Raw genomic sequence first — 57671 nt, forward strand, 5'->3', positions numbered from 1 at the left:
ACCATCTGCTAAGGCTAAATACTACCTAGCGACCGATAGTGAACCAGTACCGTGAGGGAAAGGTGAAAAGCACCCCGGGAGGGGAGTGAAATAGTACCTGAAACCGTGTGCTTACAAATAGTCGGAGCCCGTTAAAAGGGTGACGGCGTGCCTTTTGTAGAATGAACCGGCGAGTTACGGTAGCGTGCGAGGTTAAGTCGAAGAGACGGAGCCGCAGCGAAAGCGAGTCTGAATAGGGCGCAAGTACGTTGCCGTAGACCCGAAACCGTGTGATCTAGCCATGTCCAGGGTGAAGGTAGGGTAACACCTACTGGAGGCCCGAACCCACGCACGTTGAAAAGTGCGGGGATGAGGTGTGGCTAGCGGTGAAATTCCAATCGAACTCGGAGATAGCTGGTTCTCCCCGAAATAGCTTTAGGGCTAGCCTCGGAATAAGAGTCTTGGAGGTAGAGCACTGATTGGGCTAGGGGCCCTCATCGGGTTACCGAACTCAGTCAAACTCCGAATGCCAATGACTTATGTCCGGGAGTCAGACGGTGAGTGCTAAGATCCATCGTCAAAAGGGAAACAGCCCAGACCATCAGCTAAGGTCCCCAAGTATACGTTAAGTGGGAAACGATGTGGAGTTGCCCAGACAACCAGGATGTTGGCTTAGAAGCAGCCACCATTTAAAGAGTGCGTAATAGCTCACTGGTCGAGTGACTCTGCGCGGAAAATGTAACGGGGCTAAACGTATCACCGAAGCTATGGCAGTCCTTACGGACTGGGTAGGGGAGCGTTCCAAGCAGCAGTGAAGCCGTACTGGAAAGAGCGGTGGAGCGCTTGGAAGTGAGAATGCCGGTGTAAGTAGCGAAAAGACAAGTGAGAATCTTGTCCACCGAAAGCCTAAGGGTTCCTGGGGAAGGCTCGTCCTCCCAGGGTTAGTCGGGACCTAAGCTGAGGCCGAAAGGCGTAGGCGATGGACAACAGGTTGATATTCCTGTACCACCTCTGTTCCGCTTGAGCAATGGCGTGACGCAGGAGGATAGGGTGAGCGGCCTACTGGATGGCCGTCCAAGCAGTGAGCCTGGTGTGTAGGCAAATCCGCACACCGTAAGGGCAAGCTGTGATGGCGAGGGAAATTTTAGTACCGAAGTCCCTGATTTCACACTGCCAAGAAAAGCGTCTAGCGAGGAACAAGGTGCCCGTACCGCAAACCGACACAGGTAGGCGAGGAGAGAATCCTAAGGTGCGCGGGATAACTCTTGCTAAGGAACTCGGCAAAATGGCCCCGTAACTTCGGGAGAAGGGGCGCCCCGGTAGGGTTTATAGCCCGAGGGGGCCGCAGTGAAAAGGCCCAAGCGACTGTTTAGCAAAAACACAGGTCTCTGCGAAGCCGCAAGGCGAAGTATAGGGGCTGACGCCTGCCCGGTGCTGGAAGGTTAAGGGGATGAGTTAGCGCAAGCGAAGCTTTGAACCGAAGCCCCAGTAAACGGCGGCCGTAACTATAACGGTCCTAAGGTAGCGAAATTCCTTGTCGGGTAAGTTCCGACCCGCACGAAAGGCGTAACGACTTGGGCGCTGTCTCGGCAAGAGACCCGGTGAAATCATAATACCTGTGAAGATGCAGGTTACCCGCGACAAGACGGAAAGACCCCATGGAGCTTTACTGTAGCCTGGTATTGGAACTTTGTGCATCATGTACAGGATAGGTGGGAAGCTGAGAAGCAGGGGCGCCAGCCTCTGTGGAGCTGTCGGTGGGATACCACCCTTGATGTACGGAGTTTCTAACTCGTCGCCCTCATCGGGCGAGAGGACCATGCCAGGTGGGCAGTTTGACTGGGGCGGTCGCCTCCCAAAAGGTAACGGAGGCGCCCAAAGGTTCCCTCAGAATGGTCGGAAATCATTCGTAGAGTGTAAAGGCAGAAGGGAGCTTGACTGCGAGACCTACAAGTCGAGCAGGGACGAAAGTCGGGCTTAGTGATCCGGTGGTTCCGCATGGAAGGGCCATCGCTCAACGGATAAAAGCTACCCTGGGGATAACAGGCTTATCTCCCCCAAGAGTCCACATCGACGGGGAGGTTTGGCACCTCGATGTCGGCTCATCGCATCCTGGGGCTGAAGTAGGTCCCAAGGGTTGGGCTGTTCGCCCATTAAAGCGGTACGCGAGCTGGGTTCAGAACGTCGTGAGACAGTTCGGTCCCTATCTGTCGCGGGCGCAGGAAGTTTGAGGAGAGCTGTCCTTAGTACGAGAGGACCGGGATGGACGCACCGCTGGTGCACCAGTTGTCACGCCAGTGGCACAGCTGGGTAGCTATGTGCGGACGGGATAAGCGCTGAAAGCATCTAAGCGTGAAGCCCCCTCCAAGATGAGACTTCCCACAGCGTTAAGCTGGTAAGACCCCTCATAGACGATGAGGTTGATAGGTTCGGTGTGGAAGCGCGGCAACGCGTGGAGCTGACGAATACTAATCGGTCGAGGGCTTATCCACACAATCCTTTCATACATGCGTATTCAGTTTTGAAGGAATGAATGATCCTTCAACGTTCCTCGGTAGCTCAGTTGGTAGAGCAATCGGCTGTTAACCGATCGGTCGGCGGTTCGAGTCCGTCCCGAGGAGCCATACCGATGCTCCTGTAGCTCAGTCGGTAGAGCGTTTCCATGGTAAGGAAGAGGTCGCAGGTTCGATTCCTGTCGGGAGCACCAGAAACAAAACCTTATGGCCCGTTGGTGAAGCGGTTTAACACAGCAGCCTTTCACGCTGTCATACAGGGGTTCGAATCCCCTACGGGTCACCATAAAACACCCCACAAAGCGAAGCGGATATCACCGAATTCTTTGCGGGGGGCCCAACAACAAGTTGGGATCTGGAGGCTTAGCTCAGCTGGGAGAGCATCTGCCTTACAAGCAGAGGGTCGGCGGTTCGATCCCGTCAGCCTCCACCACTTAAGTTGGATACGGGGAGATAGCGAAGTGGCTAAACGCGGCAGACTGTAAATCTGCTCCCTCTGGGTTCGGCGGTTCGAATCCGTCTCTCCCCACCATTTTTCAACCGGACATTATTGAGCAGACCTCGTTTGGGGAATGCTTATTTTTAGGACGGTGGGGTATAGCCAAGCGGTAAGGCAACGGACTTTGACTCCGTCATTCCTAGGTTCGAATCCTAGTACCCCAGCCATTTGCACGAGCCATTAGCTCAGTTGGTAGAGCATCTGACTTTTAATCAGAGGGTCGAAGGTTCGAGTCCTTCATGGCTCACCAGTATTTTCCTACACAACCAAACATGTGCCCTTAGCTCAGCTGGATAGAGCGTTTGACTACGAATCAAAAGGTCGGGAGTTCGAATCTCTCAGGGCACGCTTTCCTTTCAACAACAGCTTTGTTTCAGGAATATGATAAAGTAATCGGGAAGTAGCTCAGCTTGGTAGAGTACTTGGCTTGGGACCAAGGGGTCGCAGGTTCGAATCCTGTCTTCCCGACCACGTTTTTGCGGGTGTAGTTCAATGGTAGAACCCCAGCCTTCCAAGCTGGTCGCGTGGGTTCGATTCCCATCACCCGCTCCATCGAAGTGAAGAGAAAACGAGCAGCTAGAAATGCTGCTCGTTTTTTTGTTTTCTTTGGCTTGCCTGGGCAAAGCAGGTTATTTATGCAAGATCTTGTCGAGTTGAGTCAATTCCCTTTTCGAGGCTACAATAAAGCTATTGAAGCTGAATTGGTCTTAGGGAAGGGGTCACATAAATGAACAAAAACATCAGTATTGTGGGAGTACCCATGGATCTAGGTGCAGACCGTCGCGGAGTGGATATGGGGCCGAGCGCCATTCGTTACGCGGGAGTGGTAGCGCGTTTGGAGCAGATGGGGATAGACATTCAGGATCGGGGAGATATCCAGGTCGCGCGTCCCCATCTGTTCACGGAAACCGAAAATCATAAATATCTGGATGAAGTAGTGGAAGCCAATGAAAAGCTGGCCGCTGTTGTAAGCGATATCATGGAGGAAGGCAGATTTCCTCTCGTCCTTGGTGGCGACCACAGCATCGCGCTGGGTACGGTAGCAGGGGTAGCCAAGCATGTGAAAAACTTGGGCGTCATCTGGTTTGACGCGCATGGCGACTTGAACACGGGCGAGACTTCGCCGTCAGGCAATATTCACGGAATGCCCCTTGCAGCCAGCCTGGGCTTCGGCCATAAGCGGCTGGTGAATATCGGGGGTTTCACGCCCAAGCTGAAGCCGGAGAACGTCGTGATTATCGGCGCGCGCGATCTGGATAAGGGCGAGCGGGAGTTGATCAAGCGCATCGGGATGAAAGTCTTTACGATGCACGAAATCGACAAGCTGGGGATGGCTCGGGTCATGGAAGAGGCGATCGAACATGTCTCGAAGAATACGGATGGCGTGCACTTGAGTCTCGATCTGGACGGACTGGACCCGCATGATGCTCCGGGTGTAGGGACTCCGGTCATCGGCGGCATTTCGTACCGGGAAGGACACGTATCTCTGGAAATGCTGGCGGATGCCGATGTCCTGTGTTCCGCTGAGTTTGTCGAGGTAAACCCCATCCTGGACAGTGAGAATCGTACGGCTCGCGTAGCAGTAGCGTTGATGAGCTCGGCGTTCGGGGACAAACTGCTCTAAACCCACAACCGAAGAGAGAAACAAAAAGAGAGGCGAAAATGGCCTCTCTTTTTTGTGTTTCCTCATCTTTACATCGCTGGAGGAAAACAGTACATTCTAAGGATGGAGGTGCAGCTTATTTAGCAGAAGGTCCAGCTTTACGCTCAGCTCCAACAACTCGGGAGTAATGGATGACTGTACCTTGTATTGATCGTTCAGCTCTTTGCGCAGCTTTTCGATCTGGAGGAGAACATCTTTTTTTGACAATTGTCCCACTCTCCTTTACAGCGTCAGGGTAAAAGGGCTACTATCACTACTATATTGTGAGCCAAGTTACGCTTATTCCTGTAATTCCCAACAAATTACCTGAACAAACATGAGATAGAAACGAAACCATTTGAAGGATCATCCGTATATAGGATTACGGTATTGTGGGGAGGATCGCATGGAGTTTGTAGAGAAACGGTTGACTCAACGAGCAAAGCGCGGGGATCGCGAGGCCTTTGCAGAGTTGATCGAGATTTATAAAGACAAGATATTTCAGCTGGCGTATCGGATGGTGGGAAACCGCCAGGACGCGGAAGATATTGCGCAGGAGACCTTCCTGCGGGTATATGCCAATTTGCATACGTACGATGAAAGCTACAAGTTCTCGACCTGGATCTACCGTATTGCGACCAATTTATGTATTGACCGCGGCCGGAAGAAGCGGCCGGATTTTTCATTAGACGAAGAGACGGAGCCAGGGCAAGGCATGGACTGGTACTCGCGGTTGTCTTCGAACGAGGGTACGCCTGAGGAGAAATTGGTCACGCAGGAGCTGCAGGAGACGGTACAGGACGCTTTGTCCCATTTGCAGCCGAAATACCGTTCAATCATGATCCTGCGCTATATCGAAGATCTGTCTCTGCAGGAGATTAGCGATATTGTGAAACTGCCTGTGACGACCATCAAAACGCGGATTCACCGTGGGCGGGAAGCCTTGCGCAGCAAGTTGCGACTGATGTGAGAAAGGAGAAAATCAAGATGGAATGCCGGGAAATGATTATCCTCATTCATGAATATCTGGATGGAGACACTGACGAGCTTGCCAATCAGCATTTGCAAATGCACATGAAAACCTGTGCAAGCTGCCGCCAGCATATGCACGAATTGCAGCGGGCCATCGCCTTTGTGCAAAGTGCTTCACATATTCACGTTTCTCCTGATTTTACGGCGCGCGTACTCGCCCAATTGCCGGCTGAGACCAAGAAAAATCTGCTTTCGGGCTGGCTGAGAAGACATCCGTTCCTCACAGCAGCGGCTGTTTTTCTCTTTTTGATGACGGGCAGCTTGTGCGCCAACTGGTTTGATCGGGACAACATCCTGCAAGTTTCTTCCGCCAATATGGACAAATTGAAAATAGATCGAGAGCGAAATGTTGTCGTCGTTCCTGCCGGGACCAGCATCGACGGAGATCTGGTCGTCCGAAACGGGAATGTCGAGGTGCAGGGCCAGGTACACGGCAATGTAGTCGCGATCGAAGGAAAAGTGTTTGTTGCCTCGACTGCTCAGGTGGCGGGAAATACGGAATCGATCGAAGCCATCGTGGATTGGATCTGGTATGAGGTGAAAAATATTGGAAATGACTTGCTTCCGATCTTGCCATAAGAGAAAATAGAGAGTACAGCTATCAACAGCACGGCAGTGGAGCCGTGCTTTTTCCGCAGGGAGATAGAGTGGACTTCAATGAGGTGGAGCGAGATATGGGGGCTTCGTTATGATATCGTTGGATTATGGGGATTTGCTACGGTATGGTACGGACATTTTGCTCGTGACATACGTGATTTATAAAATCATTATGCTCATACGCGGTACGCGCGCAGTACAATTGCTGAAGGGGATCATGGTCATCGTGATCACCTGGCTCCTCAGCAAATACTTTCAGCTCACGACGTTGCACTGGTTGATGTCACAGGCCTTTACCTTCGGGGTGCTGGCAGTGGTCATCATCTTCCAGCCCGAGCTGCGGCGCGCTCTTGAACAGTTGGGCCGGGGGAAGCTCTTTTCCCGTTCCAGCACCATTCAGGACGACGACATGGTGAATCGTCTGGTGCAAGAGGTATGCAAATCGATCACGTACATGGCGAAGCGGCGGATTGGTGCCTTGATCGTCATCGAGCGTGAAACGGGCCTGAATGATTATGTGGAAACGGGCATCGCGATCAATGGGCGCGTCAGCTCGGAGCTGTTGATCAACATTTTCATCCCGAATACGCCGCTCCACGACGGGGCTGTCATCATGCGCAAGGACGTCGTGCTCGCGGCTGCCTGTTATTTGCCGCTGTCCGAAAACAACTCCATTTCTAAAGAGTTGGGGACGCGCCATCGCGCTGCCATCGGTGTGAGCGAGGTTTCCGACGGCATGTCCATCATCGTTTCCGAGGAGACGGGACAAGTTTCGTATGCCGCGCACGGCGAGATGAAGCGCAACCTGACGGAGGAGCAGCTGGCAGAACTGTTGACAGAGCAGCTCCAGCCTCAATCGAAGGGCAAATCCATGGGCAGTCGTTGGCAATGGAGGCGAAAACATGGATAAATGGTTGAATAGTCATTGGTTTGCCCGCGCGGTAGCCCTGCTTTTGGCTGTCATGATGTGGATGGTCGTCAATCTGGAGACAGAGCCGTCGACCACTCCCGAAGCAAGTCAGCCAGTTTTTATTGATGGGGTCACCTTGCATGTCAAATACGATACGGACCGTTTCCAGGTGGTCAAACAGCCGAGAACGGTCAAAGTCGCGCTGGAAAGCAGCAATCCGTTTTACCGCCACAACTTTTTTCCTACGGACTCGATGGAGGTCTATGTCGATGCGACAGGGCTGGGCAAGGGAACGCACAAAGTCCCGGTTCAGTACAAGGGCTTTCCGGATGAGGTGAAAGTCGGGATCATCCCGAATACCGTGGAAATTACGCTGGAAGAGAAGAAGACGGTAGAGCGGGAAGTCAACGTGGAGATGCTGGGGGTAGTGGCACCCGGGTACACGGCCGGGGAGCCGATTGTAAAACCGTTCCGGGCGCTTGTGAGGGTGCCGGAGAGCCAGGTCGATAAAGTGGCTGCCGTGAAGGCTTCCGTCGATCTGGAAGGAGCGACATCGGCGATCAAGACGACGGTTCCGCTGAAAGTGGTGGACAAGTCGGGGAACGTGATTCAAGGGGCTGACGTCGTACCGCTCACGGTGGAAGTCAACATCCCTGTCACCAGTCCGTTCGCCAAGGTGCCGATCAAATTAAACTTGACGAATGAAATGCCAAATGGATATAGTTTGGCTAGTGTGGACATGAATGTGGATGAAGTGACCGTGTTCGGACCAAAAGAGGTCATCGACGCGATGAAAGCGGGAACCTACCCTGGTCCGGAGATCGATTTGAGCAACATTACATCAGATAACGTATTAGAGCTAAAGATACCGGTATTGGATAACATCGTGAAAGTAGAACCGGAGTATTTGAAAGTGTCGTTGAAAGTTGTGCCTTCGACAACCAAACGTTTGGAGAAGATTCCGATCCGCATCAGCGGGCTGTCGGAAAACGTGCAAGCCAAAGTGCTATCGACGGAAGGCCAGGAGATCTCTACGATTGACTTCGATGCCGTAGGGGCGGCGCAGATCTTGGGTCAGCTGCGGCCGGAAGACTTGCAGGTCGTGGCCGATGTAAGCAACATGCCGGCCGGGGTGTATGAGGTAGCGTTGAACTACATCTTCAACCAATCCGATTACATCAAGCCGGGAGCCAATGCTCCCAAGAAGGTCACCGTAGAAATCACGAACAAGCAAAGGTAGACATAAGCTGTTGTGTGCACAAGGAAGGAAATGAGGGACAAACATGGGGAAGTATTTCGGAACTGACGGTGTACGCGGTGTGGCAAACGCTCAGCTGACACCCGAACTGGCATTTAAAATCGGACGCGTAGGCGGTTATGTTCTCACAAGACACAAGCAGGAAGGCAAGCCAAAAGTCGTGATCGGGCGCGATACGCGCATTTCCGGTCAGATGCTGGAAAACTCGCTGCTGGCAGGACTGCTGTCGGTCGGAGCAGAAGTAGTCAGATTGGGTGTCATCTCTACATCGGGCGTCGCGTATCTCACGCGTGCGCTTGGAGCAGATGCGGGTGTCATGATTTCCGCCTCGCACAACCCGTTTCCGGATAACGGCATCAAGTTCTTCGGCAGCAACGGCTTCAAACTGTCGGATGAAGTGGAAGCAGAAATTGAACAATACCTGGATGCCACGGATGATACGCTTCCTCGGCCGACGGGTGAACAGATCGGGACGGTACTGGAGTTTTTGGAGGGAGGACAAAAATACCTCTCTCACCTGAAGAGTACTGTCACCGAGCGATTTGACGGCTTGAAGGTCGTACTGGATTGCGCCAACGGGGCAGTGTCTTCCCTGGCCGCTCGCCTGTTTGCGGATGTGGACGCGGAAGTCATCACGATCGGCGCCAATCCGAACGGGGTCAACATCAACGATCAGTGTGGCTCTACGCATCCGGAACGCGTACAGGAAGAAGTACTGAAGCATAAAGCGGATCTGGGGCTCTCCTTTGACGGAGACGCCGATCGCTGCATCGCGGTAGACGAGACCGGCGAAATCATCGACGGCGACTACATCATGGCGATTTGCGCGCGCGCCTTGAAAGCGAAAGGGAAGCTGAACAACAACACGGTTGTGACGACTGTGATGGCCAATATGGGCTTTTTCAAAGGGATGGAGGAATGCTCCATCAACACCACCAAAACAGCTGTAGGAGACCGCTACGTCGTCGAAGAGATGCTCCGCGGCGGCTACAACCTGGGTGGCGAGCAGTCCGGCCACATCGTCTTCCTGGACTACAACACGACGGGAGACGGTCTGCTGACGGGTCTTCAGCTCCTGAACATCGTCAAGGAAACGGGCAAGCCTTTGTCCGAGCTGAAAAAGATCATGGTGAAATACCCGCAGCTGCTGGTCAATGTAAGGGTAGAAGATAAGTCCAAGCTGAATGGCAACGAGGCGATCGAGCAGGCGATTCGTGCGGTCGAGGAAGAATTGGCCGGAAATGGACGGGTGCTGGTGCGTCCATCCGGTACCGAGCCGATCGTGCGCGTCATGGCGGAAGGGCCGGATGCGGCTCAACTGGAAGGTCTGGTGCACCGGATCGTCGACGTCGTCAAACAGGAGCTTGTGTAAAAAATACGCGAGGGGGAGTGGTGCCATACCGCTCCTCTTTGCATAACAGTATATGACAAAGATCTGATTGTCGGCTTTCGCCAGATGTGGTAAAGTGATCATGTGCATCTGGAAAGCACACAATCAATTGGTGGAAAGGGAGGGGAGACAGCGGTAGGCACTGAGCATCAACTACTCACGCAGCACATTGTCGTAAAGCGCCAGCACTGCGGCTGAACGGAAAAAAGCCCAGTGGACGAGGTGGAGGTTTATCGAAGCATTCGGCGGATACCTCCCGGCAGCAGTATCACTGCCGTGGAGCGCAAGTACAAATCACGGGAGCAATCCGGTGGACAAAAGCTTGCGCGTGATACGATTCATCGTCAATGGACCGTAAACAACAAACGTGAATATAAAATAAATGGAATGGCGGGGGCACACCCCCGTACATTGGCATTGGGTTGTGTCCCCGTCTACATGTGGAAGGGGATCATCACTTATGTGCGGTATCGTTGGATATATTGGAAATAAACAAGCGCAAGACATTATCATCGGGGGCCTTCGCAAGCTGGAGTATCGCGGCTACGATTCGGCGGGGATCGCGGTATTGAACGAGAAGGGACTGGAGCTGGATAAGGCACAGGGCCGTCTGGCTGTGCTGGAAGAGCGTCTGGAATCCCATCCGTTGGGCGGTTTCATGGGGATCGGGCATACGCGCTGGGCGACACACGGAAAGCCGTCTGACGAAAACTCTCACCCTCACACAGACGCAAAGCAAGCCTTCGCTGTCGTGCACAACGGGATCATCGAGAACTTCCTGCCGATCAAAGAAGAGCTGCTGAGCAAAGGCTATACGTTTACCTCCGAGACCGATACAGAGGTCATCGCTCACTTGCTGGCAGACATGTACGACGGCGACATCGTTTCCACCGCCCGCAAAGCGGTGCAGCGCATGCGTGGTGCCTACGCGCTGGGAATCATGACCGAGCATGAGCCGGATAAACTGGTGGCGGTTCGTCTGGCAAGCCCACTGGTTGTCGGTGTAGGCGATGGCGAGAGCTTTATCGGATCGGACATCCCTGCGATTCTGGAGCATACGCGTGACGTGTACATTTTGAACGAGGGCGAAATGGCTGTGCTGACCAGAGGCGGCGTCGAGCTGATGGACGCTGAGACTGGGGAAAAGATCGAGCGGGAGCTGTTCCACGTAGAGTGGGACATGGTAACGGCGGAAAAAGGCGGCTATGATTCGTTTATGCTCAAGGAGATCCACGAGCAGCCGCAAGCCGTCCGCGAAACCATGGGCGCACGCATCGACCAAGAGCACAAGCGCGTGATCTTGCCTGAGCTGAAAATGAGCAACGCGGACCTGGCGAAATACGATCGCATCTACATCGTGGCGTGCGGTACATCCATGCACGCCGGACTGGTCGGGAAAGATGTGATCGAGAAGTGGACCCGCGTCCCGGTGGAAGTCGCTGTCGCGTCGGAGTTCCGTTACCGCGACCCGATCTACACGGACAACACCCTGATGATCGTGATCAGCCAATCCGGGGAAACGGCAGACACGCTGGCGGCTCTGCGTGAAGCGAAGAAGAGCAACGTCACCGTCCTGGCTATCACCAACGTGGTGGGAAGCTCCGTAGCCCGCGAAGCAGATGAAGTTCTTTTCACGTGGGCAGGTCCGGAAGTAGCGGTAGCCTCCACCAAGGCGTACACGTCCCAAGTCGTCGCCCTGTACTTGTTCGCCCTCTATCTGGCACAGGTAAAAGGCACGCTGGCAGCGGCTGAGGTAGCCGAAGTTGTGGATCATCTGCAGGACATCCCGGCGAAAATCGCTTCGCTGCTGGAGGACGCCGAGCAGGTCCGCCGCTTCGCGGAGAGCACCAAAGGCGTGAACAGCTTGTTCTTTATCGGGCGCAGCCTCGACTACGCTGTCTCGCTGGAAGGCTCCCTGAAGCTGAAGGAGATCTCGTACATCCACTCCGAGGCGTACCCTGCGGGCGAGCTGAAGCACGGCACCCTTGCGCTGATTGAAGATAACGTACCGGTAGTCGCATTGGCTACCCAACCGGACATTTACGAAAAAATGGTGAGCAACATCGTGGAGGTCAAAGCCCGCGGCGCACGCGTGCTGGGCTTTGCGATCGAAGGCGATACCGATCTGGCCAAGAGCGTCGACGAGGTCATCTACCTGCCGTCCACGCTGCCGATGCTGACACCGATTTTGACCGTCATTCCATTGCAGCTGCTTTCCTATTTCGCTTCCGTAGCTCGCGGCCTGGACGTGGATAAACCGCGGAACCTGGCGAAGAGCGTGACGGTGGAGTAAGGCGACTGGCTGGTTAGCGAGTTGTGTTCACGAAAATCGGAAACCGAAAAACAAAACAGGAAACTGACCTGGAATTCTCAAACTTCCGACTGATACAGTAAAATTCGACGCAACCTCCATGGTTGCGTCTTTTTTAAAAGCGAAAAGATACATTGGGATCAATCACAGGTCCTCCAATGTCTTCGGAACGCACGCCACTACAGCCACTTTCCCGACAGCCCGCAGGCACGCCTATCGATAGGCGTGTCTTTTCTGATGAAGAAGGATTTGCCGAGAGCATTGAAAAATTAAATCGGGTTCACCCAAGCGCATCAATACACTTACCTGGTTTGCCGTACGGATGTGTGAACTCGTTCTTCAGATGGACCTACGCAAGATATGCGGGCGGTTTGAGCGGACAAGCGACCCAATCCTTCCCAATCGTCACCTTGGAGTATACTCCGTGCTTTTATTGAAAACGGTCCATAATGGGCGATTGCCCTGTAGGTAGGTCCACCCACTACTATAGAGCCTGAAAAAGTGAAAGCGCTGACATTTTTGTTTTCAACTATTCGAAAGGGAGGAAAGCGTATTGCAAAACACTCGCTTGGAACGTACGTTGACGCTTGCACCGCTTGTTTTGTTCGGGATCTCTTTTATGGCGCTGGGCACAGTATTCAGCACGTATGGAATCGCTGCCCAACTGACGAAAGGGATGGTGCCCGCCGCTTACATTCTGGCATTAGTTGCGATGCTTTTCACAGCACTTAGCTACGGCAAGATGGCCCAGGCATACCCGATTTCCGGCTCGGCGTACACGTACGCCCAAAGGTCAATCTCTCCATCGATCGGCTTCATGGTGGGCTGGAGTATTCTGGTTGACTACCTGTTTATCCCGATGGTCAATTACCTGGTTTTTGCCAGCTTTATGAATGCCGCATTTCCGGCGGTGCCCGAATATGTATGGATCTTGCTGATGCTCGTGATCGTTACGGGAATCAACGTCAGGGGCATCAAGCTGGCAGCCCGTGTCAATCTTCTGATCAATCTTTGCGCGATTCTGTTTATCGTGACATTTTGCTTTTTTTCGATCAGGCACATTGTGACGAATCAAAGCGTCTTCCATCTGTTTTCGATGTCTCCGTTCTTCCAGCAAGGAGCTGGCTTCTCCACGATCATTGCAGGCGCATCCCTCCTTTGCTTTTCCTTTTTGGGCTTCGATTCGATTACGACATTTGCAGAAGAAGTAAAGAACCCAGAAAAAACACTCCCGCGAGCCGTGTTGATCGTGACGATGGTCGGCGGCCTCATTTTCATTCTCGTGTCGTACCTGTCTCAAATCGTCTATCCTGATTATGCCTCGTTTCCCGATCCCGATTCTGCTGCGTTTGTCGTGATTCAAAACGTGGGGGGAGACTTTTTGGCCACCTTCGCTATCGTGATGGTCACTACCGGTACTTTTGGCTCTGCAATGGTTTCCCATGCCAGCGTCGGACGCCTGCTTTATTCGATGGGACGAGATGGCGTGCTGCCACGGAAGATGTTTGGCTATCTGCATCCCATCTGGAAAACGCCCATTGTCAACCTCTTGCTCGTAAGTCTGATCGGCTTGTCGGCCCTGTTTATGACGCTGGGAATGGCGGCATCGCTCATCAACTTCGGCGCTTTTCTTGCGTTTAGTTGTGTGAATATTTGCGTTATTATGCACTTTTATATCCGTAAAAAGGATCGCGCGGGCTGGAGCCTGTTCCGCACTCTGCTTTTTCCGATCATGGGGACCGTGATGGATCTTTATCTGTTAAGCAGTCTGGACTCCTATTCGCTTTTGCTTGGAATCATCTGGTTTTGCATCGGCTTCATCTATCTCCTTGTTTTGACAAAGTGCTTCAGGCAAAAGCCGCCACAAATGGAGATCGATGCAGCCTAATTCATACGGGAAGGAAGGATATACATGAAAGCAGATCTGATTGTGAAAGGAAACAAGGTGTTCACGGGGCTGCTAAATCAGCCAGAGGAAGCCGCAGTTGTTATTCGCGGAAACAAAATCGTGGATGTCTGCTCGATCGAGGAGAGCCGCGTCTATGAGGGGGAAGGCACAAAAGTGCTGACGTATGCCGATCAATTGATCGTGCCCGGATTCCATGATGCCCATCTTCATGTCATGATGGGCAGTCTGATCGAGCACTTTTGCGTGATGCTCGGTGACACCAAATCGGAGGAAGAAGCGGCTGCGAAGGTGAAGGAATACGCCGATCTGCACCCTGAAGACGAATGGATCATCGGCTTTGGGTGGGACCGGAACGCTTGGGAGCGAAAGCAGGACCCACACAAAAGCTCATTGGATCGCCTTTTGCCCGATCGTCCTGTTTTTCTCCTCAATGTGGAGGCGCACTACGGATGGGCCAACAGTTGCGCACTTGAGCGGGCACACATCGACGAAACCACACCTGCTCCGGAATTTGGCATCATCGAGAAGGATGAAAAAGGAGAAGTTACCGGAATTTTGCACGAATCGGCAATGGCGCTCATCACGAAAGTTGCCTTCGCCTTTCCCCGCGAAAAACAGGAAGCCTTGCTTGCAGGCTTTTTGGCACACACCGCCAAGCATGGAATCACGTCTGTGGATGATTTGTACGGGAGTCTGGCGATTGGGGCCCTGGATGATTACAGCTTGTACAAGGCATTCGATAAAGCAGGAAAGCTGACCACACGCCTGCATTTTTATCCCCCGTTGAATGGGGACATCGAGATGGCAAAAGCGCTGCGCGATGAATTCCGCTCGGAAAAGCTGCAAATGAGCGGGCTGAAGCAATTCGTAGACGGGGTTGTAACCGGTCATACGGCTTATATGCTGGAGCCGTATCGAGATAAGCCGGACTCGCACGGAGAGCCGGTGTTTCCCGAGGAGGATATCAAGAAATGGGTGGGAGAAGCAGACAAGGAAGGCTTTAGGGTTCGCTTGCATGCGATTGGGGACAGGGCAATCCGGCTTGCGCTCGATTCCTTTGAAGAAGCGAAAAAAGCGAATCAAACAAACGATCGCAGGCATGCGGTGGAGCATGTGGAGGTCATCCACCATTCTGATATTTCCAGATTTCAAGAACTGGGCGTAATCGCCTCCATACAACCGGTGCACCTGGCCCTAATGCCAACAGAGGGTTTCCTGAAGCCGATCGGTGAGGAACGGTCGCCGTATTGCTACATGGGCAAAACGTTGCAGGATACGGGCGCGAAGCTTTCCTTCAGCAGCGATTTCCCGGTTGCCCCGATCAATCCGATGTTGGGGCTGCATCGTGCCGTTACGCGGATGGATTACGCCGGGCAGGCACCGTGGAATGAAGCGGAAGCCATCCCGCTTGCCGATGCGATCCGGTATTACACGATCGGCGGGGCGTACGGTGTCCGCCGCGAGCACGAATTAGGCACACTGGAAAAAGGCAAGTTCGCCGATATCGCCGTGCTCGATTGCGATTTGTTCAGCATCCCGGCGGAGAGGATCAAGGATGCAAAAGTCGTTTTGACCATCATGGATGGTGAAATCGTCTATGAAGCGAGTGAAACTTGTCTCTTTCGGGCATGATCAGGCACCTTACTCGTATTTCAAGTAGGTTGGTGCCATTTTGGGAGTGATCGTGAGTGCGTATGCTTGGCACGCCGGAGACAAGGATCCAAGGTTCAAACTGTTCATTGACTACCGAACACTGGATAAAGTACTATGTATACACTAATGGAAGTATGAATGAACATGCACTTATCGCGGTAGGGTGATGCAAATGAATGATTTGAATCTTAGTCCCATTGTCAAAGAAGAAACAACAAAAGAACGGGTTTACAAGGAGGTCAAAGGCGCCATCTTGAGCGGCCGCATCTCACCTGACGAGATTTTCACAGAGGTCAAACTGGCAGAAATACTAAATACATCGCGGACGCCAGTGCGGGAATCGCTTCAAGATCTGCAGAAGGAAGGGCTGGTCGTTGCCATTCCACGCAAAGGTCTTGCTGTGCGGAAAGTGACCTCGATTGAGATGGAGCAGATTTTCTTGCTGCGTAAATCGATCGAGAGTGAGGTCATTCAGAAGTTGATTGACCGGATCACAAGCGAGCAAATTCAGGTTTTGGAAGAAATTTGTCACCAGCAAGAAAAAGCGATGAACATGGCGGATGAAGTCTCCTTTATTTCATTCGACCAAGAGTTTCATCTCACGCTTACCAGGTTTGCGAACTATGAGCTGATTGAGCAAATTTTGCTCAATTTGCACAACTTGTGCACGTTGATCGGTCTACAAGCGGTGAAAAAGAAGAATCGGATGTCCGAGGTGTTGGCCGAACACCGTGAAATCATTGAAGCGCTTCGAAAGAAAGAACAAACCAAAGCGGTTGATGCCATTATCGATCATCTGGCGAGGACCAATGATTCGTTGCGCTAGTTGGGCGTTCCGGTAGCAAAAAACGGGAATAGAGTTGAAGTCCTGGTTACTTCTTTGTGCTGGACTTGAGAAAAACGGCGTGGTTCTTAGGAATCACACTGTTTTTTTTGCGATATACCCTTCTAAGTGAAAGCTTTCCTCCCCGACATGATGCTCGATATAAATCCCCGGTTGCTTGGTTTCTCCGATCGGAATCGTTTCAACCAGTTCAAATCGGCAACCTTCAAGATGGGTTTGGATGAACCCTTTCTCAAAGTTCAGCGGCAGTGCATTCGGATACATCTCGTACATTTTTTGAATCGATTTCGCACCGTTTTTGTAATGCGAAAAAATTCCGATAATCGCGGTGTCGTCTTTGCAATACCGGTTGAGCTTGGTCAGGGGAAAGACTGGATGAAAAAGCGCGTAGTCGTTGAACGACAGGCTATCGATCATATAGTCAACGCTATTGCAGGCAATCGGCAAATGAAGAGATGAGTTGACGATGTAGAGCACCTTTAACCTGGGATTGATGAACGTGATTTTTCCCTTCAGCTTCTTTACCATTTCCTCATTGCTGCCGCAAAAAATATACAGGGCGTCATCTTGTAGTAAATGCAGGTATTTGGGGAGCAGGACAAACGTGTCGATGCTTGGCTCCAAAATAACCTTGTTGGTCAAAGGATAGCTTTTCAGGAGCTGGTAGATAAATAGGCCGCTTTTTTCCATCAACCGGGTCAGCTCGGTGGATACCTCACTTACGGTTTTCGGTTCGTACAGGTAAGCCCTGTTCTGGATCGAATCATCCAGATTGGGTGCGTACAAGATTCCGCCCTCAATCTTGGCTTGATAGCCGCATTCGCAATGTACGGAGGCATCCACGATCCATTCATGCATGATGAGCGTGTTTTGCAGTTGGAAGGAACCGGAGCAGACCGGGCAGCGCAGCAAGGGAATGAGCGATATGGAGATGCCTGTCACGGCTTTTTCTTCTTTTTTGTGGTGGACCGAATCGATAATCGAATCGATGTTTGCCATGGCCTCATACAGCTTCGTGATTTCCAACGCCAGCTCATCCTTCTTGGTTTCCAACAGCTGTACGAACCTTTCCCAATCATCGAGATCGCGCAATAACGTAACACGCTTTACTTTCAGGATATTATCGATTTCATTTAACGTGAAGTGAAGCGATTTCAATTGGGTAATAAAGGTCATATCGTCTTCACAAGTCTGATCGTACTCATAGTGGGATTCTTTTTTGGTCGGGATTAAAAAGCCCAAGCTGGTATAATAGCGGATCGTATCGATGGAGACGTTAAATTTCTTTGCGAACAAACCTATTTTCATATGGTTAGTCCTTCCCTAGAGTATACTCCGTGTTTTTCGCGAAAACGGCTCGAAATGGGTGGTTGCCCTGTAGATAAGTCCACCCACTAGTATGGTGCTAGGAACTTGCAGAGTTATTGGCAGCCAGAAGAGAAAGCGGTTACAAGGCTGCTCCTCAGGAAATACACGATGCAGGAGGAAGGCTGCCTTCAACTTATATTCTAACATTAGCAGCTAAGCTGTCCACAGCACTTCTCACTTCTCCCAAGGAAGGATGGCTCGGCGTATCCGATTTCCGGATTTACGATGCGTAGGCGCAAAGGCAGGAATTTGCTGGGAGCACCGCCTAGAAATCCAAGGCAATTGTAGGAGAATTCAAAAAACACTTGACTACATAATACCGAGTTCTGTATTGTGTATACATAAAGCGTGGTTGGAAGAAGCTGATTGTCTTCCCTGCCGGGTTTGCGAATATCCACTTGCCAGGAAGTTCGTTGAAACTTCCCGTTATCTGTCTCCATTACTGAGTTTGCAGGCAGTGAATAAGGAACCAGAAGGGGTGGAGAAGCATTTGTCGATCATCGAGGGAGTGAGTCTGGTGAGACGGAGCTTGCAGCGAAACGAAACACGCTTCAACTTGTAGAAGCGATCGAATCGATCACAAAGAAGTGGGGGGATTGAATACATGGGTAAACCTGTTGAAGCACTAAGTCAGGATATGGTTTCCCTGATTCAGGGAAGCACGATTGTGCTGCTAAACGTTGTACATAGGGAAAGCGAAAGGGTCTACACTACTGCATTATCATGGGTGTATGCCATTAACGAGAGGAAGATTCGCTTCGCAATCGATGCCAAATCGGAATTTGTGAGTATTTTGGAAAGGAACCCCGAGCTGGTTCTTGCTTTTATCGGACTTGAAAGCGTATACTCCATCGTTGGCAAAGCGGCAATAAAAATGAGACAGACAGAGGGGACTACTCTCAAACTGGCTATTCTTGAAGTGGATGTTCAAGAGGTTCGGGACATCATCTTTTATGGTGGAAAGGTCGTCACGGAACCGTCTTTTGTCAAAACGTATAATGCTGAGCTTGCGAAAAAGCTCGACCAAGAAGTGAAGGACATCATCTACCGTTGATCCTCCTTGCAACCTCCGGAAAGAGTTTTTTTACTGCTTTTTGTGTATACACAACACATAACACGGGATACAAAAATAATTACCCTGAAGGAAGGCGTCGACATGAGAACTGGACAACAGTATATTGATTCGCTAAAGGATAATCGCTGTATTTATATCGATGGTGAACGTGTGCAGGATGTAACGAATCATCCCGCATTTACCGGGATTATCAATACGGTGGCAAGACTTTACGACATTTCTTCAGATGAGAAAAGCAACATGGCATATGTAACGGAAGACGGCACGATCGCCAATAAAATTTACATGATTCCGAGAAGCCGCGAAGATCTGAAAGAACGAAGAGAGGCAATCAGTAAGTGGGCAGAAGCCACATGCGGTTTTGTAGGCCGCAGTCCCGATCACGTTGCGGCTTTTCTGGCCAGCTTTGCTGGAGCATCCCACGTATTTGAACGAGGTGGCCAACGTTTTAAGGACAATGTTGTCAACTTCTATAAGCAAGTAAGAGACAACGACCTTTACGTGTCCTATGTCATCATTCCGCCGCAGGTCGATCGCAGCAAGGCCGCACATGAACTGGATGAAAAATACGTGGCCATGGCCGTATATGAAGAACGCGAAGATGGCATTGTCATTCGCGGGTCGCAAATGCTGGGAACCGGTTCTGCCGTAAGCGATTATTTGTTCTGCAGCGTTATCTCGCCGCTTCGCCCCGGAGACGAAGATTACGCCATTTCTTTTGCGGTACCGATGAGCGCACCTGGGCTGAAATTATATGCACGCCCGAGCTATGCGCAAAACAAACCAAGCACTTTCGATTATCCGCTGTCGACCCAGTTTGATGAAAGCGATTCGTTTGTCGTATTTGACGATGTCTTCATTCCTTGGGAGCACGTATTCATCTACAAAAACATCGATATCGTTCGCGCGCAATTCCACGAGACACCGGCTCATGCGCTCGGTAATAATCAGGCACAAATCCGCTTTGCCACGAAACTGAAATTTGTGATCGGGGTTGCACGGAAAATTGCGGAAATGAACGGGACTGACAAATTCCCGCAAGTGCAGGAAAAGTTAGGGGAGCTCGCGTCCATTGCATCAAGTGTGGAAGGGATGATGCTCGCATCTGAATATCAATGTCTGCATGACGAAAATGGGGTAGTTCGCCCGAATCCTCGGTTCCTTTACGGCATTGTCGGTATGCAGGATACGATCTATTCCGGTGTCATCAAAATTTTGCGCGAATTAGCGGGAGGCGGAGTGCTGCAAGGACCGTCCACTTACAAAGAACTGATCAATCCTGAAACAGCCGCAGACATCAAGAAATACATCCGCGGTGGGAACGGTGATTCCACGCAAAAAATTCAATTGTTCAAATTGGCCTGGGATATTGTTGGTTCTGAATTCGGCGGACGCCATCAACAGTACGAAATGTTCTACAACGGGGCGCCTTTCGTAGTGAAAGGATACTCATTCCGAAACTACGGTTACCACGAAGCAGTCGATCTCGTGAATCGTTTTCTGGATTCGTACCAGCTGCCGCAACCATCCAGCACTCGCTAATCAAAGTTTCCTTATCTTCATGAGCAACCATAGGACCAATGTGAAAATGGGAAGAGGAAGTGAACCGCTATGAAAGTTGCATCCGTTCAAATTGAAATAAAAGACGATGAGTCGAAAGCCCAGCGCATCCGTAGAGTCGAGTCAATGCTTGACGAGCTTGAGGGATACGATCTGCTTGTTTTGCCGGAAATCTGGGCAACAGGCTACTTTTCCTTCGAACGGTATCAGGAGGAATCGGAACCGATTGACGGGTATTTTTCTCAGACGTTTTCCGCAAAAGCGAGGTCGTTGGGATCGTACCTTTTTGCCGGAAGCTTTGTTGAGAAAGACGGCGACCACCTTTATAACACAAGCGTGATGTTTGACCCGCAAGGCCATCGGATCGCAACATACCGCAAAATTCATTTGTTCCGTTATGGCTCGGACGAAGGGAAACTCTTGACCCGCGGGGACGAGGTTACGGTGGTTGATACAACATTCGGAAAAGTAGGGTTGGCTACCTGTTACGACTTGCGATTTCCCGAACTCTTCCGCAAGCAGGTTGATCTTGGAGCCGAGCTGCTTCTGGTGACATCCGCTTGGCCGCATCGACGTCTGGCGCACTGGAACCTGTTCAATCAGGTCAGGGCTTTGGAAAACCAGTGCTTTTTGATCTCCAGTAACTGTGCCGGTACCAACAAAGGCAATTTCTTAGGAGGCCACAGCCAGGTAGTCGACCCATGGGGTACTGTGATCGCCTCGGGGGGAGAACAGGAGACGATTGTGAAAACGGAAATCGATCTGAAGCAAATCGAACACATCAGAGAGACTTTCCCGCAGTTGAAGCACCGGGTATTGACGTAAATCTTCAGGAAGGGGAGAAACATATCCAATGAAAATTCATAGCAACGGAATCGAGCTGCAATGGGAACCGGCCAGATTGATTATTGCCGGTTATACCGGAAAAGACCAAAAGGCTGTTCAGCAGCATATCGACGAACTAAAAGAACTGGGGATTCCGGCACCGCCGCGGATTCCGATGATTTACGACCTCTCTCCGGAACTTATGCAGGTGACCGAGGAAATTACTGTCGTTCACAACCATAGCAGCGGCGAAGCCGAGGCTGTGCTGCTGGATGTGAATGGAAAATGGTACCTGGGGCTCGGCAGTGATCATACGGATCGGGTGTTGGAAGCGACCTCGATTCAAAAATCGAAACAAGTCTGCTTAAAGCCGATTTCTTCCCAAGTGTGGCCGTTAGATCAGGTCAGGGATTACTGGGATGAAATCGAGATGGAGAGCTGGGTCATCAAGGATGGGGTTCGGCATGAGTATCAGAAGGGGAAATTAGGCAGTTTCCTGAACCCGGACGAGCTGCTCCATATTTTGCGTGAACGCGACTATGAGAGCAAGGGAATGGCCGTATTCTGTGGGACTTTGCCGCTGCATAACGGAACATTCCACTACGGGGGAACCTTCGTCGCCGAGCTTCGCGACCCGAAAAATGGCAACAAGATTCAATTGAAATACGATATGAAGCTGTTAAAAGACGCTGAGGAGGCATAACAGGATGGCAAAACCAGAGCTGGAATTTACCGATTATCGCAAGTTTGAAGCCACACCATTTAGCAGTGTGAAGGGACTTTCTGAGAGAATCATTGCAGCCGATCCCGAAAAGAATGTAGCTACGCGTATCCTGCAATTCGAACCAGGTACGGATACTTCCCCGAATGGCATTCAGATTCATGATTTTTGGGAGGAGCTGTACATTATTGAAGGATCCATTATTGATTTGCAGCTAAATGAAGAGTTTACACAAGGAATGGTGGCGTGCCGTCCGCCAGGTATGAAGCATGGACCATGGAAATCCCCAAATGGCTGCAAAATCTTTGAAGTACGTTATTACGGAAAATAGAGTATCGACAGGCAAGAATCCCGCCCATCCGGAAATCACACGCTCAACAAGCAGCCTATTTCCTGATGGGCGGTACTTCTATTACGGAGCCAACCCTGATGGAATCGTTCATAAAAAAACGGTGCGCGGCCTAAGGAGGTATTTTATGAAAAACCAAGGACAACCAGCTGTAAAGTCCAAAAAAGTGCTGTTCGCTACCTTGATTGGAAGCACGATCGAGTTTTACGATTTCTTTCTTTATGGAACAGTTGCTTCACTCGTATTTAACAAGTTGTTTTTTCCAAGCGATAACCCTCTTGTGAGCTTGTTGCTTGCCTATGCCTCTTTCGGCGTTACCTTTTTCGTTCGTCCTTTAGGCGGTCTCATATTTAGCCACATGGGTGATAAATTCGGCAGGAAAAATACGCTTGTCATCTCTCTGGTCTTAATGGGAATCTCAACTGTATGTATTGGGATCTTGCCGACGTATGGTACCATTGGAGTTTTGGCACCGATTCTGCTGGTAACACTGCGTCTCGTTCAAGGTGTTGCGCTGGGTGGAGAGTGGGGAGGGGCGGTTCTGCTGGCGGTTGAATCTGCGCCGAAAGAAAGGCGTGGCTTTTTTGGAAGTTTCCCGGCTATGGGAATCCCCCTCGGTATGCTGCTTGGAACATTCTCTATTTCGCTAATGAGTTTGCTGCCCGAACAGCAGTTTTTATTGTGGGGCTGGAGAATTCCTTTCTTGCTTAGCGCACTTTTAGTAGTAGTGGGTCTGTGGATCAGGATGGGGCTTGGGGAAACCGAGGCTTTCCATGAGGAAAAAGAAAAAGGGAATGTCGTGAAAATCCCCCTGTTTGTTGTGCTTCGCCATCACTGGAAAGCCGTTCTGATCTCATTAGGAGCCAAATGTGTAGAGGTAGGACCGTTCTATTTATTCACTACATTTTTTATCGGCTATGCTACCAATATCGGCTTTACCAGAACGACAACGCTAAATGTCATCACCGTTGCTACCCTCGTTACGACAATCTGCATTCCGTTAATGGGAATCCTGTCTGACAAAATTGGTCGAAAGCGAGTTTTTCTGTTAGGGGCATCCGCTCTTGCTGTCTTTTCTTTCCCGTATTTTTACCTGCTCTCGTTACAGTCCGTTTTTTGGTTGTATGTCGTTTCGATCATTGCCCTCGGAATTTTTTGGTCCTCGATTGCAAGCATTATTGGCACGATGTTCTCTGAAATGTTTCATACGAATGTGGGGTACACAGGCATAACTCTCGGCTATCAAACTGGTTCCGCTCTATTTGGAGGAACAGCACCGATTGTCGCAACCTTTTTGCTAAGTACTTACCATAATTCCTGGGTTCCACTTGCTGTCTTTACGTGCCTTCTCAGCGTAGCCTCTTTTCTCTCGGTTTCGCTTTTGCGCAGCGCAAATGAGCAGAAGCACCTGGAGAATTCTGCAAGCCAGAATCATTGATGGAAACAGACATGAAATAGGGTATTTCGAGCAAAACGATCGGCAATGTATACACAATACCGTATTCAAATTAGGCAGCTGAAGGGGAGCGTGTTGCAGCATGGAAATGGAATACATCACACACTCACCGGATGTGTCGTTACCCATGGATGAGCAGCATGTCATGGCAGTAGGTTTCTTTGACGGTGTTCACCTAGGGCACCAATCATTACTTCAACAGGCGAAAGCCATTGCAAAAAAAGAGGGGCTCAAGTTTACGGTGATGACCTTTGACCCGCATCCCCATGAGATCATTAAACAGGAGACCGATCGGAGATATATTACTCCGCTTGATTCAAAACTGCAGAGAATCTCTGCGTTTGGCGCCGACAAAATTTTTGTCATAACATTCAACAGCTCCTTTGCTTCCATTCCTGCCGATACATTTATCAGGAAATACATGATTGGTCTTCACGCCAAACATGTGGTTGTTGGCTTTGACTTCACCTTTGGCCATAAGGCTCAGGGGGATGTTGAATACTTGCGGCAATTCAGCAAAGATCATTCATTTGAAGTAACCGTTATGGCGAAAATGACACAATGCAATCAAAAAATTAGTTCCACACTCATACGCAATCTGATCAGAGTCGGTGATGTTCATCTGATCCCGCATTACTTGGGGAAGCATTATGAAATTCGTGGGGCCTTCGTAGAATCTTCGAGTCAGTCGTTCCGAATCGATCCCAAATACGTGATGCCGAAACCCGGTCTCTATCAAGTGGAGATCCAAACGTGCGGGACAACAACCAAAGGACTTCTTTACTGCGGTGACGAGTCCTGCATGGTAAGCAGCCGTTCGATAGTTCCGCAAACAGGCGAGGACATCACGGTAAAATTCCTGCAACGCTCCGCTTCGAAGATGCCTGTAACGAGATAGGTTTTGCAACCGTTCGTAAATTCCTATTGAAGGAGAATGACTACAATGAAAACGTTCCCTTTATTTTTTGTAGTAGTTTTGCTTTTGAGTTCGGTATGGACAGGGAATGCACTGGCGAATCAAAAATCGAATCAAACGGCGGAATTGATCTTCATAAATGGAAGCGTTTACACGGTTGATAAAGACAGAAGCAGGGCTGAAGCGGTTGCGGTTAAGGATGGCAAGATTCTCTACGTCGGTGATGACAAGGGAGCTGCGGCTTTCAAAGGGACCGACACCCGAGTGATTGATCTGCAGGGGAAAATGCTTATGCCCGGATTTATCGACAGCCATGCCCATGCATACCTCATGGCGGAAAGCCTCTTTTGGCTCGATATTACCAACTATTCCACTTTGGCGGAATACCAACAGGCCATCAAGGATTACGTAAAGGAGCATCCCGATCGTAAGCAGTTGCGTGGCGTAGGCTGGAAACGAGATCTAATCGAAGCCAGCGGGCTCACTCCAAAAGAATGGCTCGACCGAGTCGTCCCCGATATTCCTGCTGTCTTTATCTCGAGCAGCCATCACGATTTATGGGTCAACTCAAAGGCTCTTGAGAATGCAGGGATAGACAAGAACACCCCTGATCCCCAAGGAGGTATGATTGAACGCGATCCGAAAACAGGAGAGCCGACAGGGATATTGCAGGAATTTTCCGCCCATAATCTTGTGATAAACGCTCTTCCCCAGCCTGACTTTACCGTAGAGGAATATAAAGAGACGCTGTTAGCATGGCAGGAATTTGCCGCGAAAAATGGAGTTACCTCGGTATTCGTGCCCATTCACTACCCAACCGAAAATCTGCTGAAAGCATTTGCAGATATGGACAAGGAAGGGAAATTGACCTTACGATACGATTTGGGCTTATGGGCGGATGAGACGAAAGGGACAGCGCAGATTGGGAGATTCAAAGAATTGCGTGACAAATATCAAGGAAAGCTGTACAAGGTCGATTCGATAAAAATATTTGCTGACGGTGTCGGCGACAATCAGCTGGTGTGGGATCAAGACGTCCTGGAGAAGACCGTGGCTGCTTTGGATAAAGAGGGTTTCCGCGTTTATGTCCATGCGATTGGAATTCAGGGATTTTACCCCAGCAGCAATGTTTTAGACGCCTTTGCATATGCGGCAAAGGTAAATGGAAAAAGAGATTCCCGGCATGTGATTACCCATATCGACTGGGTTCGGGAAAATGATGTTGCCAGATTTAAGGACTTGGGAGTGATACCTGTTCCTCAGCCTGCTTGGTTCGGCAATGACTGGTACACGGATGTAAAAGGAGAAGAGCTGAAGAATCTTAATCGGATGAATAGCTATTTTGAAGCCCGTATACCCGTTGCTTCATCAAGTGACTTCCCTTCAACATCCCAATTTCTAAGCGACTTCCGGCCCTTTACAGGCATTGAAGTAGGGATAACCAGACTGGATCGGGACAAGACCACTGAAGCCGATCTACATAAAGCAGTATGGCCTCAGGAAAAAGCTTCTCTCGAAGATATGATTGCCAGCTATACAATCAACGGCGCTCATTTGATTTTCGCAGAGGATGAAAGAGGCTCCATAGAGGTAGGCAAAAAAGCGGACTTGGTCGTTTTCGATAAAAATCTTTTCGAGATTCCCGTAACGGCAATTAATGAATCAAAGGTTTTGTTGACTTTGTTCGAGGGGAAGGAAGTATTCCGCGATCCCGCGTTTGTTTACACAAGCAAATCAGGGCTTCCCGTACACGTCTCGACAGTACCATAAACGAATGAAAGAACGTGGCATAAGAGGCAGCACTCTGGGGTGTTTGTTGTTTACGTAGTCCTTGACAGGAATGAGGAGCGCCGCAGGGAACGCTTCCCCGCGACGCAAGAGGACAATGTCCTGCTTCTTTTTCGACGATTCTTCCATCTACCTTTCAGCCGAGCCTTCAGTTCGATCGGCTGGAGCTTTCGAAACAAGCATGCCCTTGCCGAAGAAGAAGCAGATGACGACGGCAGTGATGGCAAAGACAAGAGCCAGTCCGAACTGTTGATGGAAGGCGGTCGTCAGGACGTCCGTCACCTTTTCCCTAAGATCAGGCGCCAGGTCCGACAGATTGAGATCGTTCAGATGGAAATTTGCGTTGCCGCCCGGAAAAATATCCTGCAGGGCAGCCAAGCCGCTGTTCAACCTCTCAGCGAGCAGACTTCCGAAGGCGCTCATGCCAATGCTCGCGCCCATGGTTTGAAACAGCTGCACGGTGGATTGCGCGACGCCTCGATCCGCTTCCTCCGCGGATTCCTGAATGAGCAGGGTATCCCCGGCCATCAAGGTTCCTGTACCGATGCCCATGATGAAAAAGCAGAGGGCGGGATAGAGGAAGCTTTGGCCCGGATGGATGCTGAGGGCCATCAGTAGTCCCGCAACAGGGAACAGGAACGAGCCGATGAACAGAGTGCGATAGGGAATGCGGGATATCAGGAAGCTGCACGCCAGTCTGAACGGGAGGGCACCAGCCATTAGCATCAGCGTGAAGTAACCGGATACCGTGGCTGAAAAACCCATGGCGATCTGGGCGTAATACGGGAAAGAGGACATAGCCCCCATCAGGCCGCACATAATCGTGAACATTAGGAGGGCAATGACGACGATGTTGCGGTTCCGCAAGAGACGCAAGGGAATGATAGGTTCCACTGCCCGGCGTTCGATGAGTATGAATAGAACGAGCAGGAACGCGGAAGCGCCGAGCAGCGCCAGCACCGGCGGAGAAGTCCAGCCCAGGCCCTTGTTCTCGATCAGCACGGGAGCCAGCAGCAGGGACAGGATGGCTCCCACCAAAGTCAGCGCTCCGAGGTAATCCACGGAACGCGATTCGCGGTGATTTCTTTCATGCAGTCCCAAGATCATCAGAAGGGCAGCCAGCGAGCTGACGGGAAGATTGATCAGGAACACCCAATGCCAGCTCATATGATCCGCCACATAGCCGCCAATCATCGGTCCGACCAGCTGGGGCAGAATCATCATGATGCCGAATAGCCCCTGCAGCTTGATTCGCTGCTCCAACGTAAAGGTTTCTCCGAAAATGACCATGGCCAATGGCATCAGACCGCCTGCACCGACCCCTTGGATGCCGCGGCCTAGAAGCAGGAGCTCCATCGTTGGTGCGGAGCCGCTCACAAGTGAGCCGAGAATAAAGAGAGCGATACTGATCAAATAAAGCCGTTTGCGTCCGAAGATGTCGGAAAGCTTGCCAATGATGGGCATGCAGGCGGTCATCGTCAGCATGTAGATGCCGGCTACCCAGCCGTAGAGCGTCATGTTGTGCAGATCGCGGATAATGGTAGGCATGGCCGTCGAAATCACAGTCTCATCCAGCCCGGAAAAGACCATGCCGATCATGAGGGCGATAAAGACCAAAAGCTTGTTGGTTTGCTTCATGGGGAATCCCTCCATTATGACAGTCTAACACTGTAAGGTTGAACCTTACAGTGTTAGATGCTATCATGAACCTATGAATCTGTAAAGCGAAACTTACACTGTTAGATAGAAGGAAGGATACCGATGAAAAAGCAGCAGCCGCAAATCTCGGAGGAGAAGATTTTGGAAGCCTCGTGGGAGCTTCTCGGGGAAGAGGGCATCGAGAAGTTCAGCATGAGACGATTGGCCGACCGGCTGGGGATTCAGGCTCCCTCACTTTACTGGTACTTCAAGAGCAAGCAGAAACTTTATCAGCGTCTGGCCAACCAGGTATCGAGAATGATTCTGGAGGAGTTCCACTCCGAGGGGGACTGGAAGGAGCAGCTCGGAGGGCTTGCGGTAACGATACGTAAGGTGGTCTGCAGGTACCCTTGCTCCACGCAGCTCATGATGCTGACGCTGCCCCTCGAACCGGACATGGTTCGCTTCACCAACCGGATGCTACTCTGTTTGGAATCGACTCCACTTGAAGAAGAGCAGAAATTACAAGCGGTTCTTACGCTTACGAACTATGTCTTGGGATTCGTTCTGGACGATTATCAGGATCAGCTCAACCTTAAGGAACAGGGAGAGCATACGGACGGGGAGATGGTCCGCCTACTGGATTCCATGAGCGAGACGGAAGCGGGATTGTTCCGGAGGATGTACAAGAGCAGGCTGTTCGAGACGATGGGGACTGACGGGGCGTTTGAGTTCGGCTTGAAGTTGATTCTGTTGGGGATTGAGCAAGTGATAAAGGAGAAAGAAAATAGCATGTAAAAAACGCTCGTCCGGTTATCGGACGGGTGGTTTCTGCGGGGCGTACGTTTCGTTTATCAACGAACGGACAAGATCTTGCAAATCCTTAATTAAATTTTGGGAAGCTAAAATGACCGGGATTCCTTTTATCGATCAGGAACCCCGGTCTATTCTTTTGTTCTGACCGAACGCCTGCGTGTACCGCAATCATGGGAGAACTCACGGGGCTGCATTTCGCAAAAGTCTTTAACAGCACTCCACAGCAAATGCGCCCTAGTACTTTTACATCAGATAGATTGGCAGCGACATTACAATACATTAGAAATTAAAATGTTGACAAAGTTGGGAAGTGATGATAAATTTGCTTGAAAATACAGAATTTTATGGAGGGATCAGCATGCAACGAACCCAAAGCCAGCCATGGATCAACGCGGGTACACTGACGTCGATCCAAGAGAAGGGCCACAAGGTCATCCACGGCGGGATCGCTGTGTTTTATCATGAGGAACAGGTATATGCGGTAGACAATCGCTGCCCGCACTTGGGATTTCCCCTGCATATGGGCAGCCTGTGCGACGGAATTCTCACCTGTCATTGGCATCATGCGCGCTTTGACGTCTGCAGCGGCGGAACGTTGGATCCGTGGGCGGACGACGTGCCATCCTATGAAGTGAAAATTGAAAATGGCGAGGTTTGGGTGAATCCGCATCCAAAACAGACGAACAGCATTGAGAAATACAAACTTCGGTTGCGAGAAGGCCTGGAGCAAAATCTGGGTCTCGTGATTGCCAAATCTGTCGTCGGATTGGTGGAAGCAGGTGTTCCAGCAGCGGAAATTATGGAGGTCGGCATCAAATTCGGAACCGTCTATGGAAGAGGCTGGAATTCCGGACTCACCATCCTTACCGCGATGGCCAATGTGCTGCCGAAGCTAGATAAAGCAGGAACGATCCTCGCGCTTTATCAAGGGCTGCTTCATGTGGCCCGCAACAGCTCCGGTGCTGCGGCACGGCATCTGCTCAAGCCGCTGCCGGGGGACGACGTTCCGTTCGAGCGGTTGAAGGAATGGTACCGAAACTGCATCGAGGTCCGCGACACACAAGGGGCTGAAAGAGTGTTGCTGACGGCGATCCGCCAGGGGGCTTCTCTGGAGCAGCTTTCGGAGATGATGTTGATGGCGGTGACGGATCACTTTTATTTGGACGGCGGCCATACATTCGATTTCCATAATAAAGCGTTTGAAGCGATTGGCCTTATCGGCGAACAGCACACCGAGCAGACGTTGACCTCACTGGTAAGGCTCCTCGCCAATCCGACCCGGAGCGAGGAACTTCATCAATGGCAGTCGCCAGTGAATCTAGTCGCCCCGCTTAAGGAAGCTTTCGCCCAGCTGGATAGCCTTCCATTGGCCGCGCCCTATACGGATATTTCCGCAGAGGACGAGAAGAAATTGATGGAACAGCTGTTAAGTGACGAACCACTTGAAACGGTAACCCTTGTGACGGAGCTCTTGAAATCCGGCGCACATCCGGCCGGGCTGGCCCAGCTGGTGGCTTTAGCTGCAGCGGAACGAATCGTCCGTTTTCATACCCAAAATGATTTTGGGGATTGGATCTCCGTTTTGCATACCTTTACTTATACCCATGCGGTGCATGAGCGCTTGCGTCGCTCGACCCATCCTCTGCTCATCCGGGCGATCTACCATGGGATAATCAGCATTTATTTGGATCGTTTTTTGAATATCCCCGCGGCAAAACGTCCGGATGGCTCAGCCGTCCCCGCCGTCGACACTACCCGCCCGGAGCGGCTGCTTGACATTTTGGATCAACGCCAGCAGGTGAACGAAGCGGCTCGCTGGACAGCCGGCTACCTGCACGCTGGCGGTGACCCGAACGCTTTGCTTAATACGTTGGGTCATGCGCTTTTACGCGAAGACGCGGAATTCCATTCGTTTCAAATGTACGAAGCTGCCGTCGCCGAATATGAGCTCTGGACAACGCGCAACGACGCCTTCGCCGCCCGCGCTGGTGAAACGATGCTTCTGGCGGCAACCCGCTATTTAGCTGCCCACGCCCCAACCCCCCGCGAGATGCCGCATTTGGCCAGCATTGCCACTCGGCTGCACCGGGGCGAGCGGCTATTCGAAGAGGCGTAATTCCAGCCTGATAACAGGGCAGGCAAATTTGCAGGAAAGCTGGTCGAACACGCTATAACGCACTTGAACAGGGTGTCATTGTTGGCGCCTTGTTTTTATTGCGAGTATGTAGAGTGTTGTGTCCGAAGCAAATGGTACGCATGTGTGCAGAGACCGCGAACGAACCGTAAAGGGAAAAGGCGTTTTTTATCCGAGCTTTTACGTTTTATTTTGAAATATTGCCGGTTTTTTACGATTCGTTCGAATTTTAAATGTCATGATTACGAATGGTTCCTTTCTGTTGGAATTATGCTACTATTTCCACAGGAGGGATCGGAGATGGATGAAGTAGATCTCAAAATTGTGGAGCTGCTGGAGGAGAACGGAAGGCTTTCGCACGAGGAAATCAGCAAGCTCTTGCACATTTCGCGCCCGGCTGTCCATCAGCGGGTAGGAAAGCTCGAACGAAACGGAGTGATCAAGGGATATCGCGGCATCATCGACTGGAGGCGGCTGGAGCAGAAAATCAAAGTCTTGATCTTCGTAAAAGCGAGATGCCAAAACTTCAAGGAAATTGCAGGCAAGATCGTGGATTTGCAGGTGCCGAACGTGAAGATCGTCGAGTGCCAAAGGCTCGCCGGCGAATGGTGCATGATGCTCAAGGTGCGCGTGAACGCCCCGGAGGATCTCACCCGCCTGATCGATGAGATGGTCAAGCATGAAGAAGTCTTGGAAACCTCTACGACATTCATTCTGTCTACAGTGTACGAGGATGGTCGGAAGGAAATAGGAGACGAGGGTGGAATCGGGCGATGACAGAAAGAAAAGATTCAAAGCTGATTGCTGTGACGACCGCTTTGCTGATGGTGTACCTGTTTTGGGGCGGCACTTATCTCGGGATGAAGATCGCCATCGAGTCCATGCCTCCCTTTATCATGGCCGGGGTGCGATTTTTTCTGGCCGGTGTCGTTCTGCTTCTGATTGGGCGCTGGAAGGGAGCGGAAATGCCCAGCGCGCAGGAGTGGCGGGGAGCCGGGATTGTCGGTGCGCTGCTTTTGCTGGGAGGAAACGGTGTCGTCGCTTGGGCGGAGCTAAGGCTTCCCTCTGCGATTGCCTCCTTGCTGATCGCCACCGTGCCGCTATGGATCCTCGTGTTCAACTGGGTAGGCGGGAGCAGGCAAAAGCCTACGCTCGGGGTGCTGGCAGGTATTCTGGTTGGTCTCTCGGGAGTGGCTGTGCTGGTCGCCCATCCTGGTGGTGGAGAAGAGAAAGGCGTCGATACCATCGGAATCCTTGCCCTTTTATTTGCATCGGTCAGCTGGTCGTTCGGGTCGTTGTATTCGCGTACGGCAAAGCTCCCCGCCTCGCCTTTGATGTCGACCGCATTGCAAATGATCGGCGGAGGGATCCTGCTCAGCATCGCATCGTTGTTCCTCGATGATTGGACGAAGCTGCACGTGACGCAAATCTCGCTTCGCTCCTGGATCGCATTCGCCTATTTAGTCGTATTTGGATCGATTCTGGCCTATACCGCGTACATTTGGCTGTTGAAAAACGCAGAGCCTTCGCTTGTGTCCACATATGCCTTCGTAAATCCGATTGTCGCGGTCTTTTTAGGATGGCTGCTGGCGGATGAGCAGCTGAGTGCGCAGTCATGGGTCGCTGCCGCCATGATCATTGCTGCCGTCGCCATCATCACGATGTTTCGCGGCAAGAGCGCCGGGCGAGCGAAAGCGCCTGGGCGAAAAGAGGAAGTCGAGCTGCGGGCGAGCGAATGAAAAAAGGAACGATAGTTTTCCGCATGAAAAAAACTTCCCCGGCAAAAGGGAAGTTTTTTTCTGCTAATGACTGCATCTTGCTTACAGCAGGGCAAGCAGAGCTTGTAGATCTTTTTCGTCCTGCAGCTCATTGACTGCTTTGACCACCTTGTCTGCCTTCTTCTGGGCACCGGCCAAGGCGTCGGCCAGCTTTTGCCGCAGCTCTTCAGGAGACAACGCATTGCCGGGCGCGCCGCGTGGACAATCGACTCGTTCCCGGTAGATGTGCCCGTCAACAGTCGTTACCTCGACAATGGTAAACCGGCCTTTTGGCACTGCGTGGGGAGCTGCTTCGATTCGTTCATCATACGCTCTTCGTACGCGCGGCATGAAGCGGCGGATCGTGTCATCGATCGGTGCCCTTGTAAAGTTCTGCAGGGACAAGGCGTATCCGTTCAGGGCGAGCGCCGCTACGTATTCGACGCTGAAGCGGCCCTGCTCGCCGGTTCGGGGATTGGTTTCCACCAGGGCGGCATCGCCGTTGGGAGGAAATACGATTCGGACGCCTTCGATGTCGCTCGTGGAGAAGGCGTGGTTTGTTGCGAGCCGTAACGCGGCATCGGCTGCATGGTGGGCAGCGGAGCAAAATGGATAGACCTTGAACCCACTTGCCTGTGTCGCCGCAAAGCCGATCGCCGTCTCCAACTGTTCGGCAGTAAAGCGCTTGGCATAACCAGCTGCGACTGCTGCGGCAATCGCGCCGAGCGTCGCCGTATTGTGCCATCCCCGGATGTAGTGGCTGGTTCCGATCGCCCTTCCCAGGCGAGCCATCGTCTCAACGCCCACCGTGTAGGCGGCCAGGAAACGTTCTCCGCTCAAGGGAGACGTCGCGGCCACGGAAATCAGCGCAGGCAAAATGACGGTTCTGGGGTGACCGCGGACATCCGAATGGACATCGTCCAAATCCAGGGCGTGACCGATAAAGCCATTCAACAGGGATGCAGCTAAAAAGCCCGCTTTTCTCTTTTGCCCAATCACCGGGACATCCGCGCGGCTGCCTTCCGCATCGATGATTCTCCACAACTTCCGGATGCCTTCATCGTCGCTAGCGGCGAAGCCGGACGCCAAAAAGTCGATTACGCCGGAGCGTGCGGCTTCCATTGCGGCTTCGTCTTTCTCGGGGCGGGAAATTAGCACAAGACGCGCGAGCTCCTTGGTCAGCGTACCGTTGTGCTTGCTTTTATCGTTCATCATTTTGCTCATCCCTGTTTATTCTTTCCGGATCTGCAACCGGCACGCTGGCAGCGATCGACAGGCACGGCCTTCTCTTGCAGCTCACGGCCGGGGCGCAGCAGGGTACGGTAGCCTGGTTCTTAGGATCTGCAGCCGGCGCGTTGACGTTGATCGGCGGGCAGAACTTCTTCTACAGCTCTTGGCCGGGGACGGCCCGGGCGCGGCAGCCTGGTTCCGGTCAACACCCTGAAAAAATGCGTTGAGGCACTGGAGAACATGAAGCCAGAGATTTTTGTGCCAAAGGACATTGCGGATGCAGCTCGTGCTTCTCTGGAGCGCATGCTCGAAGTGGCACCAGCGTAAGTCTAACAACAGTTACAGATGAAAAGGGAGAAGAGCCCCCGGGCTTTTCTCCCTTTTTTTCAACCGCGATTTTGGGATAGCGGCAGTATGTCTTTTCGGCGATAAATACTGAGCAACAAGCCGATCAAGGCCATTTGCAGGATCAGCTGTACGGACCCGTTGCTGAAAAACGGCAAATCAACGGAGGAGATCGGAACAAATCCCACGGTCATCAGGATGCTCCAGAAATACGGGGTGAAAAAGAGGGACATCAAGCACGCCATCAGCAAGGAACCATAGCGGTCTTTCACCAATTTCATCGCTCGAATGAGGCGCAATAACAGCAAGAGCCCAATCACCATAACCGCTGCACCTGTCACCAATCCAAAGCTGTGTACCACATAGGCAAAGACAAAATCATACTGGACATCGGGCACCCTGTCCAGTCGCGCCCCAAGGCCGTTGCCCCAAAGACCGGCGGAATGCACCGTTTTCATCAATTGCAGCGTCAGATAACCGGCCCCGTCCGGATCGGCATATGGGTTTAAAAAAATCGACAAACGCATTTTCTGGTGTGGGGCGAGCAAATAGAAAAAGCCGGAAATAAATACTGTGAACATACCGAGAAACCCGAGGATATGTCCGCGTTTTTTCATCAGGCTCATTACCAGCACGAGAAAGGCAATCGTAAACAGAATGAAGGCAAACATGTCATGGGCGTTAGCATACAAGGCGAACGGGAGTGGGAAAAAGCCAAGCGCTTTGAAAAACGTAGAACGACGCTCCCAGTTCCAGTCGGAGAAAATTCCTGCCATGGCGATAGCCAGCAGGTAAGGACTGATGCGAATCCAGTCCAGCTGCAGGGAACCAATTTCTAGAAAAGGAGTACCATTTATCGTTGTCCCCGACACGATGGTAAAGATCATGAGCAGAAATGTAAACGAATAAAGCAAGGTGCTGTACCGTTTGATTTTCGTGTAATTGAAAAAGAGCATGGAGGCGAAAGCGACAACGCCGCATGACATACTGATCAGCTGTTTGGCAAATCTCCCAGACTGCTCGGACAAGCTCAGCGAGTACATGGTCAGCAGTCCCATACCAATGAGAATCGACACCATGACCATGACGCTCCACTCCATGCGCGGCTTATGGGCCTGATGCAGCTGTTTCCCGATCGTGACAGGGTCTCCCATCACCGCTATCGCTTTTTGGATCGCGTCCTCCTCGCTGTACCCCATGGATTGGAAGTCCTCTATTTTGTCAGCAAAATGGCTCTCCAATTCAAGCGTAATCGATTCGTGCACGTCTTTATTGGAGATCTGCCCACAAACCCGCAGTATGTATTCATTCAGCTTCTCTTTGCCATTCATGCCTGTCCCCCTCCCAACACTTGATCGACAGCCGTGCGAAAAGACACCCATTCTTGTTTCTTTTCATTCAAGTGTTCCTTACCGGCTTCGGTGATTTTGTAATACTTCCTCTTTCGTTCACCTTCCCCGTCACTCCAGTACGAGTCCACCATCCCGTCCGCTTCAAGCGTATGCAGAATCGGGTACAGCGTGCCTTCTTTTAGCGAGAGAACCCCATCCGAGTGCTTCTCCATCTCTTTGCTCATCTCGTACCCGTACATCGGCTTGCGATCAAGCAGGGTCAGAATGAGAATGACGGTGCTTCCTTTCATCAATTCCTTGTTGATTTTCATAAGAGCCTCCTTTGCCTAGAATTATGATACATCGAATATCTAGGTATAAGTGTATGCCAGACCATCTTTTTTCGCAATACGTTTCGTTCCAAAACAGCGAAAAACCTGTCTCCCTTATTCGGGGTTCAGGTTTTTTCGCTTGTAAAAGGTTGCCGCTTTTTGGCGATTGCCGCATAACTCCATGCTGCACCATCTGCGTTTTCCCGCTTTTGACGTGTCGGCAAAGTACAGGACACAGTCTTCATGCTCGCATTTGCGGATGCGTTCGGCCTGGACGGTTTGCAACGTATGGACGACAGAGATCGCAATTTGGTACAAAATATCGTCGGTTTGGGTAGCGCCTCTGTATCGTTCCGCGAGCTTGTCTGACTCCAGTTCGATGTCTGTGTACAAAGGAATTGCTTGAATGAAAGAACGCAGCCGTTCGCAGGAGTCGGCAGAGATTGTTTTGGCCTCCTCCAGATCGAGCAAAACGGAGCGACAAATTTCACGAAGAGAGATCAATCGCCGCTGAAGTGTCGTCATTGTTGCTTGTCTGCGAGAAGAGTGGAATCAGGCTCCAGACAAATTTCTGCAAGCCATCTAATCATTGTCGCTTCCTCCTGCAACCACCGGGAGATCGTCCATACGATACCACCTTGCTTTTCACGCTTTGATAAAACGATTGCGCATCGGCCAGATTGTTTTGGGCGGTGAAGATGACCTCGGCCGTTCTCGCGGCCAAATGCTGGCCCGGCTCGGAGGAACCCGCCTGGATGATGACCGGATGCCCTTGCGGGGGTCGAGCGATGTTCAACGGTCCGCGGACGGAAAAAATTCGCCGCTGTGATTCAAGGTATGAAGCTTGCCCGGATCAAAAAACGCTCCCGATTCCTTGTCCCGGATCAGCGCATCGTCTTCCCAGGAATCCCACAAGCCTTTGACGATCTCGACGAACTCTTCCGCACGCTGGTAGCGGAGGCTGTGCTCCATATGTTTTTCACCACTGAAATTCCCGGCGGTCGATTCGATCGAAGAGGTGACGACATTCCAGCCGGTCCTCCCGTTGCTGATATGGTCGAGAGATGCGAATTGACGTGCGATATGGAACGGCTCGCTGTACGTCGTGGAAGCTGTCGCGGCCAGGCCGATTCTGGATGTGACTTCGGCCAGCGAGGACAACAGCGTGAACGGTTCGAAGCGAGCCAGGACATTCGGATGGGAATCCTGGTTGATGGATAAGCTGTCGGCAAGGAACAGTATGTCGAGCTTTCCGCGCTCGGCAGTCCTTGCCAGCTCTTTGAAGTAGGAGAGATTGATGCTGCCGTCTGCTTGGGCCTTTGGATGTCGCCAGGATGTGGATGCCACATGATGTCCTGTCCCGGCCAAAAAGACGCCGATTTTCAACTGTTTCTTGCCTGTTTCCACTACCTTCCACACTCCTTCATGAAGTATAGCTAAGCACGTAAAAGCGCGAGGAAAATCACTTTTCGAAAGATATACTATTTTCATAATGACTATAAATTTACTCGGTATTATAGGTGAAAAAAAGAGGTCCTTGCTCCAAATTCTTAGTAAATTTAACGCCTATAACGCCTAATAGTCAGACTGTCAAGATAAATGACAACTTTTTATTGAAGGTAAAAATGCTGGCGATGAGAGCATCTCGTCCGAATCCCATGGCCGAAAGAGCCTCCCGTAACGACCGAATCCCACGGCCGAATCCGATGAAGGATGGGATAGGCATGTTCTGGGGCTGTGGGATTATTTTCCTGATGGGCTTCCTTTCACGCGGGCGCCTTGCTATGATAAATACACTTATTAAATGCGTTTAATAAGTGCTTGGAACCGAGGTGATGTTTTTGTGAGCGAAAAGATGGTTACGCCAAAAGACATGAAGAGCGCAATCGTGAAGGGCATTCGCGCCACGCTGCTATCGTCCGGCAGCGCAACGAAAGTCGAACTCAGTGAAAAGCTGGGCATCAGCTTTCCGACGATCAGCAAGTGCATTGCCCGGATGGAGAAGGCTGGCGAAGTTTTTTCCGCCGGACTCGATGACTCGAGCGGCGGCAGAAGGGCTCAGCGGTACGCCTATCATCCGGACTATCGGCTGGTCGCGACCCTGTTTCTTGAGAAAACGGAAACGCATTACACGGTCTACAATGCTGTGGGAGAAGTGAAGGAGAAGGGATTGTGTTCCGGGCTGCTTCAGGACGGCATCGAGATGCTGGCAAGGCAAATCGAGGCTTTGATCAAACGGCACCCAAAGATCCGTTCGCTGGCATTCGGCGTGCCGGGAGCGGTCAACGACGGGCGGATCATCCATATTCCAGGATACGAGAGGTTTCAGAATTTTGACCTGAAGGGCTTTGTGGAAGCGCGATTCGCGCTGCCTGCCATCGTGGAGAACGATATGAACGCGGCCGTCTTGGGCTACTCCGACAAGTTGGAGCTTTGCGAGAACCATTCCCTTGTCTATCTGTATTTCGGCCAAAACGGTCCAGGGGCAGGGATACTCGTCAACGGCAAGGTCGTTCGTGGAAGCACATCATTTTCGGGTGAAGTTTCTTTCATCCCCCTGTACGACCGTCGAAACTTTCAACAAGCGATAACGAACCCAGAGGGAGTTCCCGCCATGCAGGACGACATCGGGGTGGATGCCGTAAGCCGGCTCGTCTCCACGTTCGCTGCGATCCTGAACCCGAATGCCGTGATCTTTTGCCGTGACGAAGTAACCGAGGAGCTTTTGGACGCCATCGTTACAAGAAGCGCTTCCTATATATCGAAGGAGCATTTGCCGACCGTTGCGGTGAGCGATTGGAAAGAAGACTATTTGCACGGATTGAAAAGGCTCGGGCTGGATCTGTTGATTGCCGCAAACGACGATTGAATTTCTAGAACGGGAGCGGATGTGTATGGGGACGATTTTGCTTTTGATCATTTATTTGGCCTTTATCAGCCTTGGGCTGCCCGATTCCTTGCTCGGTGCAGCATGGCCCGTCATGCGGCCGGATCTGGGAGCACCGATCGGGATGGCAGGCGTGTTGGCGATGACAGTGACCGTTGGCACGATTGTATCTAGCCTGGCAAGCGGGGCAGTCGTGCGCCGGTTCGGTACGGGGCGCATCACGCTGGCAAGCTGCTTCATGACTGCCGGAGCGCTGCTGGGATTTGCCTATGCGCCATCGATCGCTTGGCTGATCGTCTGCGCCATTCCGCTGGGGCTCGGTGGAGGGGCTGTCGATGCCGGACTCAATCATTACGTGGCGGCGCATTACAAGGCCCATCACATGAGTTGGCTGCATTGTTTCTGGGGCGTCGGTGCGACGGCCGGTCCGATGATTATGGCTACGTTTTTGACCGGGAATGCGTCTTGGAGAGACGGGTATCTGGCAGTGGCCGGCATCCAGTTCACGTTGGTGATCCTGCTTGCGGCCACGCTTCCGTTGTGGGGGCGTACAGCGAAGAAGCAAGGCGCTGACTCGGCTTCGGGAGAGGTGCCATCACAGGCGGAGCCGCCACTCGGCAACGGGGGCGCGAGCAAAGCCAAAGGTGTCGCGTTTGCGCTGGCATCGTTTCTATTCTATTGTGGCGTCGAGGCGACAGTGGGCTTGTGGGGCAGCAGTTATTTGGTGAATGCGAGAGGGCTGCCGGCAGATGATGCCGCGTTTTGGGTTTCGATTTATTATGCAGGCATTACAATAGGAAGGCTGATCACCGGATTCGTCACTTTCAGGCTGAGCAATTTGCTGTTGATTCGAGGGGGTCAGATCCTGGCGCTTGCTGGTGCACTGCTCCTGCTAGTGCCGCTTCCGACCGGTTTCTCGCTGGCCGGGTTGCTCATCACGGGACTTGGACTCGCGCCGATTTACCCTTGCATGCTGCATGAGACGCCTGCCCGATTCGGCGGTGCGCTGGCACAGCGAATCATGGGATATCAGATGGCCGTCGCCTATACCGGAAGCACGTTGATGCCGCCGCTTCTCGGGCTGCTGGCCGGGTTCTCGACCATCGGCATCTTCCCGCTCTATATCGTCGTTTCGGCTGCCGCCATGTTGTTGTTCTCGGAACGATTGAACGTCATCCTGAGCAGGCCGAAGGAACGCAGCGACGCGATCCACCCGTACTAAAGGCAGGAGATGTTAGGGGCACAGTTTTTTTTGTTTTGCAAATAGATTTACGATACTGTGAATAAAGCTCGCCGCAACAGAAAAAATAGGAATACATGGAAAAATGAATGGAATGCGACGAGTTGAAGGGACGAGCCGAGATCGGGTACAAGTCATATTTCATTTGCTGTCCTTTCGTGATATTGTGAGAATAATGAAATAATTTTGGGTACCTGGTGAAAGGAGGGAACTTCGATGGCGATATCGGTCATCCCGATTGAACAATGCTTCGGGGACGAAAGCGTAGTGCCTTCTTTTGACTTTTTGGAGATCAAGGATCCTACGTTTCGTCTACTGCGCATGCAGTGCAAAGGGGATGTATTCGCGAATCCTGAGCTGGGGGTTCGACATGCAAGCTCCCTGCACGCAGCGAAATGCAGGGAGGCTCTCAAGCTGGCCCGAGTCCATAGAGCCGATATCTTCGTCACACCCGAGTACGCGGTCCCAATCCAGCTCATTGACGAAATCATTCGCACTCCCGATTTGCAGCCGCACCCGAACAAGCTATGGTGCCTGTGCTGCGAAGGGGTTCCCTGGGAGACATTCCAGAATAAAATAAATGAATGGTCGGATCATGCATATGTCGGCAAAAAGGTGTTAGATGGAGCCTATATCAAAAACTTCGCCGGGTTTATGCTCTATCTCTTTCCATCCAAACAGGCAGACAAGCTCTGCATCGTACCGCAACTGAAGCTTCAACCGATGCGAGAAGACCTATTCGTTTGCGAGGGGGACGGACTCTCGCGGGGAGAAAACGTCATTCTCTTTGGCAATCGGAAGCCGAATCAGCTGGTATCTGTCATTTGCGCGGATGCTTATCATCCGGACATCAAAGACTCCGGCATTTTTTATCCGGAAGGCAGCGAACGGAAACTGATCATCTTGCACCCGCAGATGAATCCCGCCCCGCGAAACGGAGAGATGGCCAGCTTGCGGAACAATCTGTTCAGCCAGGAATGGGGGGACTCCACTGTCTACATTACGGCCAACTGGGCAGCAGGGAGCACCATTTTCCCGGAAACGCAGCCAGGAGAAAAACACGTGGTTCAAAATCCGTGGTCGGGAATTTATCGCCGCTTTTTCAACTACGGGGACGATCAGTGGGCTGAAAAGCTGCGCGGCATTCGAAACGAGAACGTAAAGCATGGACTTGGCTTTGCATTCGAGAGATACCGGAAATATAAAGTGTGGTTTGCGCATAAGAATGAACATCTTCAATTGCTTGTTGTCCGCAAGCCGTACGGCGGTGGACCATCCATTGTGAAAACGTCGGGTACGGTACAAGCAGTCAAGCTGTATTTGCCCCAGGAGAGAAACGGTGGGTGGGAAGCCTCGACCCTGCATTTTCAAACCGCTTTGCCTGACAGACTGATGCGAGAGGCTACAGATGAATTTGCCTTTCCCATCCATGCAAGCGTCGAAGAGCGAGACATCTTTTTTGGTCTTTGCCTGGGTCATTTGGAAAAAGGGGAGCTCATCCTGTCCTCGTCTGAGCAAAGCTCCCGGCTCAGCTATCACATCGACGATGCCTGTGAGCCGGGGAGGGCACGTCAGGCAGACAGGGTGGCAAATCTGATCAAAATTTTGAAAAATCCGACTACGCTGCCCAATCAGCTCCGAAAACTGCAAGGAGCGTATACATTTGCGTTGGCCAAGAGAGCTCCCTTCAACCTGCTTCCCAAATCGGGGAATGAAAAAAGCGGGGCCCTTGTTAGTTATGTGGAGAGAGAAAGTGAAATGAAAGAGACGGCAGAGCGGATTTTGCGCGAGATCCCGTACGGCCATGTATGGCTGGAAGATTCCATTTGCATCTTTTCCACAAAAGACGTCACGGGAGAAATCGCCCATTACCCTCATGTAAGCGACGAATTCACCAAGCCTGACCGGGTCGAAAACCGGCCGGATATTTCTCATGGAGGTGTTTCCATTGAACAACCGTTTGATTAAGCTCATCCGTGACTGCGGTCTAAACTTTGTCCGGAAACACCATCTACGGGGCGAGGTTTATGAAGCGACGCATAGATGGCAGGGTGTGACGCTTGGCAAGTACATTTTGATCCCGATGGAGCTGGACGACTTTTTAGGCATTACGGCCAATCATCAGGAATATGAGAAATTTGAGGAGCAAGTGTTGGCTCCGTTTTACTTTCAATTGAAAGGGGATTGGAGCTGGAACCTGTATTTGTGCTTGATATTGGAAGAGGAGGACTTGCAGCGAGTACCGCTCGAGCGAATGGTGCGAGTGGAGCGGGGGAAACGATACGGCAAGAAGCTGATCGTGGCTTGGTCCGATCTTGCCAAGCGGCTGCCGACCGCTAAACTGCCGACTCGCATGGATGGACAAATCGCCGCCGACCCCCTCAAGGATTGGGAACAGGCTTTGGTTCCTGCCGGTCTGGGATTTTGTCTGCAGGATTATCGCGAGGCTCTGGTTGAACAGTACCTGAACGATTCGCTGGAGCCGATTCCCCCGGAGCTCCATACGGAAACGACGGCAGATCTCCCGCAAAAGCCGAGTGGCCCCATTCGAATGCTGCATTTTGGGGAGGAGTACCGCTCGCATTTTTTGTCGCGTGCTCCCTCTTTGGAGTTTGCCCAGGTCAATTTGCTGTCAGGTCCGAACGGAATGGGTAAAACCTCTGTGCTAGAGTGCATCGAACTGGCATTTACCGGGGCGATCCAGCGGAATTTGCTCGCCGATTCGGAAATGAGAGAAACATGGGACGGGCAGATGACTTTCTGGGGAGACGACCGGGTATTCTCCGGGATGCCATCCGAACAGGAAAAGAAAGAGCGCGAAATCGCGTACTACCGGCAGAAAGTAGCCCCAAAAGCACGCAGTCAGATCAATCGCATGTTCCATCAGTATAATTACTTTTCTTCTGAAGCCGTCCATCAATTTTGCTTTAACCATGACAATCCGATCGACTACCGGACCGCTTTTGCCCGTGTGATTTACGGCGAGCAATTGGAGCGTGTCGAGAGGCGCTGGACCCAGTATAAAGAGGAAATGCAAAAAAGATTCAACCGGATTTCGCGCACGCTGGCAAACTTGGAAGCACAGCTTGGCGAGCAGCAAAGCGAACAGACACGAGAAACCGAGCTGATGAGAGCCAGAGCAGCGGCGAAACGATCCGCGATTGCGAAATGGATGAAGAACTGCCACTATGCCTACCCCATTTTGGAGGAGGACACAGGTCTGTCCGAGGTGGAAGCATGGCTGCAGCATTTGGAGCCGCGTCTGACGGAGCTGGAGATCGTGAGTCGTCCTTTGATCCATCCGGAATTGGGTGATATTCAGAATGGCAGCAGGGTACGGTCGGCGTTGGTCGCTAACCGGGAGGCGCAGGACAGCTGTCAGAACCAAAAGAACGAAGTGACCGAACAGCTAAAGACGCTTTCGTCTGCGGGGAAATTATCGGAGCAGCAAAATGCGCTGTCGCTTCTCATGGCCGATCACGAAAAGCTGCGCGACCAGTATCTTCAGCTGGCCCGGGAGCTTCAAAGCAAAGGGGAGCTGTTTGATCAAAGCACCTCCCGGGATCGCAGAAAATGGGTCCAAAAGAGATTGACGGATCTTCAGGACGAGTTGATGGAAGTGGAGACCGTTCTTCGCCTTTACGGAGATCTGACGGGTGTACAGCTCGCGCTTGCGGATGAAAATGACGCCCGAAATCAGATGGACGAAGCAGAGGCCAGGTGGGAGCATGCGAAGCAGCAATATCAGGAAGCGATGGCGCGAACAAAAGCGCAACGGGAGCACGCTTCCTTGCTGCAAAGGCTCGCTTCCGAAATCAAAGCGGATGGCCGGCGCTACCTGGAAGCGAATCCGGAAGAGTCTCGGTGCCCCATGTGCGGGCATGATCATGCGGCATCGGAAACATTGCTGCACGCCATTGAAAGAGGAATCCATGCGGACGACGAATGGCTTACCAAACTGCTGGAAGAGGAAGAGGAAAGCCGAGTACGCATGCAGGATCATCAGCAAGTCTATGAACACGCCAAAGAACGCTACCGTTTATGGACTCGATGGCAAGACCTGCACGCTTACCTGCGGGATTATAAAGACCGATTGGCCCTGGAGGAAATCCCGGAAGCCTTTGATTTCGCTTCCTTGCAGCGTGCGCTGAAAGCATGCACAGAGCAACTGGAACGGAAGAGAGCCGAGCGCCAACGGCTTGAGCAAGAAGCGCAAGAGTTGGACCGGCGAGGGATTGGATTAAAAATGATTGCCGAGCTGGATGCACTCCTGGAAACCCCGTTGATCTCATCCGTTCGAGAAGAGCTTGGGCCTGAGGCAACAGGGCCACAGCTGGTACTGGGACTGGAGAAGAGAGCGGAGTGGCACCACCAGGAAAGCAAGAAGGCTCGCGAAGAATTAGCAAAAGCCGAGGAGCTGATCCGTCAAGCAGAGAACCAGCGCATCGAGCTGTCGAGACGGATGGAAGAGCTGGAGGAGCAGGAGAAGGAGCTTTCTCGAGCCAGGCAGCATCTTGTGTCGGCCGAAAAGGCGTTTGAGCGATTGCGCGAGCTCAACGTTCACCTCAGCCCGGAGCACTCGTGGCCTGACTGGCGCTCCTATCTGGAACAGTTGGTTGCGGAGTGTTCGAGTTTGGCGGATATTCTAAGGCCGCGCTTGCTGCTGGAGCAACAAGAGGGCAGAGCATTGGAGCTGAAAGGGCAAATCAAGAGCGAAAAGGAACGGCTGCATCGCTGTGAGCGAGCGCTGGACGTGCTCTCGGGGCTGAAACCGCTGGCAGACTACGGGGATGAATTTGTCCGAAGCAACTTCGAGGCCATCAGTCAACTATTCGTAGCGTTGCATGCACCCAATGAGTTTGAATCGCTCCAATGGAATGAAAGCAACCAGATCGTTGCCAAGCGAAAGGGACACAGCTTGAGTTGCACGATCAACCAGATGAGCACGGGGCAGCGGACGACCGTGATTCTCGCCGTGTTTTTCGTGATGCATCTGGTCATGGATACCGCGCCGAAAATCATCATGCTGGATGAACCGGTGGCGAACATGGATGAGCTGAATGTACTCGGATTGCTGGACTTTTTGCGGCAGATGACAATCACGAACGGAACCCAGATTTTTTTCACCACTGCCAATCCGCAGGTGGCAACCCTTTTTCGGCGGAAGTTCAGTTTTTTACAGGAACGTTTCCAGGCGTTTCAGCTGCAGCGTTATCCGGAAGGGCCGGTCCGGATTAAAATTCAGTCGTTTGCTCCCGACAAGGAACTGGCGGTAAATATCCAGCAGCTGTAGGCTGGGAGATGTAAAGGGGACCGTACCTTTGAGAAAACGAATCAGGGCCTTTTTTTCGACGCATGCGTGGAAGTATTCGTTTGTGATCAAACGTTTTCTGATCCACTGGATCGCGACGTTTTCTGTCGTGTGGACCTTTACCGAATTTGCCGGATATTTTTTCGAAAGAGGAGGTGCGCCGTGGAAACCGCCTGTTTGGGCAGTCCTAACGCTGGGGATCGCAATCGCTCTCTGGATGAGCCGCCCCAGGCTTACCCGAACGGTCAAACTGCCTGACAAGGACATTACTCTGCAAATTACGGTTGACGATCTCTTTCAAGTTGGCGGCGGGGCCGTCATCGTTCCGTCCAATTGCCTGTTCAAACACGATCATCTGGATGAGGGAGCCATACTCGCTCAGCTTCAGAGCAAATTTTTCAACCATGCGGCGGCTTTTGACTCGGCGCTGGAAAACGCGCTCAAGGATGAACCATATGAAACGATTTCCTTTCAAGGGGAGCAAGCAAGAAAATATCCGTTAGGAACGGTTGCCCGGCTCGAGCTTGAATCGGCGAAAGTGAAGGGCGCGTATGTGGCTGCAACGGCTGAACTCAATGAGTATGGCAGGGCCGTACCTAGCCGCGAGCAATATCGGACAGCCTTGCATGCCCTGTGGGAGTATATCGGCAAGCGAGGGAGAAAAGAACAGATCATCATCCCGGTAATCGGCAGCGGAAGAAACCGTTTGAATGTGAACCGGTTTGAGCTCATCCACGATATCGTCAGTACGTTTATGCAGGCTGTGGAAGACTGCAAATTCAGTGAGAGGCTCACGATCGTGATTCATCCGGATGCTTTCATCCGAAATCGGTATGATTTGGAGGAGATGGAAGAGTATCTGCGGTATGTCAGCAAGTTTGAGAGGTAGCCCATAGAGACCTTGCAACGGTATGATTCATGCCGGGTTGCTCACGTCATCGAACGAAAAAAATCGGCCGCGAAAAAATCAATGCTCGATTTTCGGCTGAACAATTCTTTTCCCTCCCTATAATAAAAAGAGGGTCTGGTGAGGCGTCGCTACCATCCGAAACGTATGAGCCGAGGAGGAGAAGAATGATACAAGAAGACATGAGACCGGTGTATTACCAAGCACTTCTCGATAAAAAGTCCGAATACGAAGGAATTTTTTATGTCGGTGTAAAGACGACAGGCGTATTCTGCCGGCCTACATGCCCCGCAAGAAAACCGAAATTCGAGAACTGTGAATTTTTCGAGACGGCCAAGGAGGCCCTGCTGGCGTCATTCCGACCGTGCCAGCGTTGTCGTCCCTTGTCTCATCCCAACCAAGTCTCGGAGCTTGTCCAGAAGTTGGTCCATGCGGTGGAAGAAAATCCGGAGCGACGCTGGACGGAACAAGACTTCAAAAAAATCAGCGTCGATGCTTCCACAGCCCGGCGCCAGTTCAAAAAGAGGTTCGGGATGACGTTTGTTGAGTATGCGAGAGCCAGACGAATGGGACTAGCCCTCAAGCATATCCGGGAGGGGAGTGCGGTCATCGAGGCCCAGTTGTCTGCCGGTTATGAATCCGGCAGCGGGTTTAGGGACGCTTTCTCGCGGATCATGGGTGCACCACCTGCCCTGAGCGGCGATCAACAGATTCTCAAGGCGTCATGGCTGGATACGAGGCTTGGACCCATGATCGCAATCGCTGATGAAGAGGCGCTCTATTTGCTTGAATTTGTAGACCGCCGAGGATTGGAACGTGAAATTGAACGTTTGCGAAAGAAGACGAAATCAGTGATTATTCCGGGGAGCTCACAACCGATCCTTTCGATCGAAAGGGAGCTGCTGGATTATTTCGAAGGCAGGTTAACGGAATTCAGAACACCGCTGAAATTGCTGGGATCTCCCTTCCAGATAAAGGTGTGGGAACGATTGCGGCAGATTTCGCCGGGACAGACCACTTCCTATGCGGAAATGGCCACGGCAATCGGAAAGCCAAGCGCTTACCGGGCCGTGGCCCAGGCGAATGGCGCCAACCAGTTGGCCATCGTCATTCCTTGCCACCGCGTGATCAGCTCGAATGGCGACCTGGCTGGTTACGGCGGGGGCCTGTCGCGAAAACGTTGGTTGCTCGACCATGAGAAGTCCATCGAGGAGCCAGCCCAATCATGATGAAAAGGAGTGCGCCAGTCGGGTTCCCTCTACTTTGGAAGGAGGTAGAAGACCTGCTTTGGCGGTACCAACCATGGCGTCCCCATTCACCATCACTTCGAACTTGAGGTGCAGCGACATCGGCTTTGTCACGCGCTGTGACCAAGACATCCGGTTTCCTTCCATGACCGGATCGACAAACGCTGCAGCCTCTCCCCCCTGGTTGGCTGTCCCTGTCACCAAACCATCCTTTGTGGAAATGTGAAAGAGGACAGTCTGCTTGCCGATCGGAGTAGAAATCGTGACCTTCCATACGCCGTCGAAGATTGCATTATGGTCTGGAGTCGCAATCAATTGCTCACCGTTTGCTTCTTGTGTCGAAGGTTTGGAAGGAACCGGGACATCGTCGCCCACGGGGATGATCCCTTCCGCTCTCCAAGCGGTTCCTCTGCGCTCATATTCAAACAGCTTCTCTACTGCATGCGCGACTCGCGGACCCAATTCTTGTTCCACCAGATAGAGGGCAACATCGAGTCCGGATGTAACCCCACCGCCAGTCACAAGCCTTCCGTCCACGACAACTCTTGCGGGTACAGGTTTTGCTCCCATCGCGCCAAGCGCCTCCATGCCCAGTACATGCGTGACGGCGTACCGATCCGTAAGCAAACCATCCATGGCAAGCAGCATGGACCCGCCGCAAACCGTGGCGACTGTCATGCTCTCATTTCCCATCGCTTGCCGCAACAACGGCATCAGATCGCTCTCCTTTGCTTTGAGCAACTGTGTCACTACGGCGTCCGGTCCGGTCTCTTCACGTCCAACCTTGCCCATTGCACCGGGAATGAACAGGATGCCGCTCCTATCCGGATCGATTGCTCCGATAGCCTGTAGCCCGGGACCGTCCATGCCGCTTTTGACGATTCGCGGGCCTTCTGCGCTGACGAAGCTGACGTGCAGGCGGCTTCCGCTCAGCATGTTTGCAGACAGAAATACTTCATACGGACCAATGGCGTCCATGAGATCAAATCCGTCAAACAAGACGATTTGGATATTCAGCATTCTTCATCTCTCCCTCGTTCAGCATGGGGGTTTTGATTGACACCATACCAGTTTACTTCCCACCCCTCACAAGACAGAGCTCCAAACCATCACAAGACAGTCACGAATCGTTCACGATATAGGGGCCTCCCTCGTGATAATCAAAAGCGACATTCTAGGACATTTTTTGGTCCGTAGCTGTCGCTTTTTTTCTTGGGGAGTGTAGTCGAAAACTCAGTGGATGGAATCGGACGGTTTTGTCATCCGATTGGCCGCGTCCATCGAATAAAAACAGTCATTGACCAGCCTCCCATCGATTTCCGTGCTTTCGGGCACGATTTCATCGAGGGTCATGCCGGCCTTTTCCAAAACGCGGCGAGATCCCGCATGCTCTTCCGAACAAACGGCTGTAAATTTTCGAAAACCGTAAGTGTCCACGGCGAACTCAAAAATGAGTTGGAGTGCTTCGGTAGCGTAGCCTTTGCCCTTGTAAGCTTCCAAAATGATAAAGCCTACTTCCGCGGTGCGTTTCCCCAGGTCGCGGGTGCAAATGCTGATCAATCCAATAGCGTTGCCTGAGGAAGTTTCACGGATGATCCACGTCAGCCAATGGGTGGAATCGAGGCTCCACTCCGCGAGCTCCTTTTCAAAGTTGCGGCGGATTTCTTCCTCGCTCTTGACCGCTCCGATGTGCTTCATCAGAGTCGGGTCGGTATAGATGGAGCGGATGATTTCCCAATCGTGGAGGGCCAGTTTTGTGAGAGTGAGGGGCTCGCTAACGATTTGTTTGTCCATAGGATCCTCCTATTGGGGAAAGTCTCTCCCATATTAATATGTTATGATAGGTAAGGACTCAAAAAACATGGGAGGAAAACGGAATGAATGTATCAGAAGAGAAAAAGAAATCCAATCACAAAAAATTATCGGTTAGAAATATCATCAAAAGGGCTATATTCATCACGATCGGTGCCATTATCATGGCGTACGGGCTTGAAGCCGTTTTGATTCCAAACAACATCATTGACGGTGGGGTAACGGGCTTATCCATGATCCTGAGTCACGTAACGACCATGAACCTCAGTATATTCCTGGTCATTCTAAACCTACCGTTCTTTTTCCTGGGATACAAGCAGATCGGAAAAACTTTTGCGATCAGCATGCTATATGGAATCGTAGCTTTGTCTGTGGCTACTACTTTCATGCATCATATTGAGCCGATCGTAAACAATGAGCTGCTCGCCGTTGTTTTTGGCGGCTTGATCTTGGGATTAGGGGTAGGCTTGACCATTCGAAACGGCGGAGTCCTGGATGGAACGGAAACCTTGGCCATCTTAGTGGAGAAGCGGTTGCCGTTTTCTGTCGGGGAAATCATCATGTTTGTGAATGTGATTATTTTCTCAATTGCCGCTTTTGTGTTCTCCTTGGAAAATGCGTTATTCTCGATGCTTACCTATTATGTCGCGTTCCGCACCATCGACATCGTCGTCAAAGGCTTTGATGATATGAAATCCGTGTATATCATCAGCGACAACACAACCGAGATTGCGGATGCGATTACGGAGCGGCTGGGTCGAGGAGTGACCTATCTTCACGGAGAGGGCTCCTACAGCGGGGAAGATAAGCGTATCATTCTGTGCGTCTTTACAAGGCTGGAGGAAACGAAGCTGAAAGATATTATCAAGGAGTTAGACCCGCAAGCCTTTATCATTGCGACGGATGTATCTTCCGTTCATGGCGGTCGGTTTAAGAAAAGAGATATTCACTAGGGATAAGAGAGTGGGGACGCGGCACGGGTGCCGCTATTCGCGAGAAACCAAGAAAGAGCATGGGCTATGGGAGCCCGTGCTCTTTCTTGTTGAAAATAAGCTTTACACTTTACTTACCTGCCGCTTGTTGGGTAGGAAGGCCTGGATGCGCTTTGATATAGTCAAGAGCATGCTGGAGGATCACGGCAGACTCTTGCCGGCTGATTTCAGCTTTTGGATGGAAATTCCCTTTCTCATCCAACGCTGTGATGCCAAGGACAAGTGCTCGCTGAACCGAGCCTTGGTAGTCTGCCTTCAGTTCACGTTCATCCCCGATTGTGACGGGAACGATCTTGAGCATAGGGAGTTTGTTTTGCGATTGCATCACCGTCATGAGCTGATGCACAAACTCTTCTTTTGTCCACATTTTGTTCGGGTCCAGATCCGAAGGCAGGTCAAAGCCTTGATTTGCCGCAATGATCAGTGCACTTGCATACCAGGCGTTGTTGCTGGCTTTTGCAAAATAATCGCTAGCAAGCGGGGGCTTCACGAAGCGGACGCTGTCCAGGTTTAAGTCCAGGGCATTGACGATCAGTTGAATGCCTTCCGCTGCGGTAATGGTAGCTTGCGGGAGGAAAAAGTCGTTTTTCAATTCACTTGCATTCTGGTTATCTTGCAAGGTATACGCTGTATGTTCAGTCCCGGTGACAGGACGGTCGGTTCCGTTAGCAGCAGCGAAAGTCCCGTGCTGTATGAAAGAGAGGGACAGAACTGCGAAAGCGGAAAGGGCAAGAAGTTTACGTTTCATCGTAGAGACCACCTTTTCTCATGGGTTGCAGGTTCGTTTATGCGCATGTGCAGCGTGAAAAATTTGCGACGGCGTTTGTTTCACGGATGTATTTATCGTGTATCGTTTTCGTAGAAGGTATCACCTCGGCTTAATTTTTGATAGTTGCTTATCTTTAGACGATAGGAAACAATAAACGTTTCAAAGGCGTTTGTATAGTGCGATACGATTTGTCTTAAAATAACAGGACCAAGCACGCTGCTCATACCAACAGAGAGAAAGGGGATCATCATCTGATGCTCCGCGATCCGCATATTCCTTTTTCTCGCAACTATCAGTTGCAATCGATGCTCGCTCTGTACATTGTTTTCTGGATTGTCACCGCCATTTCTCCAACCGACCGCCTGCAATGGCTCATGGAAAGTTTGCTTCCCGTCGGAACGATGATTCTGCTGGTCGCTACCTTTCAGAAGTTTCCCTTTACCAATTTGTCGTATCTGTTTATGCTCATCTTTTTGCTTCTCCATACATACGCTGCTCACTATACCTATCAGCATACTCCCTTTGACGTATGGCTAAAAAATTCGTTTCATACACAGCGAAGCTACTTCGACCGGGTCGTTCATTTTGCATTCGGACTTCTATGGTCCTATCCAACGAGGGAGCTGCTCACTAGGAGTACCCAGCTTCGCGGCTTTCCGTCGTTTGCCATACCGGTCTCCATTGTTTTCAGTTTCAGTGCGTTTTTTGAAATCGTTGAAATGCTGGTAGCGATCGTAGCTGGACAGGCAGGCAAGGATTATATGGGGCTTCAAGGGGACATATTCGATTCGCAAAAAGATATGAGCCTTGGATTGATAGGGGCGGTCATTTCCATGGGGATTCTCGCAGGGATCCGGAGAAAAAAAGATTCTGCACGCAAATGAAAGCTGCCATTCCGATTTGAAAATCTGGAATGGCAGCTTGCTTTCTTTTTCCATCTACGAATGTATGAATTTCTCGATAGTTGACGATCTTCAGTCTAAAGCTCATGATTTTCGGGGGGAGGGACGCTCCCCCTATTTTTTGTTCATAAATACTGTCATGCTTTCCACCCAGCTGGATCAAATAGACGTACGGAAAAGGAAAGGGAGGAGAATGTTCATTGTGTATCCGGATCTAAATCAGGCGGATCAGGCGCTGCGGCTGACGAAGGAGGCCGTTTTGGAGCAGGTGATGAGAGAGTACGGGGAAAAAATCCTGCAACTGGTCTACCTCATCGTCAAAGACCGAACGATGGCGGAGGACATTACCCAGGAGGTTTTTCTGAAGGCGTTTCGGGACCTGCATGCGTTCCGCGGAGAAAGCGAAATCAAGACCTGGCTGTACCGGATTGCGATCAACGAGTCCAAAAAGTATTTGCGCTCGTGGTCCTTTCGCCAAATATTTTCTACATTCCAAAAAGAAAGCGTGCCGGATGAGCCTGATCAAGAGCATGTCGAGGACAGGGTGATCGGGAAGCTGACCAAGGAAGAGATGGCGCAGCGGGTCATGGCGATGTCCCCGCAGTATCGCCAGGTCATCCTGCTGCACTACTACGAAGATTTGACCGTTCGGGAAATTGCGCAGGTGTTGGACATATCGGAAGAACTGGTACGCACCAAATTGCATCGGGCTCGCAAGCAATTCAAACTGCTGATCGAAAAGGAGGGCTTGGAATGGATGTAGACAAAGAGTTCCGTCAAGCGGTTCGGGGGGCAAGCTGGCAGGACGTCAAGGATGTGCGGTTTACTCCCGAGCTGGAGGCGAGAATCCTTGACCAGGCCGTCAAGAGGAGGAAGAGAAATTTCCGGAAGCTTTACACGGGAGCGGCAGCGATCGCCTGCGTGGTTGCAGCATTTACGGTTTGGAATCCGGGAGCATCGGGGCTTCGCGAGCAATGGCGGCAATCGGCGGCGGCCCTGTCTGAGAAAAAAGATGAGGCGACGCTGCAAAAGGCACTGGCGCCGCTCTTGAAGGCGATTCCTGAACTGAGCAGCTACCGTGTGGAAATCAAGGGAACGGCTGGCAACGTGATCAACGCGCTTTTGCGAAAACAGGACGGGGTTTATGCTAAAGTAGCTGTCAACAAGAACACCGGCCAGCTGGAGGTGTTCAAGTGGTCGGCGGAAGGCGGCAGCGAGAAAATACCTTCCAGACAGCTGGCCAGCGAAAAGGCGGCCGCTTTCCTGAAGGCCTATCTCGGGAAGAATTTCGGGCAATACCAAGAGATGGCTGCAGGTGAAATCGTGCGTTCGAAAAGCCGCTTCCTGGATCTGGACGTGGAGGGGCTGTACGTGACCTACAAGCAGGTGGAGGACAATCAAGCAGTGCCGTTTACCGATATCTCCGTATGGGTGGATGGAGTGGGCCGCATCGTATCGTTCGGCAAAGTGAACGAGTCCGAGCGTGTGCTTCTGACCAAGCTGCAAAAAGCGCTTCCCGAGCTGCAAGACGACGCTGTATTGGCAAACAAGGAACAAGGCGGGGGAGGCTACTCGCTGGCGCTGGCCAATGCCGACAACCAGGGAAGCACGGCTTTCATCGGAATGTCGGGAAATGGTGACATGCTCAGAAGCTACAGCCTGGAAAATCCAAAGGACGGAAAAACCGAACGGGCACCCAAGTCGCTGGCGGTCGAACGAGCCAGCCAGTTTTTGCAAAGCGTGCTCGGAGACGACTGGAAACAGTATCGGGAGACAGGAACATCCACCGCCCTGGATTATATGCGCTATTACAACGGGATTCCTGTTTGGGAGGACACCCTTTCTGTCGAGGTGGATAAAGAGGGCCGTGTCCGCTACTACAACAAACGGGCGGATTCCTACGAGCTTTCCGCTTTGCCGGACCAAGCAACGGCGATATCCAAGCAGGAAGCCGAGGCGGAATTGATGAAAAACATGAAGCTGCGCTATGCAGAACACGCCGTGATCAAGCGTGATCCACAGTCCCGTGAGGCCACGGAGGTACGCCCGATACTGGAGTACACTCCTGCAGTCGGCTCCATGGAAATCGGCCAGCCCCGTTCCTTGTACTGGTACATCGATGCCGCGACCGGAAAAATCCAGTATGGAACCGGCAATAATGGCTTTGCCTACGACCAGCTCGCTTCCCATGAACCGATCACTCTACATGGCGGAAAGCCCGGCTCGATGGTGACCGTCCATACCAAGGAAGAGGCAGCTGGTTTGTTGGCAAACGAAATGGGCGTAGATGTAAACGGCCTGCCCTTCAGGGAACGTACAGAGGAAAATGGACCTTTCGGGAAAGAAAATGTGTTCACGTGGGAGACGAAAGAAGGAAAGAGGCTGGAAGTCCAATCGAATGCGGAAACGGGGCAAGTCACGGAGATCTCGATTCCGCGAGCCGATGCCAATCAGACTGTATCCCAGAAGGAGGCGTTCCAGGAAGCGGTACGGATGCTCGAAAAGTACGCAGACTCCACAGTAACGGAAGTGCAGGTGAGCCAAATCGTTCAGCCGGTCGAGGCAAATCCGGTATCGTCCGGCAGCTGGGCCTTTGAATTTATCAAGAGCTACGAAGGTGTTCCCGTGATTGAGGATGATCCGGATGAAGCCTATGTGGTTGAGGTCGATCCAGCGACAGGGAAAGCCATCGGGTTTTCGAATCGTACGCAGATCCGGGAAGAAGTCGCTTTGCCCGACAAGACCCGGGCGGTGCCTGTCGAGAAGGCGGCCTTGGAATATTTGGCCCATCAGCCGCTGCAATTAGTCTACACGATCGAAGGAGTCGAGGGAGAGGAAAAGGGAACGCCGAAGCTGATTTACGTGCCAATCAGCGACAAGGCGTATGCCGGTCAATTGATCCGAATCGATGCGATTACCGGAAAAGCAGTAATTCCGTAGGAGAATGGACATGGAGAGAAGAAAGCGGATGGTGGACGCAGGGTCCCGCCATCCGCTTCTTTGATTTTCGTCAGCTGCTACTTGGCGCTGATCTCTCCCTTCCTTGACCATGAGTATGGGAGAGAGAGGGAGAGGCGTATTGTAATTCATTGCTCTTCTCTAACGCGATACCGCATACCGCTGGGGAGTGGTCCCGACGACCTTGAAGAAGGCCCTCGCAAAATGGCTCTGGTCGTAAAAACCCGCTTCCGCCGCAATTTCAGCAATGGGCCGTTTTTCGGCAAGCGCGATCTTGGCGTGATTGATCCGCAGCAGGTTCTGGTACGCATGCGGAGGCACGTTCGTTCCTTTTTTGAATAGGCGGATCAGATGGAATCGGCTGATACCCGCGATCCGTTTCAATTCTTCCAGCGTGACCCGTTCGGTGTAGTGAGCGTGGAGATACTCCCGAATCAGTCTGATATACCGTTGCTCACGATCGCTTCGGGAGGCATGATCCAGATCGAGCGTATGCGGGGTGACGATCGCCTGAATCAGCTCAGCGAGCCAGCTTTCAATCACCAGCGGCTCTTCTGCTGAGGCGAGACTTTCCACTACACGGCAAATGAGTCGGCGGCAATCGTGATTCTTGCGTCCTTCCAGTAAAAACGGGATACGGAGCTGCTCCAGCTCGCCAGGCTCCAATTGCTTCAGCCAATCCGGCTGAATGAACAGCATCCTGTATTTCCATTGCGTTTGTTGGCGGGGATGACAGGCGTGCAGCATGTGCGGCGGAAAACTGATGACCCTGCCCGCTTCCACAGGGTACATCCTCCCGTCACACCAGGCGCTGGTTTCTCCCTCATCGATCAAGCCGATCGAATACTCCCCGTGGAAGTGTTTCTGGTAGGCCAAATCGCTCTTGGTGCATTGCTTCGCCTCCAGGAAAGGCAAAGCCTCGCTTCGGTAAAAGGTCACATCAGCCATTTCTGTCAGTTCCTCTCCCCACATGTGCTCTCCGCTTTCGCCCTGCTAGCCGGGCGAACCTGCGGATAGCCAATTTCCGGTCCTTTTTCTGCTCTTTGGTTTTCATTTTATCACAACAAAATCCCCCGTAGAAACGATGCGGCAACAGAATGAAACACCCTCATCTTTTCGGGAGAAGGGGCGGCTCAACTGACCATGTACACAGGGGACAAACTGACTCTTGCAGAGGGAGTAGCCTATCCTTATGATGAGGTCACTATGGTACGACAGACGATCGCAAAGAGCGCTGGAACGAATCGGGGCGAAGAAGGAGGGAGTTTTCCGCAAGCACAGAATCAAAGCGGACGGCTCCATCCACGATAATGTGTTTTACAGCATCCTCGATACGGAATGGACCGAGGTCAAAGCCAACCTCCACGATCTGCTGGAGAGAACATATAAATAAAGGCGACGACAGGAAAGAGCCATCGCCATGGGCGTATTCGCTGCCTTTGCAAAACCATCCAAAATCATCACAGGTGGGCAGTCGGAATGGCAATGCTCCGGCGGTTTTTGAATTGCTTTTACCTAGAGGCGGAGAATGCCGCCTAAGGAAGAACCGACCTTTCTGTAAGGAAGAAAGGTCGGTTTTTTTGCGGGAGTTCCTTCGCAGCTATTTGTTTTGAGGCTCGAACCGGTAGTTGTAGGTCTTGAATCCGGATGAGGAATAAAAGATCCCGATTTGCTGTACTTCACCCGGCTCGAGGTGCACATCCTCGTATGTCCGCTCATCCAGCTCCTGTCCTTGCTCGTCGTAAATCTGTACGGACAGGCGTCCGTCGAAACGGGAAGTGTCCGTGTAATTCCCGGCGTAGACGTAGATTTTGTAATCGCCGTCCTTGGTTTGGAAGGAGCCGGCCGCGGCAGCCAGGCGGTCGATTTCGCGGGCTGATCCTCCGATTCGCTGCATTTTTTCCTCATAGTGGTGAACGATTTGCTCGCGCATCCAACTGTCGATCGACTTCTCCTGATAGGTAATGGTGGCGATCGGGATTGTCGTAATGACGTAGAGAAGCACCATGGCGCCTATTCCGCTGCGCAGCACGACACGCTTTTCGTATCCTCCGGCAAGGAGAGCGATCCAGGCGATCGCAATCAGCACTACCGTAATCCAGTGCCAGTTGGAGAAAAACATCTCGGGATAGAGCGTCACTGCCGTCTCCTCCTTTCGTTGTCCTGTCGGTTTGGGACGGGCCGGTTTTGCCAAAGGAATCCCTGTCCGAAGTCACTGGCCTTGCTGTGCATGACGGCTACCTCCGCCTTCTTCGGCGCAGCCAGTATTGGATCCCGAACAAGGGCCAGATGGCTATCGCCATGAGGATGACCGCGGCGATGGCGGATGAGTAAAACTCGTCTCCGGGCCCGGCCTCGACTTCCGGCATGAAGGCGCCAGAGAACGTCCACAAGGCGAAGGATCCGAGAAGGAAGCGCAGTGGAACCCGAAACGTCAAAGGCTGAGCCAAGTATTGATAGGCCGCCGC

Annotated in this window: 46 protein-coding genes, 10 tRNA genes, 1 rRNA gene and 1 pseudogene (2 of these 58 cut by a window edge); 44 read left to right on the forward strand and 14 right to left on the reverse strand. The window is 51.8% G+C overall.

All coding sequences use genetic code 11. The annotated features are described in order from the left end of the window. From RGB73_RS01660 to rocF, 12 genes are all read left to right on the forward strand, one after another. A 23S ribosomal RNA gene (locus tag RGB73_RS01660) occupies nucleotides 1-2471 on the forward strand (it extends 457 nt beyond the left edge of the window). A 56-nt stretch (nucleotides 2472-2527) separates the two neighbouring features. Beyond that, a tRNA-Asn gene (locus RGB73_RS01665) sits at nucleotides 2528-2603 on the forward strand. A gap of 7 nt (nucleotides 2604-2610) precedes the next feature. Continuing rightward, nucleotides 2611-2686, forward strand: a tRNA-Thr gene (locus tag RGB73_RS01670). 15 nt (nucleotides 2687-2701) lie between these two features. Then, a tRNA-Glu gene (locus tag RGB73_RS01675) sits at nucleotides 2702-2778 on the forward strand. Between the two features lie 71 nt (nucleotides 2779-2849). Next, a tRNA-Val gene (locus tag RGB73_RS01680) sits at nucleotides 2850-2925 on the forward strand. A 14-nt stretch (nucleotides 2926-2939) separates the two neighbouring features. Then, nucleotides 2940-3024 (forward strand) — tRNA-Tyr (locus RGB73_RS01685). Nucleotides 3025-3083: 59 nt separating this feature from the next. Further along, a tRNA-Gln gene (locus tag RGB73_RS01690) sits at nucleotides 3084-3158 on the forward strand. 7 nt (nucleotides 3159-3165) lie between these two features. Beyond that, a tRNA-Lys gene (locus RGB73_RS01695) sits at nucleotides 3166-3241 on the forward strand. Between the two features lie 24 nt (nucleotides 3242-3265). Further along, nucleotides 3266-3339: transfer RNA gene (locus RGB73_RS01700), tRNA-Arg, on the forward strand. Nucleotides 3340-3385: 46 nt separating this feature from the next. Continuing rightward, nucleotides 3386-3462, forward strand: a tRNA-Pro gene (locus RGB73_RS01705). A gap of 7 nt (nucleotides 3463-3469) precedes the next feature. After that, nucleotides 3470-3543 (forward strand) — tRNA-Gly (locus RGB73_RS01710). A 175-nt stretch (nucleotides 3544-3718) separates the two neighbouring features. Then, nucleotides 3719-4615, forward strand: coding sequence for an arginase (rocF, locus tag RGB73_RS01715; RefSeq protein ID WP_310768450.1), 897 nt, complete (start codon nucleotides 3719-3721; stop codon nucleotides 4613-4615). A 96-nt stretch (nucleotides 4616-4711) separates the two neighbouring features. Here the strand turns inward: rocF and RGB73_RS01720 are convergent, their stop codons facing one another. Beyond that, nucleotides 4712-4870 carry a Spo0E family sporulation regulatory protein-aspartic acid phosphatase gene (locus tag RGB73_RS01720; RefSeq protein WP_310768451.1) on the reverse strand — a complete coding sequence of 53 codons (159 nt, stop codon included), beginning with the start codon at nucleotides 4868-4870 and terminating at the stop codon, nucleotides 4712-4714. 169 nt (nucleotides 4871-5039) lie between these two features. On the opposite strand from RGB73_RS01720, the gene sigW reads away from it, so the two are divergent. The 9 genes from sigW (at nucleotide 5040) to RGB73_RS01765 (ending at nucleotide 16519) form a co-directional block, all read left to right on the forward strand. Further along, entirely contained in the window at nucleotides 5040-5603 is a 564-nt protein-coding gene (gene sigW, locus RGB73_RS01725; RefSeq protein ID WP_310768454.1) for an RNA polymerase sigma factor SigW, read from the forward strand. 17 nt (nucleotides 5604-5620) lie between these two features. Then, the gene (locus RGB73_RS01730) at nucleotides 5621-6244 is read left to right on the forward strand and encodes a zf-HC2 domain-containing protein (protein WP_310768456.1); all 624 of its coding nucleotides are present in this window, start codon (nucleotides 5621-5623) and stop codon (nucleotides 6242-6244) included. Nucleotides 6245-6353: 109 nt separating this feature from the next. Beyond that, on the forward strand, nucleotides 6354-7172 hold the full coding sequence (gene cdaA, locus RGB73_RS01735; RefSeq protein WP_310768459.1) for a diadenylate cyclase CdaA: 819 nt from the start codon (nucleotides 6354-6356) through the stop codon (nucleotides 7170-7172). Beyond that, the gene (locus tag RGB73_RS01740) at nucleotides 7165-8412 is read left to right on the forward strand and encodes a CdaR family protein (protein WP_310768461.1); all 1248 of its coding nucleotides are present in this window, start codon (nucleotides 7165-7167) and stop codon (nucleotides 8410-8412) included. The genes cdaA and RGB73_RS01740 overlap by 8 nt, the downstream gene beginning before the upstream one ends. Before the next feature lie 43 nt (nucleotides 8413-8455). Continuing rightward, entirely contained in the window at nucleotides 8456-9802 is a 1347-nt protein-coding gene (gene glmM / locus RGB73_RS01745; RefSeq protein ID WP_310768462.1) for a phosphoglucosamine mutase, read from the forward strand. A gap of 478 nt (nucleotides 9803-10280) precedes the next feature. Continuing rightward, nucleotides 10281-12113 (forward strand): glutamine--fructose-6-phosphate transaminase (isomerizing), encoded by a 1833-nt coding sequence (glmS, locus tag RGB73_RS01750; protein ID WP_310768464.1) that lies wholly within the window; start codon nucleotides 10281-10283, stop codon nucleotides 12111-12113. A 571-nt stretch (nucleotides 12114-12684) separates the two neighbouring features. Beyond that, nucleotides 12685-14019: an APC family permease gene (locus RGB73_RS01755; RefSeq protein WP_310768466.1), complete on the forward strand. Its 1335-nt coding sequence runs from the start codon at nucleotides 12685-12687 to the stop codon at nucleotides 14017-14019. Nucleotides 14020-14043: 24 nt separating this feature from the next. After that, nucleotides 14044-15672 carry an amidohydrolase gene (locus RGB73_RS01760; RefSeq protein ID WP_310768468.1) on the forward strand — a complete coding sequence of 543 codons (1629 nt, stop codon included), beginning with the start codon at nucleotides 14044-14046 and terminating at the stop codon, nucleotides 15670-15672. 193 nt (nucleotides 15673-15865) lie between these two features. After that, a complete protein-coding gene (locus tag RGB73_RS01765) occupies nucleotides 15866-16519 on the forward strand; it encodes a GntR family transcriptional regulator (RefSeq protein WP_310768471.1) in 654 nt (217 codons plus the stop codon). A gap of 93 nt (nucleotides 16520-16612) precedes the next feature. Here RGB73_RS01765 and RGB73_RS01770 read toward each other — a convergent pair whose 3' ends face one another. Continuing rightward, on the reverse strand, nucleotides 16613-17845 hold the full coding sequence (locus tag RGB73_RS01770; protein WP_310768473.1) for a MerR family transcriptional regulator: 1233 nt from the start codon (nucleotides 17843-17845) through the stop codon (nucleotides 16613-16615). A gap of 664 nt (nucleotides 17846-18509) precedes the next feature. Between RGB73_RS01770 and RGB73_RS01775 the strand changes: the two genes are divergently transcribed. The 8 genes from RGB73_RS01775 to RGB73_RS01810 all read left to right on the forward strand — a co-directional run bounded on the left by RGB73_RS01775 (nucleotide 18510) and on the right by RGB73_RS01810 (nucleotide 26577). Then, the gene (locus RGB73_RS01775) at nucleotides 18510-18959 is read left to right on the forward strand and encodes a PNPOx family protein (RefSeq protein WP_310768476.1); all 450 of its coding nucleotides are present in this window, start codon (nucleotides 18510-18512) and stop codon (nucleotides 18957-18959) included. Nucleotides 18960-19061: 102 nt separating this feature from the next. After that, the gene (locus tag RGB73_RS01780) at nucleotides 19062-20522 is read left to right on the forward strand and encodes a 4-hydroxyphenylacetate 3-hydroxylase family protein (protein ID WP_310768479.1); all 1461 of its coding nucleotides are present in this window, start codon (nucleotides 19062-19064) and stop codon (nucleotides 20520-20522) included. Between the two features lie 69 nt (nucleotides 20523-20591). Next, nucleotides 20592-21365 carry a carbon-nitrogen family hydrolase gene (locus tag RGB73_RS01785; RefSeq protein WP_310768482.1) on the forward strand — a complete coding sequence of 258 codons (774 nt, stop codon included), beginning with the start codon at nucleotides 20592-20594 and terminating at the stop codon, nucleotides 21363-21365. A 28-nt stretch (nucleotides 21366-21393) separates the two neighbouring features. After that, nucleotides 21394-22068, forward strand: a complete 675-nt coding sequence (locus RGB73_RS01790) for a DUF2848 family protein (protein WP_310768485.1) — start codon at nucleotides 21394-21396, stop codon at nucleotides 22066-22068. A 4-nt stretch (nucleotides 22069-22072) separates the two neighbouring features. Next, nucleotides 22073-22417 carry a cupin domain-containing protein gene (locus tag RGB73_RS01795; protein WP_310768488.1) on the forward strand — a complete coding sequence of 115 codons (345 nt, stop codon included), beginning with the start codon at nucleotides 22073-22075 and terminating at the stop codon, nucleotides 22415-22417. A gap of 145 nt (nucleotides 22418-22562) precedes the next feature. After that, entirely contained in the window at nucleotides 22563-23873 is a 1311-nt protein-coding gene (locus RGB73_RS01800; RefSeq protein WP_310768490.1) for an MFS transporter, read from the forward strand. A 100-nt stretch (nucleotides 23874-23973) separates the two neighbouring features. Then, nucleotides 23974-24789 carry an adenylyltransferase/cytidyltransferase family protein gene (locus RGB73_RS01805; protein ID WP_310768493.1) on the forward strand — a complete coding sequence of 272 codons (816 nt, stop codon included), beginning with the start codon at nucleotides 23974-23976 and terminating at the stop codon, nucleotides 24787-24789. A 45-nt stretch (nucleotides 24790-24834) separates the two neighbouring features. Beyond that, nucleotides 24835-26577, forward strand: a complete 1743-nt coding sequence (locus RGB73_RS01810) for an amidohydrolase (protein WP_310768497.1) — start codon at nucleotides 24835-24837, stop codon at nucleotides 26575-26577. A gap of 147 nt (nucleotides 26578-26724) precedes the next feature. Here the strand turns inward: RGB73_RS01810 and RGB73_RS01815 are convergent, their stop codons facing one another. Continuing rightward, entirely contained in the window at nucleotides 26725-28233 is a 1509-nt protein-coding gene (locus RGB73_RS01815) for an MFS transporter (RefSeq protein ID WP_310768499.1), read from the reverse strand. 123 nt (nucleotides 28234-28356) lie between these two features. Between RGB73_RS01815 and RGB73_RS01820 the strand changes: the two genes are divergently transcribed. From RGB73_RS01820 to yedA, 4 genes are all read left to right on the forward strand, one after another. After that, nucleotides 28357-29031, forward strand: coding sequence for a TetR/AcrR family transcriptional regulator C-terminal domain-containing protein (locus RGB73_RS01820; RefSeq protein WP_310768502.1), 675 nt, complete (start codon nucleotides 28357-28359; stop codon nucleotides 29029-29031). Between the two features lie 376 nt (nucleotides 29032-29407). Then, nucleotides 29408-31165, forward strand: coding sequence for a Rieske (2Fe-2S) protein (locus RGB73_RS01825; protein ID WP_310768504.1), 1758 nt, complete (start codon nucleotides 29408-29410; stop codon nucleotides 31163-31165). A 318-nt stretch (nucleotides 31166-31483) separates the two neighbouring features. Continuing rightward, on the forward strand, nucleotides 31484-31960 hold the full coding sequence (locus tag RGB73_RS01830) for an Lrp/AsnC family transcriptional regulator (RefSeq protein ID WP_310768507.1): 477 nt from the start codon (nucleotides 31484-31486) through the stop codon (nucleotides 31958-31960). Further along, nucleotides 31957-32922, forward strand: a complete 966-nt coding sequence (yedA, locus tag RGB73_RS01835) for a drug/metabolite exporter YedA (RefSeq protein WP_310768509.1) — start codon at nucleotides 31957-31959, stop codon at nucleotides 32920-32922. Before RGB73_RS01830 ends, yedA begins: the two co-directional genes overlap by 4 nt. An 81-nt stretch (nucleotides 32923-33003) precedes the next feature. Here the strand turns inward: yedA and RGB73_RS01840 are convergent, their stop codons facing one another. The 5 genes and pseudogenes from RGB73_RS01840 to RGB73_RS01865 all read right to left on the reverse strand — a co-directional run. Next, nucleotides 33004-34155, reverse strand: coding sequence for an MmgE/PrpD family protein (locus RGB73_RS01840; protein WP_310768512.1), 1152 nt, complete (start codon nucleotides 34153-34155; stop codon nucleotides 33004-33006). Between the two features lie 401 nt (nucleotides 34156-34556). Continuing rightward, the gene (locus tag RGB73_RS01850) at nucleotides 34557-35846 is read right to left on the reverse strand and encodes an FtsW/RodA/SpoVE family cell cycle protein (protein ID WP_310768515.1); all 1290 of its coding nucleotides are present in this window, start codon (nucleotides 35844-35846) and stop codon (nucleotides 34557-34559) included. Further along, nucleotides 35843-36178, reverse strand: coding sequence for a PadR family transcriptional regulator (locus RGB73_RS01855; RefSeq protein ID WP_310768518.1), 336 nt, complete (start codon nucleotides 36176-36178; stop codon nucleotides 35843-35845). Before RGB73_RS01855 ends, RGB73_RS01850 begins: the two co-directional genes overlap by 4 nt. Before the next feature lie 114 nt (nucleotides 36179-36292). Continuing rightward, complete coding sequence (locus RGB73_RS01860) at nucleotides 36293-36703, reverse strand: CGNR zinc finger domain-containing protein (protein ID WP_310768521.1); 411 nt, start codon at nucleotides 36701-36703, stop codon at nucleotides 36293-36295. A gap of 88 nt (nucleotides 36704-36791) precedes the next feature. Beyond that, nucleotides 36792-37585: pseudogene (locus RGB73_RS01865) on the reverse strand (NtaA/DmoA family FMN-dependent monooxygenase); the annotation flags it as partial. A 436-nt stretch (nucleotides 37586-38021) separates the two neighbouring features. Here RGB73_RS01865 and RGB73_RS01870 point away from each other — a divergent pair. From RGB73_RS01870 to RGB73_RS01895, 6 genes are all read left to right on the forward strand, one after another. After that, on the forward strand, nucleotides 38022-39047 hold the full coding sequence (locus tag RGB73_RS01870; protein ID WP_310768524.1) for an ROK family transcriptional regulator: 1026 nt from the start codon (nucleotides 38022-38024) through the stop codon (nucleotides 39045-39047). Between the two features lie 25 nt (nucleotides 39048-39072). Then, nucleotides 39073-40287, forward strand: coding sequence for an MFS transporter (locus RGB73_RS01875; RefSeq protein ID WP_310768527.1), 1215 nt, complete (start codon nucleotides 39073-39075; stop codon nucleotides 40285-40287). 234 nt (nucleotides 40288-40521) lie between these two features. Further along, nucleotides 40522-42273, forward strand: coding sequence for a hypothetical protein (locus RGB73_RS01880; RefSeq protein WP_310768530.1), 1752 nt, complete (start codon nucleotides 40522-40524; stop codon nucleotides 42271-42273). Continuing rightward, nucleotides 42254-45598 (forward strand): AAA family ATPase, encoded by a 3345-nt coding sequence (locus RGB73_RS01885; protein ID WP_310768533.1) that lies wholly within the window; start codon nucleotides 42254-42256, stop codon nucleotides 45596-45598. Before RGB73_RS01880 ends, RGB73_RS01885 begins: the two co-directional genes overlap by 20 nt. A gap of 28 nt (nucleotides 45599-45626) precedes the next feature. Further along, nucleotides 45627-46505, forward strand: a complete 879-nt coding sequence (locus RGB73_RS01890) for a macro domain-containing protein (RefSeq protein WP_310768535.1) — start codon at nucleotides 45627-45629, stop codon at nucleotides 46503-46505. Between the two features lie 185 nt (nucleotides 46506-46690). Next, on the forward strand, nucleotides 46691-47752 hold the full coding sequence (locus RGB73_RS01895) for a bifunctional transcriptional activator/DNA repair enzyme AdaA (protein ID WP_310768538.1): 1062 nt from the start codon (nucleotides 46691-46693) through the stop codon (nucleotides 47750-47752). On the opposite strand, the gene RGB73_RS01900 is transcribed toward RGB73_RS01895, so the two are convergent. Continuing rightward, nucleotides 47747-48790 carry a DJ-1/PfpI family protein gene (locus RGB73_RS01900; protein WP_310768541.1) on the reverse strand — a complete coding sequence of 348 codons (1044 nt, stop codon included), beginning with the start codon at nucleotides 48788-48790 and terminating at the stop codon, nucleotides 47747-47749. The two genes, RGB73_RS01895 and RGB73_RS01900, sit on opposite strands and share 6 nt — an antisense overlap. Before the next feature lie 213 nt (nucleotides 48791-49003). Further along, nucleotides 49004-49564 (reverse strand): GNAT family N-acetyltransferase, encoded by a 561-nt coding sequence (locus RGB73_RS01905; protein WP_310768543.1) that lies wholly within the window; start codon nucleotides 49562-49564, stop codon nucleotides 49004-49006. A gap of 83 nt (nucleotides 49565-49647) precedes the next feature. Between RGB73_RS01905 and RGB73_RS01910 the strand changes: the two genes are divergently transcribed. Further along, nucleotides 49648-50535, forward strand: a complete 888-nt coding sequence (locus RGB73_RS01910; protein WP_310768547.1) for a YitT family protein — start codon at nucleotides 49648-49650, stop codon at nucleotides 50533-50535. Between the two features lie 109 nt (nucleotides 50536-50644). Here the strand turns inward: RGB73_RS01910 and RGB73_RS01915 are convergent, their stop codons facing one another. Further along, nucleotides 50645-51322 carry an S-layer homology domain-containing protein gene (locus RGB73_RS01915; RefSeq protein WP_310768550.1) on the reverse strand — a complete coding sequence of 226 codons (678 nt, stop codon included), beginning with the start codon at nucleotides 51320-51322 and terminating at the stop codon, nucleotides 50645-50647. A gap of 275 nt (nucleotides 51323-51597) precedes the next feature. On the opposite strand from RGB73_RS01915, the gene RGB73_RS01920 reads away from it, so the two are divergent. From RGB73_RS01920 to RGB73_RS01930, 3 genes are all read left to right on the forward strand, one after another. Further along, entirely contained in the window at nucleotides 51598-52227 is a 630-nt protein-coding gene (locus RGB73_RS01920) for a DUF2238 domain-containing protein (RefSeq protein WP_310768554.1), read from the forward strand. Between the two features lie 220 nt (nucleotides 52228-52447). Further along, nucleotides 52448-53008, forward strand: coding sequence for a sigma-70 family RNA polymerase sigma factor (locus tag RGB73_RS01925; RefSeq protein WP_310768557.1), 561 nt, complete (start codon nucleotides 52448-52450; stop codon nucleotides 53006-53008). Beyond that, on the forward strand, nucleotides 52999-55185 hold the full coding sequence (locus RGB73_RS01930) for a YcdB/YcdC domain-containing protein (protein ID WP_310768560.1): 2187 nt from the start codon (nucleotides 52999-53001) through the stop codon (nucleotides 55183-55185). Before RGB73_RS01925 ends, RGB73_RS01930 begins: the two co-directional genes overlap by 10 nt. A 159-nt stretch (nucleotides 55186-55344) precedes the next feature. Here RGB73_RS01930 and RGB73_RS01935 read toward each other — a convergent pair whose 3' ends face one another. Continuing rightward, nucleotides 55345-56175 (reverse strand): helix-turn-helix domain-containing protein, encoded by an 831-nt coding sequence (locus tag RGB73_RS01935; protein WP_310768563.1) that lies wholly within the window; start codon nucleotides 56173-56175, stop codon nucleotides 55345-55347. 220 nt (nucleotides 56176-56395) lie between these two features. Here RGB73_RS01935 and RGB73_RS01940 point away from each other — a divergent pair, with 220 nt between their 5' ends. Next, nucleotides 56396-56596 (forward strand): GNAT family N-acetyltransferase, encoded by a 201-nt coding sequence (locus RGB73_RS01940; protein WP_310768566.1) that lies wholly within the window; start codon nucleotides 56396-56398, stop codon nucleotides 56594-56596. 207 nt (nucleotides 56597-56803) lie between these two features. Here RGB73_RS01940 and RGB73_RS01945 read toward each other — a convergent pair whose 3' ends face one another. Both RGB73_RS01945 and RGB73_RS01950 read right to left on the reverse strand, forming a co-directional pair. Continuing rightward, nucleotides 56804-57343 (reverse strand): hypothetical protein, encoded by a 540-nt coding sequence (locus RGB73_RS01945; RefSeq protein ID WP_310768569.1) that lies wholly within the window; start codon nucleotides 57341-57343, stop codon nucleotides 56804-56806. 97 nt (nucleotides 57344-57440) lie between these two features. Next, nucleotides 57441-57671 carry the 3' end of a hypothetical protein gene (locus tag RGB73_RS01950; RefSeq protein ID WP_310768572.1) on the reverse strand. The gene runs 933 nt beyond the window's last position, so 231 of the gene's 1164 nt are visible here — the last part of the coding sequence; its start codon lies off the right edge, out of view — the gene reads right to left on this strand; its stop codon occupies nucleotides 57441-57443.

This window comes from Brevibacillus brevis (assembly GCF_031583145.1).
Classification (GTDB): Bacteria; Bacillota; Bacilli; order Brevibacillales; family Brevibacillaceae; genus Brevibacillus; species Brevibacillus brevis_E.

Excerpts from the sequence above, each read along its gene's own strand:
- rocF (WP_310768450.1), top strand. The coding sequence starts at position 3,719 with ATGAACAAAAACATCAGTATTGTGGGAGTACCCATGGATCTAGGTGCA.
- sigW (WP_310768454.1), top strand. The coding sequence starts at position 5,040 with ATGGAGTTTGTAGAGAAACGGTTGACTCAACGAGCAAAGCGCGGGGAT.
- RGB73_RS01730 (WP_310768456.1), top strand. The coding sequence starts at position 5,621 with ATGGAATGCCGGGAAATGATTATCCTCATTCATGAATATCTGGATGGA.
- cdaA (WP_310768459.1), top strand. The coding sequence starts at position 6,354 with ATGATATCGTTGGATTATGGGGATTTGCTACGGTATGGTACGGACATT.
- RGB73_RS01740 (WP_310768461.1), top strand. The coding sequence starts at position 7,165 with ATGGATAAATGGTTGAATAGTCATTGGTTTGCCCGCGCGGTAGCCCTG.
- glmM (WP_310768462.1), top strand. The coding sequence starts at position 8,456 with ATGGGGAAGTATTTCGGAACTGACGGTGTACGCGGTGTGGCAAACGCT.
- glmS (WP_310768464.1), top strand. The coding sequence starts at position 10,281 with ATGTGCGGTATCGTTGGATATATTGGAAATAAACAAGCGCAAGACATT.
- RGB73_RS01760 (WP_310768468.1), top strand. The coding sequence starts at position 14,044 with ATGAAAGCAGATCTGATTGTGAAAGGAAACAAGGTGTTCACGGGGCTG.
- RGB73_RS01765 (WP_310768471.1), top strand. The coding sequence starts at position 15,866 with ATGAATGATTTGAATCTTAGTCCCATTGTCAAAGAAGAAACAACAAAA.
- RGB73_RS01770 (WP_310768473.1), bottom strand. The coding sequence starts at position 17,845 with ATGAAAATAGGTTTGTTCGCAAAGAAATTTAACGTCTCCATCGATACG.
- RGB73_RS01775 (WP_310768476.1), top strand. The coding sequence starts at position 18,510 with ATGGGTAAACCTGTTGAAGCACTAAGTCAGGATATGGTTTCCCTGATT.
- RGB73_RS01780 (WP_310768479.1), top strand. The coding sequence starts at position 19,062 with ATGAGAACTGGACAACAGTATATTGATTCGCTAAAGGATAATCGCTGT.
- RGB73_RS01785 (WP_310768482.1), top strand. The coding sequence starts at position 20,592 with ATGAAAGTTGCATCCGTTCAAATTGAAATAAAAGACGATGAGTCGAAA.
- RGB73_RS01790 (WP_310768485.1), top strand. The coding sequence starts at position 21,394 with ATGAAAATTCATAGCAACGGAATCGAGCTGCAATGGGAACCGGCCAGA.
- RGB73_RS01795 (WP_310768488.1), top strand. The coding sequence starts at position 22,073 with ATGGCAAAACCAGAGCTGGAATTTACCGATTATCGCAAGTTTGAAGCC.
- RGB73_RS01800 (WP_310768490.1), top strand. The coding sequence starts at position 22,563 with ATGAAAAACCAAGGACAACCAGCTGTAAAGTCCAAAAAAGTGCTGTTC.
- RGB73_RS01805 (WP_310768493.1), top strand. The coding sequence starts at position 23,974 with ATGGAAATGGAATACATCACACACTCACCGGATGTGTCGTTACCCATG.
- RGB73_RS01810 (WP_310768497.1), top strand. The coding sequence starts at position 24,835 with ATGAAAACGTTCCCTTTATTTTTTGTAGTAGTTTTGCTTTTGAGTTCG.
- RGB73_RS01815 (WP_310768499.1), bottom strand. The coding sequence starts at position 28,233 with ATGAAGCAAACCAACAAGCTTTTGGTCTTTATCGCCCTCATGATCGGC.
- RGB73_RS01820 (WP_310768502.1), top strand. The coding sequence starts at position 28,357 with ATGAAAAAGCAGCAGCCGCAAATCTCGGAGGAGAAGATTTTGGAAGCC.
- RGB73_RS01825 (WP_310768504.1), top strand. The coding sequence starts at position 29,408 with ATGCAACGAACCCAAAGCCAGCCATGGATCAACGCGGGTACACTGACG.
- RGB73_RS01830 (WP_310768507.1), top strand. The coding sequence starts at position 31,484 with ATGGATGAAGTAGATCTCAAAATTGTGGAGCTGCTGGAGGAGAACGGA.
- yedA (WP_310768509.1), top strand. The coding sequence starts at position 31,957 with ATGACAGAAAGAAAAGATTCAAAGCTGATTGCTGTGACGACCGCTTTG.
- RGB73_RS01840 (WP_310768512.1), bottom strand. The coding sequence starts at position 34,155 with ATGATGAACGATAAAAGCAAGCACAACGGTACGCTGACCAAGGAGCTC.
- RGB73_RS01850 (WP_310768515.1), bottom strand. The coding sequence starts at position 35,846 with ATGAATGGCAAAGAGAAGCTGAATGAATACATACTGCGGGTTTGTGGG.
- RGB73_RS01855 (WP_310768518.1), bottom strand. The coding sequence starts at position 36,178 with ATGAAAATCAACAAGGAATTGATGAAAGGAAGCACCGTCATTCTCATT.
- RGB73_RS01860 (WP_310768521.1), bottom strand. The coding sequence starts at position 36,703 with ATGACGACACTTCAGCGGCGATTGATCTCTCTTCGTGAAATTTGTCGC.
- RGB73_RS01875 (WP_310768527.1), top strand. The coding sequence starts at position 39,073 with ATGGGGACGATTTTGCTTTTGATCATTTATTTGGCCTTTATCAGCCTT.
- RGB73_RS01880 (WP_310768530.1), top strand. The coding sequence starts at position 40,522 with ATGGCGATATCGGTCATCCCGATTGAACAATGCTTCGGGGACGAAAGC.
- RGB73_RS01895 (WP_310768538.1), top strand. The coding sequence starts at position 46,691 with ATGATACAAGAAGACATGAGACCGGTGTATTACCAAGCACTTCTCGAT.
- RGB73_RS01900 (WP_310768541.1), bottom strand. The coding sequence starts at position 48,790 with ATGCTGAATATCCAAATCGTCTTGTTTGACGGATTTGATCTCATGGAC.
- RGB73_RS01905 (WP_310768543.1), bottom strand. The coding sequence starts at position 49,564 with ATGGACAAACAAATCGTTAGCGAGCCCCTCACTCTCACAAAACTGGCC.
- RGB73_RS01910 (WP_310768547.1), top strand. The coding sequence starts at position 49,648 with ATGAATGTATCAGAAGAGAAAAAGAAATCCAATCACAAAAAATTATCG.
- RGB73_RS01915 (WP_310768550.1), bottom strand. The coding sequence starts at position 51,322 with ATGAAACGTAAACTTCTTGCCCTTTCCGCTTTCGCAGTTCTGTCCCTC.
- RGB73_RS01920 (WP_310768554.1), top strand. The coding sequence starts at position 51,598 with ATGCTCCGCGATCCGCATATTCCTTTTTCTCGCAACTATCAGTTGCAA.
- RGB73_RS01930 (WP_310768560.1), top strand. The coding sequence starts at position 52,999 with ATGGATGTAGACAAAGAGTTCCGTCAAGCGGTTCGGGGGGCAAGCTGG.
- RGB73_RS01935 (WP_310768563.1), bottom strand. The coding sequence starts at position 56,175 with ATGTGGGGAGAGGAACTGACAGAAATGGCTGATGTGACCTTTTACCGA.
- RGB73_RS01940 (WP_310768566.1), top strand. The coding sequence starts at position 56,396 with ATGATGAGGTCACTATGGTACGACAGACGATCGCAAAGAGCGCTGGAA.